The organism is Streptomyces sp. BE20, assembly GCF_036322525.1.
GTDB lineage: Bacteria > Actinomycetota > Actinomycetes > Streptomycetales > Streptomycetaceae > Kitasatospora.
On sequence record NZ_JAQYWW010000448.1, the window covers coordinates 1 to 56106 of the forward strand.

At 72.1% G+C, this 56106-nt stretch carries 51 protein-coding genes and 4 pseudogenes (1 of these 55 only partly in view); 26 read left to right on the top strand and 29 right to left on the bottom strand.

Annotated features, from left to right (window positions below; translation table 11 throughout):
• From PUR61_RS04495 to PUR61_RS04505, 3 genes and pseudogenes are all read right to left on the bottom strand, one after another.
• Window positions 1–184 (bottom strand): annotated as a pseudogene (locus PUR61_RS04495) (hypothetical protein); the annotation flags it as partial.
• Window positions 185–544: 360 nt separating this feature from the next.
• Window positions 545–1150, bottom strand: a complete 606-nt coding sequence (locus PUR61_RS04500; protein ID WP_329875852.1) for an SGNH/GDSL hydrolase family protein — start codon at window positions 1148–1150, stop codon at window positions 545–547.
• A 1058-nt stretch (window positions 1151–2208) separates the two neighbouring features.
• Window positions 2209–2643 (bottom strand): hypothetical protein, encoded by a 435-nt coding sequence (locus PUR61_RS04505; RefSeq protein ID WP_329875854.1) that lies wholly within the window; start codon window positions 2641–2643, stop codon window positions 2209–2211.
• A 361-nt stretch (window positions 2644–3004) separates the two neighbouring features.
• Here PUR61_RS04505 and PUR61_RS04510 point away from each other — a divergent pair, with 361 nt between their 5' ends.
• The 3 genes from PUR61_RS04510 to PUR61_RS04520 all read left to right on the top strand — a co-directional run bounded on the left by PUR61_RS04510 (window position 3005) and on the right by PUR61_RS04520 (window position 7403).
• Entirely contained in the window at window positions 3005–4825 is a 1821-nt protein-coding gene (locus tag PUR61_RS04510) for a glycosyl hydrolase family 18 protein (protein ID WP_329875856.1), read from the top strand.
• A gap of 354 nt (window positions 4826–5179) precedes the next feature.
• Window positions 5180–6331, top strand: coding sequence for a C40 family peptidase (locus PUR61_RS04515; RefSeq protein WP_329875857.1), 1152 nt, complete (start codon window positions 5180–5182; stop codon window positions 6329–6331).
• Window positions 6332–6497: 166 nt separating this feature from the next.
• The gene (locus PUR61_RS04520) at window positions 6498–7403 is read left to right on the top strand and encodes an alpha/beta fold hydrolase (protein ID WP_329875859.1); all 906 of its coding nucleotides are present in this window, start codon (window positions 6498–6500) and stop codon (window positions 7401–7403) included.
• A gap of 146 nt (window positions 7404–7549) precedes the next feature.
• On the opposite strand, the gene PUR61_RS04525 is transcribed toward PUR61_RS04520, so the two are convergent.
• Together PUR61_RS04525 and PUR61_RS04530 are read right to left on the bottom strand one after the other, a co-directional pair.
• Window positions 7550–7819 carry a hypothetical protein gene (locus tag PUR61_RS04525; protein ID WP_329875861.1) on the bottom strand — a complete coding sequence of 90 codons (270 nt, stop codon included), beginning with the start codon at window positions 7817–7819 and terminating at the stop codon, window positions 7550–7552.
• A gap of 221 nt (window positions 7820–8040) precedes the next feature.
• Entirely contained in the window at window positions 8041–8721 is a 681-nt protein-coding gene (locus PUR61_RS04530; protein WP_329875863.1) for a phosphotransferase family protein, read from the bottom strand.
• A 279-nt stretch (window positions 8722–9000) separates the two neighbouring features.
• On the opposite strand from PUR61_RS04530, the gene PUR61_RS04535 reads away from it, so the two are divergent.
• From PUR61_RS04535 to PUR61_RS04550, 4 genes are all read left to right on the top strand, one after another.
• Window positions 9001–9546, top strand: a complete 546-nt coding sequence (locus tag PUR61_RS04535) for a hypothetical protein (RefSeq protein ID WP_329875865.1) — start codon at window positions 9001–9003, stop codon at window positions 9544–9546.
• 39 nt (window positions 9547–9585) lie between these two features.
• Window positions 9586–10263, top strand: a complete 678-nt coding sequence (locus tag PUR61_RS04540) for a hypothetical protein (RefSeq protein WP_329875867.1) — start codon at window positions 9586–9588, stop codon at window positions 10261–10263.
• Between the two features lie 239 nt (window positions 10264–10502).
• A complete protein-coding gene (locus tag PUR61_RS04545) occupies window positions 10503–11201 on the top strand; it encodes a hypothetical protein (protein WP_329875869.1) in 699 nt (232 codons plus the stop codon).
• A gap of 190 nt (window positions 11202–11391) precedes the next feature.
• Window positions 11392–11799 (top strand): hypothetical protein, encoded by a 408-nt coding sequence (locus tag PUR61_RS04550; protein ID WP_329875871.1) that lies wholly within the window; start codon window positions 11392–11394, stop codon window positions 11797–11799.
• 120 nt (window positions 11800–11919) lie between these two features.
• Here the strand turns inward: PUR61_RS04550 and PUR61_RS04555 are convergent, their stop codons facing one another.
• The 6 genes from PUR61_RS04555 to PUR61_RS04580 all read right to left on the bottom strand — a co-directional run bounded on the left by PUR61_RS04555 (window position 11920) and on the right by PUR61_RS04580 (window position 21515).
• Window positions 11920–12366, bottom strand: coding sequence for a hypothetical protein (locus PUR61_RS04555; protein ID WP_329875873.1), 447 nt, complete (start codon window positions 12364–12366; stop codon window positions 11920–11922).
• 196 nt (window positions 12367–12562) lie between these two features.
• Window positions 12563–14284, bottom strand: a complete 1722-nt coding sequence (locus PUR61_RS04560; RefSeq protein WP_329875875.1) for a SulP family inorganic anion transporter — start codon at window positions 14282–14284, stop codon at window positions 12563–12565.
• Between the two features lie 28 nt (window positions 14285–14312).
• Complete coding sequence (locus PUR61_RS04565; protein WP_329875877.1) at window positions 14313–16139, bottom strand: alkyl/aryl-sulfatase; 1827 nt, start codon at window positions 16137–16139, stop codon at window positions 14313–14315.
• Window positions 16140–16422: 283 nt separating this feature from the next.
• Entirely contained in the window at window positions 16423–17043 is a 621-nt protein-coding gene (locus PUR61_RS04570) for an L-threonylcarbamoyladenylate synthase (protein WP_329875879.1), read from the bottom strand.
• A gap of 145 nt (window positions 17044–17188) precedes the next feature.
• Window positions 17189–17800 (bottom strand): hypothetical protein, encoded by a 612-nt coding sequence (locus tag PUR61_RS04575; protein ID WP_329875881.1) that lies wholly within the window; start codon window positions 17798–17800, stop codon window positions 17189–17191.
• Between the two features lie 118 nt (window positions 17801–17918).
• Complete coding sequence (locus PUR61_RS04580) at window positions 17919–21515, bottom strand: hypothetical protein (RefSeq protein ID WP_329875883.1); 3597 nt, start codon at window positions 21513–21515, stop codon at window positions 17919–17921.
• Between the two features lie 374 nt (window positions 21516–21889).
• Here PUR61_RS04580 and PUR61_RS04585 point away from each other — a divergent pair, with 374 nt between their 5' ends.
• From PUR61_RS04585 to PUR61_RS04600, 4 genes are all read left to right on the top strand, one after another.
• Window positions 21890–23425: a trypsin-like serine protease gene (locus PUR61_RS04585; protein WP_329875885.1), complete on the top strand. Its 1536-nt coding sequence runs from the start codon at window positions 21890–21892 to the stop codon at window positions 23423–23425.
• A 348-nt stretch (window positions 23426–23773) separates the two neighbouring features.
• A complete protein-coding gene (locus PUR61_RS04590; protein WP_329875887.1) occupies window positions 23774–24175 on the top strand; it encodes a hypothetical protein in 402 nt (133 codons plus the stop codon).
• Between the two features lie 110 nt (window positions 24176–24285).
• Window positions 24286–24537: a hypothetical protein gene (locus PUR61_RS04595; protein ID WP_329875889.1), complete on the top strand. Its 252-nt coding sequence runs from the start codon at window positions 24286–24288 to the stop codon at window positions 24535–24537.
• Between the two features lie 783 nt (window positions 24538–25320).
• On the top strand, window positions 25321–26364 hold the full coding sequence (locus PUR61_RS04600) for a hypothetical protein (protein ID WP_329875891.1): 1044 nt from the start codon (window positions 25321–25323) through the stop codon (window positions 26362–26364).
• Window positions 26365–26522: 158 nt separating this feature from the next.
• Here the strand turns inward: PUR61_RS04600 and PUR61_RS04605 are convergent, their stop codons facing one another.
• Both PUR61_RS04605 and PUR61_RS04610 read right to left on the bottom strand, forming a co-directional pair.
• Window positions 26523–27047 carry a GNAT family N-acetyltransferase gene (locus PUR61_RS04605; protein WP_329875893.1) on the bottom strand — a complete coding sequence of 175 codons (525 nt, stop codon included), beginning with the start codon at window positions 27045–27047 and terminating at the stop codon, window positions 26523–26525.
• A gap of 86 nt (window positions 27048–27133) precedes the next feature.
• Window positions 27134–28072 (bottom strand): GlxA family transcriptional regulator, encoded by a 939-nt coding sequence (locus PUR61_RS04610; protein WP_329875895.1) that lies wholly within the window; start codon window positions 28070–28072, stop codon window positions 27134–27136.
• 114 nt (window positions 28073–28186) lie between these two features.
• Here PUR61_RS04610 and PUR61_RS04615 point away from each other — a divergent pair, with 114 nt between their 5' ends.
• Window positions 28187–29116 carry an NAD-dependent epimerase/dehydratase family protein gene (locus PUR61_RS04615; protein ID WP_329875897.1) on the top strand — a complete coding sequence of 310 codons (930 nt, stop codon included), beginning with the start codon at window positions 28187–28189 and terminating at the stop codon, window positions 29114–29116.
• Between the two features lie 192 nt (window positions 29117–29308).
• On the opposite strand, the gene PUR61_RS04620 is transcribed toward PUR61_RS04615, so the two are convergent.
• A complete protein-coding gene (locus tag PUR61_RS04620; RefSeq protein ID WP_329875899.1) occupies window positions 29309–30031 on the bottom strand; it encodes an SDR family oxidoreductase in 723 nt (240 codons plus the stop codon).
• A 96-nt stretch (window positions 30032–30127) separates the two neighbouring features.
• Here PUR61_RS04620 and PUR61_RS04625 point away from each other — a divergent pair, with 96 nt between their 5' ends.
• On the top strand, window positions 30128–31075 hold the full coding sequence (locus PUR61_RS04625) for an AraC family transcriptional regulator (protein ID WP_329875901.1): 948 nt from the start codon (window positions 30128–30130) through the stop codon (window positions 31073–31075).
• A gap of 48 nt (window positions 31076–31123) precedes the next feature.
• Here PUR61_RS04625 and PUR61_RS04630 read toward each other — a convergent pair whose 3' ends face one another.
• The gene (locus PUR61_RS04630; RefSeq protein WP_329875996.1) at window positions 31124–31651 is read right to left on the bottom strand and encodes a LysR family substrate-binding domain-containing protein; all 528 of its coding nucleotides are present in this window, start codon (window positions 31649–31651) and stop codon (window positions 31124–31126) included.
• Between the two features lie 227 nt (window positions 31652–31878).
• Window positions 31879–32073, bottom strand: a pseudogene (locus PUR61_RS04635) (helix-turn-helix domain-containing protein); the annotation flags it as partial.
• A 51-nt stretch (window positions 32074–32124) separates the two neighbouring features.
• Here PUR61_RS04635 and PUR61_RS04640 point away from each other — a divergent pair.
• Together PUR61_RS04640 and PUR61_RS04645 are read left to right on the top strand one after the other, a co-directional pair.
• Window positions 32125–32988, top strand: a complete 864-nt coding sequence (locus PUR61_RS04640) for an oxidoreductase (RefSeq protein ID WP_329875903.1) — start codon at window positions 32125–32127, stop codon at window positions 32986–32988.
• Between the two features lie 329 nt (window positions 32989–33317).
• Window positions 33318–33851: an EF-hand domain-containing protein gene (locus PUR61_RS04645; RefSeq protein ID WP_329875905.1), complete on the top strand. Its 534-nt coding sequence runs from the start codon at window positions 33318–33320 to the stop codon at window positions 33849–33851.
• A 421-nt stretch (window positions 33852–34272) separates the two neighbouring features.
• Here PUR61_RS04645 and PUR61_RS04650 read toward each other — a convergent pair whose 3' ends face one another.
• Window positions 34273–35265 (bottom strand): LacI family DNA-binding transcriptional regulator, encoded by a 993-nt coding sequence (locus PUR61_RS04650; RefSeq protein ID WP_329875907.1) that lies wholly within the window; start codon window positions 35263–35265, stop codon window positions 34273–34275.
• 130 nt (window positions 35266–35395) lie between these two features.
• Here PUR61_RS04650 and PUR61_RS04655 point away from each other — a divergent pair, with 130 nt between their 5' ends.
• The 7 genes from PUR61_RS04655 (at window position 35396) to PUR61_RS04685 (ending at window position 40361) form a co-directional block, all read left to right on the top strand.
• On the top strand, window positions 35396–36307 hold the full coding sequence (locus PUR61_RS04655; protein ID WP_329875909.1) for a ribokinase: 912 nt from the start codon (window positions 35396–35398) through the stop codon (window positions 36305–36307).
• A gap of 60 nt (window positions 36308–36367) precedes the next feature.
• Window positions 36368–37714, top strand: coding sequence for an NtaA/DmoA family FMN-dependent monooxygenase (locus PUR61_RS04660; RefSeq protein WP_329875911.1), 1347 nt, complete (start codon window positions 36368–36370; stop codon window positions 37712–37714).
• A gap of 31 nt (window positions 37715–37745) precedes the next feature.
• The gene (locus PUR61_RS04665) at window positions 37746–38330 is read left to right on the top strand and encodes a flavin reductase family protein (RefSeq protein ID WP_329875913.1); all 585 of its coding nucleotides are present in this window, start codon (window positions 37746–37748) and stop codon (window positions 38328–38330) included.
• Window positions 38323–38748, top strand: a complete 426-nt coding sequence (locus PUR61_RS04670; protein ID WP_329875915.1) for a riboflavin kinase — start codon at window positions 38323–38325, stop codon at window positions 38746–38748. The genes PUR61_RS04665 and PUR61_RS04670 overlap by 8 nt, the downstream gene beginning before the upstream one ends.
• A 153-nt stretch (window positions 38749–38901) precedes the next feature.
• Window positions 38902–39627 carry a nicotinamide mononucleotide transporter family protein gene (locus PUR61_RS04675; protein WP_329875917.1) on the top strand — a complete coding sequence of 242 codons (726 nt, stop codon included), beginning with the start codon at window positions 38902–38904 and terminating at the stop codon, window positions 39625–39627.
• A 123-nt stretch (window positions 39628–39750) separates the two neighbouring features.
• A complete protein-coding gene (locus tag PUR61_RS04680; protein ID WP_329875918.1) occupies window positions 39751–39993 on the top strand; it encodes a plasmid mobilization protein in 243 nt (80 codons plus the stop codon).
• Window positions 39990–40361, top strand: coding sequence for a fic family toxin-antitoxin system, toxin component (locus PUR61_RS04685; protein WP_329875919.1), 372 nt, complete (start codon window positions 39990–39992; stop codon window positions 40359–40361). The genes PUR61_RS04680 and PUR61_RS04685 overlap by 4 nt, the downstream gene beginning before the upstream one ends.
• A gap of 272 nt (window positions 40362–40633) precedes the next feature.
• Here the strand turns inward: PUR61_RS04685 and PUR61_RS04690 are convergent, their stop codons facing one another.
• Window positions 40634–41215: a TetR/AcrR family transcriptional regulator gene (locus PUR61_RS04690; protein ID WP_329875920.1), complete on the bottom strand. Its 582-nt coding sequence runs from the start codon at window positions 41213–41215 to the stop codon at window positions 40634–40636.
• A gap of 617 nt (window positions 41216–41832) precedes the next feature.
• Between PUR61_RS04690 and PUR61_RS04695 the strand changes: the two genes are divergently transcribed.
• Window positions 41833–44535: a helix-turn-helix transcriptional regulator gene (locus PUR61_RS04695; RefSeq protein ID WP_329875922.1), complete on the top strand. Its 2703-nt coding sequence runs from the start codon at window positions 41833–41835 to the stop codon at window positions 44533–44535.
• A gap of 68 nt (window positions 44536–44603) precedes the next feature.
• On the opposite strand, the gene PUR61_RS04700 is transcribed toward PUR61_RS04695, so the two are convergent.
• The 4 genes and pseudogenes from PUR61_RS04700 to PUR61_RS04715 all read right to left on the bottom strand — a co-directional run bounded on the left by PUR61_RS04700 (window position 44604) and on the right by PUR61_RS04715 (window position 47409).
• On the bottom strand, window positions 44604–44969 hold the full coding sequence (locus tag PUR61_RS04700) for a DoxX family protein (RefSeq protein WP_329875923.1): 366 nt from the start codon (window positions 44967–44969) through the stop codon (window positions 44604–44606).
• Between the two features lie 180 nt (window positions 44970–45149).
• Window positions 45150–46211 (bottom strand): LLM class flavin-dependent oxidoreductase, encoded by a 1062-nt coding sequence (locus PUR61_RS04705; protein ID WP_443035122.1) that lies wholly within the window; start codon window positions 46209–46211, stop codon window positions 45150–45152.
• Between the two features lie 111 nt (window positions 46212–46322).
• A pseudogene (locus tag PUR61_RS04710) lies at window positions 46323–46730 on the bottom strand (VOC family protein); the annotation flags it as partial.
• A gap of 340 nt (window positions 46731–47070) precedes the next feature.
• Window positions 47071–47409 carry a hypothetical protein gene (locus tag PUR61_RS04715; RefSeq protein ID WP_329875927.1) on the bottom strand — a complete coding sequence of 113 codons (339 nt, stop codon included), beginning with the start codon at window positions 47407–47409 and terminating at the stop codon, window positions 47071–47073.
• A 161-nt stretch (window positions 47410–47570) separates the two neighbouring features.
• On the opposite strand from PUR61_RS04715, the gene PUR61_RS04720 reads away from it, so the two are divergent.
• The gene (locus PUR61_RS04720; RefSeq protein ID WP_329875929.1) at window positions 47571–47822 is read left to right on the top strand and encodes a winged helix-turn-helix domain-containing protein; all 252 of its coding nucleotides are present in this window, start codon (window positions 47571–47573) and stop codon (window positions 47820–47822) included.
• 109 nt (window positions 47823–47931) lie between these two features.
• Here PUR61_RS04720 and tgmC read toward each other — a convergent pair whose 3' ends face one another.
• The 4 genes from tgmC to PUR61_RS04740 all read right to left on the bottom strand — a co-directional run bounded on the left by tgmC (window position 47932) and on the right by PUR61_RS04740 (window position 51503).
• Window positions 47932–49065, bottom strand: a complete 1134-nt coding sequence (tgmC, locus tag PUR61_RS04725; protein WP_329875931.1) for an ATP-grasp peptide maturase system methyltransferase — start codon at window positions 49063–49065, stop codon at window positions 47932–47934.
• A complete protein-coding gene (tgmB, locus tag PUR61_RS04730) occupies window positions 49062–50033 on the bottom strand; it encodes an ATP-grasp ribosomal peptide maturase (protein ID WP_329875933.1) in 972 nt (323 codons plus the stop codon). Before tgmB ends, tgmC begins: the two co-directional genes overlap by 4 nt.
• A 1-nt stretch (window position 50034) precedes the next feature.
• Window positions 50035–50313 (bottom strand): putative ATP-grasp-modified RiPP, encoded by a 279-nt coding sequence (gene tgmA / locus PUR61_RS04735; protein ID WP_329949942.1) that lies wholly within the window; start codon window positions 50311–50313, stop codon window positions 50035–50037.
• Window positions 50314–51221: 908 nt separating this feature from the next.
• On the bottom strand, window positions 51222–51503 hold the full coding sequence (locus tag PUR61_RS04740) for a hypothetical protein (protein ID WP_329875937.1): 282 nt from the start codon (window positions 51501–51503) through the stop codon (window positions 51222–51224).
• Window positions 51504–51671: 168 nt separating this feature from the next.
• On the opposite strand from PUR61_RS04740, the gene PUR61_RS04745 reads away from it, so the two are divergent.
• On the top strand, window positions 51672–52895 hold the full coding sequence (locus PUR61_RS04745) for a helix-turn-helix transcriptional regulator (RefSeq protein WP_329875939.1): 1224 nt from the start codon (window positions 51672–51674) through the stop codon (window positions 52893–52895).
• A 461-nt stretch (window positions 52896–53356) separates the two neighbouring features.
• Here PUR61_RS04745 and PUR61_RS04750 read toward each other — a convergent pair whose 3' ends face one another.
• From PUR61_RS04750 to PUR61_RS04760, 3 genes and pseudogenes are all read right to left on the bottom strand, one after another.
• Window positions 53357–53854, bottom strand: a complete 498-nt coding sequence (locus PUR61_RS04750) for a hypothetical protein (protein WP_329875941.1) — start codon at window positions 53852–53854, stop codon at window positions 53357–53359.
• A 2-nt stretch (window positions 53855–53856) separates the two neighbouring features.
• A complete protein-coding gene (locus PUR61_RS04755) occupies window positions 53857–54105 on the bottom strand; it encodes a hypothetical protein (protein WP_329875942.1) in 249 nt (82 codons plus the stop codon).
• A 625-nt stretch (window positions 54106–54730) separates the two neighbouring features.
• Window positions 54731–54958 (bottom strand): annotated as a pseudogene (locus PUR61_RS04760) (VOC family protein); the annotation flags it as partial.
• 665 nt (window positions 54959–55623) lie between these two features.
• On the opposite strand from PUR61_RS04760, the gene PUR61_RS04765 reads away from it, so the two are divergent.
• Window positions 55624–56106: the 5' portion of an extracellular solute-binding protein gene (locus PUR61_RS04765; protein ID WP_329875943.1), read on the top strand. It continues 918 nt past the right edge of the window; only the first 483 of its 1401 coding nucleotides appear in the window; it begins with the start codon at window positions 55624–55626; its stop codon lies beyond the right edge, outside the window.

Consider the following 56106-nt stretch of genomic DNA (forward strand, 5'->3'; position numbering starts at 1 on the left):
ACTCGTCCACCAGGGCCTTGACCTTGGTGTCCTGGCCGATCCAGTAGGGCATCGACCAGAACGTGACGGTGGTGGGCCCGGCGGACTCCGAGGACCCGCCGCCGGAGGCGCAGGCCGAGGCGGCGAGGGCGACGGCGGAGGCCAGTGAGACGGCGGCGGCGAGTCTACGGCGGAGTGGTGCCATGGGTGGGTCTCCTTGTGCGACGGGCAGCGGCCGGGCCGGCCGTCCCGGAACGTGCGGGGGCAGGGAGAGGCCGGGGTGATCCGGCCCAGAGACCGGCCCCAGAGCGGTGCGGCGTAACGTCGAAGCAGCAAGCTGGAGCCTTGCCCGAAACTTATGCGATATACGAAATGGCCGCCAGGGGTGTTGCCGTTTCGTGTTCTTGGCCAACCGGATCTCTCTCGGGCCGAGCCGGGGGATCGGTGGCAGGGGGCGCCATCATGCGGACGGCTCCGCAGACCCCGCCCGGCGGCCGTACCCTGCCGCCACCCGCGGAGCGGCGACGGCGCGGTCGTCCGGGCGCACTGCGGAGCGCGAGCGGCGTCACGGGTGGATCAGTTCGCCCAGTCCCAGGGTGCGCAGCGCGTGGTTGGCCATGTGCAGGTGGCCGACTGCGTTGGGGTGGATGGGGTCGTCGAGCCACTCGCCCGGGTCGCCGTCGGGGAAGCGGGCCAGCCAGTACGCCTCGTGGTCGACGAGGAGGGAGCCGGTGTCGTGGGCGATGTCCCGGACGGCCTGGCAGTAGGCGGGCAGGCCCGGGTGGGTGGTCCGGGCGGCGGGGCCGGTCGGGACGGGGGTCTGGAGGATGATCTGGGCACCGGGGGTGCGGGTGATGATCTCGCGCATGCCGGAGTGGAAGGCGTCGAGCCCGACCGCCCCGGCGTGCGCGTCGTTGGTGCCCAGGGAGATCGAGAGGATGTCGGGGGCGAACCGGCCGATCAGATGGTGGTAGGAGCCGAGGACGTCGGCGGAGGTCCAGCCGGACACACCGGTGTTGACGACGATGTCCGTGCGGCGGTCCAGCTGTCGCCGCACGCGTTCGTGGAGGTGCTCGACCCATCCGCGGGCCCCTCGCGTGTGCGTGCTCGCCTGGGTGATGCTGTCACCTGCGGTCACCCAGGTCATCGGCGCTGCCGACAGATCGATCATGCGTGTACCTCTCGCCTCGTTCGGATTCCGGACGCTGTTGCGGACGCACGCGGAGTCGGCGGCCTCGACGGGCCGCACCACGGCGCAGTGGTGGCGGCCGGCCGGATCGTCCGGGCGCACCATCCGACGCAGACTCCCTGTGCGATCTACGACAGCGATGCTTCGAGATCAGGACCTGGCCGGCCGGACGCCCGCGCTTCCACGTTCACTTCACCCCGACCGGCCCCACCTGGACAACATCCTTGCGGTCGACGTGAGGTGGGTGCGGTGCGCCGCCCATACGATTCTGTTATCCGCCCCATCAGCAATTCGGACCTTGCCGCCGTCGGCCGACGGGCCGAGAATCGGACCCCTCGCTCCCGGGGAGGGGGCGGTGCCGGCGACGCGGTCGACGTGAGCGGGAGCAGCCTCGCCGACCGTGCCGCGGTCGTCCGTAGACCGAACGCCGACGCCCCGGACCGGGGCTCCGGGTTCGGACCGCTCGCGGACGGTCACACGCGTGTCGCCCACAGCCTCGGCGGCCTCTACCTCACTGCGGGCGCCACCCGGGACGGTCGGTTCGAACAGCACCCCTGTGGCGGAAGCAGCCCCCAGGCGTTCGTCCTCGGCCGACATCGCCGCGTCCACCGAGGTGCGAGATCCGCGGCCCCTCTCGACTGGCTGGCAGTAACCCCTTCATTTTCCTCCGGAAGAAAGGGACTTGGCGGCACAGTTCGTTCGCCGGATGCTCCGAACTCACGTGACCTTCGCCCGCCGGGATCGCTGATATGACGTGCACGAATTACGGTCGGTCCATGAGGGTCTGGCCGCTTCGCAAGGGAAAGGAGCGACGGCGTGTCAACCTCCAGCAGCCCGAGGCCCGTTGCGCGGTAGTGGTCCTCGCCTCGCCCGCGTCAGGCCCGGTCCGCTCCGGTGACCTTCCGGTGAGCAGGAATGGCCCCCGCCGCAGTGCGCCGGGGCGGGGACCGCGTGGTGTGCTCCCGGGCGGGCTCCGGGGGCGGGTCGGGTGTGGGCCGGTGGATCGGCCGACTGCGGGGGAGGGCAGGGGAAGCGAGCGGTCACGGACGGGGGTAGACGCCGCACGACGTGACCGGTTTGCCGTTCGCGTCGTCGAGGCAGACCCCGACGTACGAGCCGCCGCCGACGACATCGGCGGGAAGCGTGGCGGGCACCGAGGTCACCGTGTTGCAGTGCGTACTGCTGCTCCTGGGGCCGAGCGGGTTGGCGTAGCCGTCGAACACGCTGTACCACGCCCTGCGGCAGCCGACGGACTTCAACGTCCCGGTGAAGCCCACCGATCGGTTGTACCAGGTGAGGGTGCCGGAGATGTAGCTGCCGGCGCCGTCGGCGACGTGGACCGGGGTGGTGGGGTAGGCGGCGGCCGTGGCCGGAGGTGCCGCGACGGCCGGTGCGGTCAGTGCGGCGGACGTGGCCAGGCTCGCCACGGTGAAGAGGGTGAGTGCAGTTCGGCGCAACACGGCGTTTGTCTCCATTGGTGGGAGTTTGCGGTGATGACGCCACAAGGTTGCCCGCAGCCCTTGCATGTCAATCCTGGCGGAGCGCGATGTCCACGGACGGCCCCGCCGGCGCCGGGGTGGCGCGAAGCCGGGTGGATTTCGTCCGTTGTCGTCCGCTTCGTCTTCGGACGGACCGTCAGGAGGCCCAGGGGGATGTCCTTGTCGGCAAAGGTCAGGTAAAGGAAAAATGGTCTGGACCTCTTGACGGCTTGGTCTGGACCTTTCTAGTCTCGCCGGAGCACCCTGCGAAGGACGTCGCGCAGCGTGCGACCACGGACTCCCCCACCCCTGTCCGCCCCCACGTCGAGGAGCCCCTCTCTTGAGTACTCGCTTCGCCATGTCGAAAAAGAAGTTGAGAGTCGCTGCAGCCGGTCTGACCGCGCTCGCCCTTCCGCTGGTCGCCGTCGTAGGCCTGTCCACCCCCGCCCAGGCCGCCACCACCGCCACCGCCACCTTCGCCAAGGGCTCCGACTGGGGCTCGGGGTTCGACGGTAAGTGGACGGTCAAGAACACCGGCACGACCACGCTCACGTCCTGGACCATCGAGTGGGACTTCCCGACCGGCACGAGCGTCGCCTCGGCCTGGGACGCCACGGTCACCAGCTCCGGCACGCACTGGACCGCCAAGGACAAGGGCTGGAACGGCACCCTCACTCCCGGTGCCTCCGTGACCTTCGGCTTCAACGGCGCCGGCCCGGGCGTGCCCAGCGGCTGCAAGCTCAACGGCGCCTCCTGTGACGGCACCGACCTGCCCGGCGGCAACAAGGCGCCCTCCGCGCCCGGCACCCCGGTCGGCTCCGACGTCACCGACACCTCGCTGAAGGTGTCCTGGACCGCCGCCACCGACGACACCGGCATCAAGAACTACGACGTCCTGCGCAACGGCACCAAGGTCGCCACGGTGACCGGCCTCAGCTACAGCGACAGCAACCTCACCGCGGGCACCAGCTACGACTACACCGTCGTCGCCCGCGACACCGCGGACCTGACCGGCCCCGCCAGCGCCCCCGGCAGCGTGCGCACCACCGGCGGCGACGTCGTCGTCGGCGACAAGGTCAAGCTCGGGTACTTCACCAACTGGGGCGTCTACGGCCGCAACTACCACGTGAAGAACCTGGTGACCTCCGGCTCCGCCGCGAAGATCACCCACATCAACTACGCCTTCGGCAACGTCCAGAACGGCAAGTGCACCATCGGCGACGCCTACGCCGACTACGAGCGCGCCTACACCGCCGACCTGTCGGTCGACGGCGTGGCGGACACCTGGGACCAGCCGCTGCGCGGCAACTTCAACCAGCTGCGCGAGCTCAAGCGCCTCTACCCGCACATCAAGGTGATCTGGTCCTTCGGCGGCTGGACCTGGTCCGGCGGCTTCGGCCAGGCGGTGCAGAACCCGGCCGCGTTCGCCAAGTCCTGCCACGACCTGGTCGAGGACCCCCGCTGGGCCGACGTCTTCGACGGCATCGACCTCGACTGGGAGTACCCGAACGCCTGCGGTCTGACCTGCGACACCAGCGGCGCCGACTCGTTCAAGAAGATGACCCAGGCGATGCGCACCGAGTTCGGCCGTGACCTGGTCACCGTGGCCGTCTCCGCCGACGCCTCCCCGGGCGGCAACATCGACAAGGCCGACTACGCCGCCGGTGCGCCGTACCTCGACTGGATCAACGTCATGACGTACGACTTCTTCGGTGCCTGGGCGGCGAAGGGCCCGACGGCCCCGCACTCCCCGCTCACCACGTACAACGGCATCCCGAAGGCCGGCTTCACCTCGGCCGAGGCCATCGCCAAGTACAAGTCGATCGGCGTGCCGGCCGACAAGCTGCTGCTCGGCATCGGCTTCTACGGCCGTGGCTGGACCGGCGTGACCCAGTCCGCCCCGGGTGGCACCGCCACCGGTGCGGCGGCCGGTACGTACGAGACCGGCATCGAGGACTACAAGGTCCTCAAGAACACCTGCCCCGTCACCGGCACGGTGGCCGGCACCGCCTACGCCCACTGCGGCACCAACTGGTGGAGCTACGACACCCCGGCGACCATCGCCTCGAAGATGGCGTGGACCAAGGCCCAGAACCTGCGCGGCGCCTTCTTCTGGGAGTTCAGCGGTGACACCGCCAACGGCGAGCTGGTGAACGCGATCCACAGCGGTCTCCAGTAACACCTGCACCACCGTCCGACCGCAGCACCACAGCACCACAGCACTGTACGAAGCGGCCCGCCGGCCATCCGCCGGCGGGCCGCCGTGCTGTGTCGGTGCCCGCAGCCGTCGAGAAGGTGCGGTTGCTTCCGCGCTGCCAGGAGGCGGCGGCGAAGGTCCGGGAGGATGCGTCGCGCCGGTGCACCCGCCCCGGACAGGGTGAAACCGTCGGCCTACCCGGCCTGGACGGCTCACGGGGCAGTGACGTCACGATCACGGTGGCCGCGCCATCCGGCCCAGCTGATATCGCCCGATGAAGTGACAAGCGGGTGTCACTCGGTCCGGGGCCGTCCGTGCTCTGACTCCTTGGGACTGGTGACCTCCTCATTCCTCGGGACGTGCCGTCGTGGCTCGGTGGGCCTGATCGCCGCAGCCGTTCTCTGCTCGTCGGCCGTCCTCGGTGCGGGAACGGCGCGAGCCCAACCGCTGCCCGTTCCCGTCCCCGTGCCGTCGCCCGCGCCGTCGCCGTCCGCCGGCGCCGCGCCGCCGGACGAGGGGCTCGCGCCGCCGACCGGGCCGCTCGGACCGGACGGAGAACCGGCCGCGGTGGCCGAACCCGGCCCGGCCCCGACGGCGGAGGCCGTCCGGGAGTGGACGGACACCGCGTTGGCGATCGTGGAGGGCGAGGCCCGACTGACGGCCGTGCGGGACACGGCCGTACGCCTCCGTCAGGACGCCGCCGCCGCCGTGGCGTCCGCGGACGCCGGGCGGGTCCGGCAGGAGGTGCTGGGAGATCTGCTCAGCGGGTTGGCCCAGGCCCAGTACCTGAACCACGGGATGGTCCAGCTGGCCGCCTTCCTCAGCTCCACACCCGAACAGAGCCTTGAACGATGGCGGGGCGAGCGGCTCAGCGACGACGCCCTCGCCGACCGCTACCACGATGCCGAGGAGGTGCGCCGGGCCCGGGCGCAGCAGGCGGATCTCGCTCGTGCTGCCGAGTCGGCGGGCGCCGAGGAGGTCCACCGGGTCGAGGCGGACCAGGCCGGTCTGGTGCAGCGGCAGGAGAGGATGCGCGCGGATCTCGCGGGCCGGTTCGGGGACGGGGTCTGGCAGCCGGGGACGTACCGGAACTCGGCGCCGGCCGACGGCCGGACCGACCCGGTCGCCCAACGTGCCGTGGCCTACGCGCTGAGCCGCATGGGCAGCCCCTACGTCTGGGGCGCGACCGGGCCGACGGAGTTCGACTGCTCCGGCCTGACCTCGAAGGCGTGGGAGGCGGCCGGTGTCACCGTGCCCCGGACCAGTCAGGAGCAGTGGGCGCAGCTCCCGCGCGTTCCGAGTGGCGCTCCGCTGCGCCCGGGTGACCTGGTGGTCTATTTCGAGGAGGCGACCCACGTCGGCCTGTATGTGGGTGACGGGTTGGTGGTCCACGCGCCCCGGCCCGGCACGGTGGTCCGGCTCACCGCTCTGCAACGGATGCCGGTCGCCGGAGTGGTGCGGCCGGAGCCTTCACCGCCCCGGCCGTAGCGTCTCGTCAGGCAGCGGGCCGTCACCCGTCTTCACACCACTACCCGGACCGGCCTCGTTCAGTGGGAATCCTGCGAACTATTCAGTATTTTACCAGAATAGTGATGGAAAGTCATATCCGTGAAGTGCATGGAAAAGTGGCTCCTTGTTCGCTATGTTTTAGCCCGTGACTTCACGTAATGAATTGATCGTCGAATCCGGTGAATTACGGTTGTGGACCGAGCGGGTCGGAAATTCGGACGGTCCGGCGGTCCTGCTGGTCATGGGGACCGCCGCACCGGGCATCGGATGGCCGGACGAGCTGGTGGATGTGCTGGCCGCCGGTGGTCGGACGGTGATCCGCTACGACCACCGGGACACCGGCCGGTCCACCTGCGTGGACTTCACCACCCACCCCTACGTGTTGGCGGACCTGGCCGCCGACGCGACGGCCGTGCTCGACGGCCACGGAGTGGCCGCCGCACACATCGTCGGGGCGTCCCTGGGTGGGGCGATAGGCCAGTGGCTGGCCGTGCACCGCCCTGAACGCGTGCTGACGCTGACGGCCATGATGACGGGTCCGATGGGCCACAGTGCCGGACCGGCCTGGGCACGTGCCATGTCCGGCCAGGCGCCCGACCCCGTCGACCTGCCGCCACCCACGGCACGCTTCCTGAGGCACCTCGCCCACCGCGCGGACCTCGCGCAGGGGACTCGTGACGAGTGCGTGGCGGCGAGCCTGGAGACGTGGCGAGTCCTCAACGGCGACGTCCTTCCCTTCGACGAGCCTGCCGCCCGCCGCTTCGTGGAAGCCTGCTTCGACTGGACCGGCAGCCTCGGCGCGGCCCTCAACCACGATCTGGCCGGACGCCGGATGACCGAGGACCGCCTTGCTCCACTGTCCTCGATCAAGGCCCCGACACTGGTCATGCACGGCACGGAGGATCCCCTGCGTCCGCTACCGCATGGCCGCGCCCTCGCCGAGGAAGTCCCTCACTCCCGATTCCGGCCGATTCCCGGTATGGGACACACACTGTTCTCTCCCGGTCTTCCCCGGCAGCTCGGCGAAGTCATTCGCGAGCACACCGTGTAGAGAACGGAAGGTCGAGCGTATCCCCGTCCACGGCCCCCGAATGCCGTCCGGCGGCCCCCGCCCGTCATCGGCGGTGTCCGAGTCCCGCAAGGGGCGCAGCCCATCAGGCACACCGGGCATCCGGAACGAGGGCCGGTGCGGCGTGACTACTGCGACGCCCGCACTGCTGCCCCCGCGGAGGCGACATCCAGGTCGATCAGGACCTCCTCACCCTCCCAGCGGCCTCGCTCCGAGATCACCAGGCCGATCAGTGCCAGATCGCCGGCCTGGCCCCGCAGCGCGTACTGCTCGTGGGTCTCCTCGCCGAGGTCACCCACCTCGTCACGCTCCCAGGCATCCACCGCGGCCTCGGCCACAGCCCTGGGCAGTCGCACGGTGACACGGCCGACCTGGGCGTCGACATGCTCCCCGATCACTGCCAGCACCTTCGAGTCTTCCCGATACCGGACGTACTGCTCTTGATCCACCACAGGGCGAGGCTACTCGGACTGCTGAAGCCGTCTCGACCGAATTGACCCGGCGGTCCTGTGCGGTCATGGCGGTAGCGTTTCGCCGGCCCCGGCCCCGGCTCCGGCCCCGGCCCCGGCGGCTCGCAGGCGGTCACGACCGCCGCTCCTCCGACCGGCCGACACGCGGGCTACTCCCGCCAGCCCGCTGTCGTGGCGGCGCGTTCCCGCCACTGCCTCACACCCGGGCCGTTCGACTCCCAGCGGTCGCAGAACCGCTCCAGGTCGGCGCACCTGGCCAGCATGGCGGCCTGGCGCACCGGCCAAGCGGGCACAGGCCCGCCGTAGGCGTCGAAGAAGCGGCCGAGCTCCTGGCGGTGCTCGGCGTGGTGCATCCGTACGATCCACTCGCACCAGGCCAGGTCCTCGACCGCGTCGCCGAGGTGGGCGAACTCCCAGTCGACCACGGCAGTGACCCGGAACGCATCCGGGGTCACGGGTGCCAGGATCAGGTTGTTGGGCCCGAAGTCCCCGTGGACGAGCACCTGGCCGACATCGTGGGTCTCCGCCCCAAGGACGCTCGGCGCGATCTCGTGGATGCGGCGCAGCAGTGCCCCGCAAGCCTCCAGGACCGGAGCCGCGCTACCGGCCTCCATCAGTTCCTGGCCCGGGGTGCCGGCGACGAACCCGAGGGAGAGGATCCCGTTGTCCAGACCGTGTACCGGAGGGACGGGCAGCTTTCCCTCCAGCCGGGTCAGCAGCGTGTGCTCCCGCGCGCGCCGGAGCCCGGCATCGGGACCTTCATAGGTCTTCTCCACCACCGATCCGTCGCCGACGGTGCGGTTGGTGTAGCCGTGCTTCAACGGACGCATCCACAGATCATCGATCACGACGCCGCGTGGTTCTGCACCGGGCCCGAGAGGTCGGCGTCTGCGGACGAGGTGAGGCGAAGGAGGACGAGGAGGGAAGGGGTGGCCCGTCCGATCAGATGTCGGGTCTCGTGGTGTGCCGGGACCGGCGACGTTCGACGGCGCCGTCGCGACCGAACGCATGGCCGCGCCCCGTAGTACAGTCCGCGAAGACGATCACCGGGGGAGTGTGTGACAGCGATACGTCGCAGGCGGATTGCATGGTGGCTCAGAGGACTGGCGTTGGTGACTCTCCTGGCCTTCCTGCCGGGCTGTCAGGCCTCGCGCTCGGGCGGGCTGGTGGAGGTCGAGCGCTGGTTCAACCGCCCGGTGCTACTGATCGGGGCAGCGGTCCTGCTGATCGTGGTCTCGGTGGTGGTCGAGTTCGAGTTCCGCTCCAGGTGGTCGCAGATCGGCTTCGCAGCTGTCCTGGTGGCTCTCGGCTTCGTCGGGCTGCCGATCGCCCTCCTGTCGTTCGCGATGGGCGAGGACGGTCGGGCAGTCGACCGGAAGGCCGATCCGAACCACCCGGACCACGTGCTGACCACGACCGACATCGCCTTCTCGATCGACCCGGTCTACCGCGTGGAGCTGCTGACCGGCAGCGGGTGGTCAGCCCGCCACTGGGACCTGGGCGTGTGGGAGGAGGCCGGCGGACGCGGCTTCTTCAAGAGTGCCAAGTGGTCCGGGGCGGACGAGATCACCGTGTTCGCGGAGAAGGAGACCACGGTGTTCACCGTGGACCCGGTCAGCGGCCGTCCGGGCGAGCCGAGGGCGGGGGCCCGGTAGTCCGCTCGCCTGACAGTGGCGCGTGGCACAGTTCCGCCCATGAACATCGTCGCCACGCCGCACAGTTGGGACGGCGCCGTCGCTCTCTTCGAGCAGCGGAGCCTACCCGTCAGCACCTACGAGAACCTGTACGAGGAGGACTACGACGTCCACGCGGGTGACCTCGCCATCGACGGCCACCTCGACCTCGACGCCGTCGAGCCGGACGGCACCGGCTACATCGTCGACGGGAACCTCGACGTCGCCGGCGCGATCCTCAACCTCGACGACGGCTGCCCCGCCCTGATCGTCCTCGGCGACCTCAGGGCCACCGCCGTCTACCTGGAGGGCGACGCCAAACTGCTCGTCCGAGGGAGCGTCCACGTCGAGGCGTTCGTCGGCAACATGACCGACAAACTGGTGATGATCCACGGCGACCTCCACGCCCACGCCACCGTCCTGTCCTCCGAGTTCGCCCCGGACCTCATCGGCGGCGCCCTGCACGGGCCCGTCCTCGCACCCGACTACCTCGCTCCCGCTCCCGGCCGACCGACGGTCGCTCCCGAAACGGTGCTCGTTCCCGAGGTCCTGCGCACCGACGCCGACGACGACCCCGACGACCTGCGCTGCTTCGACGCTCCCGGCGTCCACGGCGGGCGCCTCCTGCGCCGCATCGAGGCCGGTCTGCCCGTCACCCTGACCGCCCGGTCCACGGCCGGGCCCGCCACCGGGCGGTAACGGGGGCGGCTCCTCCCGGACATCGGCTCCGGCCGATGTCCGGCGGGCCCCGCTGCCGTCTGGCTCGCCAGCCGTGGCCGTCGCCGGGTCGTCCTCGCCCGCTCCCGAAGCCGGCACGGCGACGTCATCGTGCTCCTGGAAGGGCTCAGGACCACCGGCCCGCCGAATGCCGACGACCGGCCGGCGCGCCAAGTCCGCATCCCGATAGGGTCCTTGGACGAGGAGGGATGACCTTGGGCATGGATGATCTTGTCGCCGGTCGGTTGCCACGGCCGGCGGTGATGGCGGAGCTGGCCCGGACACGGCCGGTGTTCCACTCGGAGGCCGACCTGCAGCACGCGTTCGCCCGGACGCTCTGGGAGCTCGACCGCGAGGTGCAGTGCCGCCTGGAGGTGCGCCAGACCACCTCGGACGGTGTCGAGCACCTCGACCTGCTCTGTGCCACCGCGGAGGGTCGGACCGCGGTGGAGTTCAAGTACGTCAAGAGCGCCTGGAGCGGAGCGGTGGGTGCCGGACCTTCGGGCGAGCAGTACGCCCTGAAGGCGCACGGTGCCCCTGATCTGGCCAGGCGCGACTTCGTGTTCGACGTGGCACGGCTGGAACGGTTCTGCGACCGGGCGGACCAGAACGGTCTGGCGCTGATGGTCACCAACACGTCGGCCTTGTGGCGGGAGCCGAAGCCGTCGGCGAAGCTGCCGCGCGACCACGCGTTCCGGTTGCACGAGGGCGGCGAGCTGACCGGGGAACTGCTGTGGGGCGGGGGTGACTACCCGCCCAACACCCGTGTCCTGCGCGGAACGTACCCCCTGCGCTGGCAGCCGTACTCGGTCCGGCCCGGGGCGGCGGGGGAGTTCCGATACCTGGCCCTGTTCGTCGAACCGGGCGGGACGGCTCCCGCGGAACCGGACGCCTCGGAGGCGGACAGCCGACCGGCCTGATCGCGCCCGGCCCGGCCCGGACGCACCTCCGGAACCGCGGGCACGTCGGCGGCGAGCGGGTGGACGGACGGTTCGCGCGCGGGCGCCCGTCGGCTCCTGCTTCGGCCTCGACTGAGTACGGATACTCAGGCGCCCGCCGCTCGTGCGGCGTCACACTGGGGACGTCATGACGGGTGCGAAGGGGGCGGTTGTGAGGCGTGCGAGGGTTCTCACGGTTCTGGCGGTACTGGCGGCGTGTGCGGTGACGGGTGCGGGCCCTGCGGCCGCTGCCGATGACGTGCTGCTCCCGCACCCCGGGCTGGACGGCCTGGTGTGGGTGCCGGACCAGGTGGGGGACGGCGGTTTCGTGTCGGGCGGAGCGTGGAGCACCCTGCCGACCGTCCTCACGGTGGCCTGCGAGGGCGGCGGCAGCGTGCAGGTGACGATGGAGTCGCAGGGGGTGCAGACGGCTTCGCTCACCGTGGACTGCCCGGTCGGAACCGCCGGGGTGGGGTCGGCGACCATGGCTCCGGGGGTCGTGCTGGGATCTTTCTACGTGGGCGTCGACGCGTCCGGTGACACGATCCGGTGGGCCGCGACGGTGACGCAACCGGAGTAGACGCCGTGTTACGGGGGGCTGCCGCCACACCACCGTGCGGCGGCAGCCCCCGCACCGATGAGCGCCGTCCGCCGGACGCCGCCGGACGCCGCCGGACGCGCGACCGCGGACGGCCGGACCCTAACCGGGAAGGTGGATCAGGAAGCCCCAGGCCTGCTGCTCGTCGCGGACGTCCAGCGGTCGCAGGGCGATCCGCTGCGGAGCGATGTCCAGCACGCTGAGATCGAGCGCCAGCTCGGTCCCTCCGACCGGACCGCCTGGGACGACCACGTGGAACCGGGAGGCGTCCGGATCTCCGGCCGGGCGGAGCTCCCACTCCCGGGGCTCGGACGAGCCGACCACCTCGGAGTTCTCCTCCGGATCGCCGTAGTAGCCCGCGTAGGAGCGGTGCCGCTGGTTGCGGAGCAGGACGTTGCCGTTGTCGAGTTCCTCCACCTCCCACGACTGCGCCTCCACCTTGCCTCCGTGGGGAGGGAGGAGCAGCACGTGCTCCTTGACTCCCGGCAGGCTGAGCAGCTGCTCGTTGGGCTTGTCGATGCCGTAGGTGCCGCTCGGTACGGGTGCCATGGGCGGTCTTCCCTCGTTCGTGTGGTGCCGCACGGCACCGCAGATCGATGAATGGGACGATTCAACCCGCGAAGGACGGGACGTGTACGGACCGACACGAGGTGCCGGCCCGCCGAGCCCGGGCACCTGAAGGCGCAGGCCGGTCCGGGACGCGGCCGTGGCCGGCGGTGCTGCTCCGGACGAGTACGCGCCCGCGTCAGGGCGAAGGCGGCGCCGGGGCGTTGCGGTGGGCGGCGATCCAGGCGTCGGCGTCGCGGAGGGCGGTTTCGAGCGGGCCGAAGAGAGTGCCGGTGGCGGGGACGACGGCGCCGTGCCCGAGGTGCTCGGTCAGACCGGTGTCGGCGACGATCCTGGCGAGCGGGGGCTGGACGCCGGCGAGGATCAGGTGTCCGCCCGCGTGGTGGAGTTCGTCCGCCTTGCGGCGCAGGAGCTTGATCATGGCGGACGACGGTACGTCGGGGAGGGTGCGGACGACGAGGACGAGGACGGCGCCCTCGGCGGGCGCGGGCCAGCTCCGGTCCATGCGGGGGAGTTCGGCGAAGAGGCTGACGCCGTTGTAGTCGAGGACGGTGACCTGCCCGGGGGTCAGCCGGTCGGGCGGGGGCGCGGTGCTCCAACGGCCGTCGCCCGCGGGTTCGAGGGCGAGGAGCCGGGACTGGCGGGCGGCCTGGGCACAGTAGAGCAGGAGGGAGACGACGGCGCCCAGAATGACGGCCTGCTGGAGCGGGAGCTCAGTGGTGGCGAGGAAGGTGAGGGCCATCGCGGCGGTCGACAGGGGAGAGGTCTTCAGGACGAGGCGGATGTCGGGGATCTTGCCGGCGATGAGTTCGGTGCCGACGACGATGATCAGGCCGCCGATGACGGGCATCGGGATGCGCTCGGCCAGGGGCGCGAGGGTGAGGACGATCGCGGCGAGCCACAGGCCGGAGAAGATCCCGGTCCAGCGGGTGCGGGCGCCGGCGGAGACGGCTACACCGGTGCGCGACAGGGAGCCGCCGACCGGCAGGGACTGGAACAGGGCCCCGGCGACGTTGGCCGCACCCTGGGCGGCGAAGTCGCCGTTGACGGAGGAACGGGAGCCGTCCGGGTTGGGGACGGTCGGGGCGATACCGGCCGCTTGCGCGAGGGCGACCAGGGCGATGGAGACGGCGCCGCCGAGCAGGTGCGGGAACGCCGACCAGTCGGGGGCGGTGAAGTGGGGCAGGGCCGAGGGGATGTCGGCGATGCCCTCGACCAGCTCCACACCGGTGCCCAGCGCGGCGACCGCGCTGCTGACGACCACCATGGCGATCAGCAGCGCGACCGTTCTCAGCCGCTTCACGGCGTGGGCCAGGGCCCAGACGGCGACGGTGGCGGTCGCCGTCAGAGTGGCAGCGAGCTCCCAGGAACCGACGTGCACCACCCAGTCGCCCAGCTGCACGAGCTTGTTGTGGCCCTGCGGCTTGTAGCCGGTGGCGTCCTTCAGGACACCGGTGATGATCTGCACGGCGATGCCGACCGAGAAGCCGGTCATCACCGCGTTGGAGACGAACGAGAGCACCACTCCGAGCCGCAGGACGCCCATGAGCAGCATGACGAGGCCGGTCATCACGGCGAGCATCGCGATGTTTCCGCTGCTGCCGGCATCGAGGCCGGCGTCGGCCAGGACGCTCTGCGCCGTGAGTGAGATGGCGCTGGTGAGGGTGGTGACCATCAGTACGGTGCGGGCGGTGATCGAGCCGACGACGGCGGGCACGACACCGGAGAAGAGTCCGGCGACCGGGTTGAACCCGGCGATCGCCGCGTAGGCCATGCCTTCGGGGATGCTGAACAGGCCGGTGACCAGACCGGCGGAGACATCGGCGGGCCGCGGCCTGCCCAGGTGGGGGCGGCGGAGCCTGGAGGGTGCGGTTCGGGTCTTGCGCGGCTTCGGTGGCATGCGGGGCCGTGGTCGCGGTGTCGGACGGTCAGGGAGTGACGACCGGGAAGGACTTGTCGACCGGTGTGACCAGGGAGAAGAGGCGATCGAGGGCGCCGAGGTCGCCCTCGTGGTCGATCTTCTCCGAACCGCCGCCGGCCAGCAGACCCAGCAGCTGGGGCTTGGTCAGGGTCAGGGTGAGGTCGGCGGCTGTCCTGGCCGCGCCGCTCGGGGGAACGGTGCGGTGGGTCAGGGCGCCGTTGCTGAGGGTCAGACGGTGGCGCCGGCGCTCGTCGACGAGGGCCAGGTCGATCGTCAGGTTCTCCTGCCAGGCCCGGGGGCCGTCGACGCGGACCGCGATCGAGTCGAGGAGCATGTCGACGGTCAGGGCCATCGCCATCTCGGGGTTGGTGGAGTCCAGCAGGATGGTGCCCGGTCCCTGGCGCAGTTCCAGGGCCGCGGTGAGGAAGAAGTTGCGCCAGGGGCCGTTCTCCGCGCCGTGACCGAGCCGGTCGTAGACGCCGGCGAGCGCGTCCTTGGCCGCGGTGTCGGAGGCGTCGGCGAAGACCAGGTGGTTGAGGAGGGTGGCGGCGAAACGCAGGTCCCCGTCCTGGGTGAAGGCCCGGGCCTTCGCCAGTGCCTGGTCCCGCCCGCCGAGCGCGTCCACGTACCGGCGGGCCTGCTCCACCGGCGGGTGCTCCCACAGGTGCGCCGGGTTGCCGTCGAACCAGCCCAGGTACCGCTGGTAGACGGCCTTGACGTTGTGCGAGAGCGAGCCGTAGTAGCCCCGCGCGTGCCAGGAGGTCTCCAGCGCCGGCGGCAGCTTCAACTGCTCGGCGATCTCCGGCCCGGTCAGCCCGTCGTTCAGCAGCCGCAGGGTCTGGTCGTGCAGGTAGGCGTACAGGTCGCGCTGCGCCGACAGGAACGTCACGACGTTGCCGTGACCCCAGGTGGGCCAGTGGTGCGAGGCGAACGCCACGTCGTACCGTCCGTCGAAGAAGTCGATCGCCTCGTCCAGGTAGCGGGCCCAGATCCGGGCGTCCCGGACCACTGCGCCGCGCAGGGTCAGGATGTTGTGCATGTTGTGCGTGGCGTTCTCCGCCAGGCACAGGGCCCGCCTGTCGGGGAACAGGAAGTTCATCTCGGCCGGGGCCTCGGTGCCGGGGGTCAGCTGGAAGACGATCCGCACCCCGTCGACCGTCTCCTCCTGCCCGGTGTGGGTGATGTCGAGCGTCGGCGGGATCAGCGTGACCGTGCCGGTCGAGGTGGTCATGCCCAGCCCGGCACTGATCTGTCCCTCGGGGCCCTTGGGCAGCCGGTCCCCGTACATGAACATCGCCCGCCGGGTCATGGCGTTGCCCGCGTAGACGTTCTCGCTCACCGCGTGTTCGAGGAAGCCCACCGGGGCGATCACCGGCACCCCCTCCTCCGTACCGGCCGGCAGCACACCGCGCGAACCGCCGAAGTGGTCGCCGTGCGAATGCGTGTAGACCAGGCCCGTCACCGGCCGCCGACCCCGGTGCTCGCGGTACAGCGCGAGCGCCGCCGCAGCGGTCTGCGCGGAGATCAGCGGGTCGATCACGATCACCCCGCGCTCGCCCTCCACCAGCGTCATGTTCGACAGGTCCAGACCCCGCACCTGGTAGATGCCCTCGGTCACCTCGAACAGGCCCTGCTTCGCACACAGCTGCGCCTGGCGCCACAGGCTCGGGTTCGCGGTGGGCGGGCATTCGCCCCGCAGGAAGTCGTAGGCGTCGTTGTCCCAGATCACCCGCCCGTCCTCGGCCTTCACCACGGCGGGCACCAGCGAAGCGATCAGTCCGCGCTCCGCGTTCTCGAAATCCGTCCTGTCACCGAAGGGCAGTGAGGAGGTCATGCGTCGCTCCGATCCGAAGCCGAGCCGGGAACCCCGATCCGCGGCCCGCACCGGGCGCACCCGGCGGCGGAACGGCGGCGTACCCGGCCCACCCTAGGACGATCACGGACAGGACCCCGAGTCCTGTTGGACCTTCCGGGTGAAGGCCGAGAGACGCGCCACCGACACTGCCCTCGGCCCCCTCTCGCCACGAGCGTGCGCAAGGCCCGGCGCCCCGTCCGGCGACGCCGCTCGAACCGGGTGCGGGTCGGTGGCGGCCACCGGCGGATGCGTCCTCGTGCGGCTACTCGAAGCGTGCGGGGTCGCCGGCTCCGCGGCGGACGATCTCCGCTCCGCCGTCGGAGAAGTCGACGACCGTGGTCGGGGTCGTGCCGCAGTCCCCGGAATCGACGACGGCGTCCAGCACGTGGTCGAGCCGTTCCTTGATCTCCCACCCCTGGGTCATCGGCTCGTCCTCGCCGGGCAGGAGCAGGGTGCTGGACACGAGGGGCTCGCCGAGCGTGGCGAGCAGGGCCCGCGTGACGGTGTGGTCGGGGATCCGGACGCCGACGGTCTTCTTCTTCGGATGCATCAGACGGCGCGGGACCTCCTTGGTGGCGGGGAGGATGAAGGTGTAGCTGCCCGGTGTCGCGGCCTTGATGGCACGGAAGACGTCGTTGTCGATGTGGACGAACTGCCCCAGCTGGGCGAAGTTCTCGCACATCAGGGTGAAGTGGTGGCGGTCGTCGAGGCGCCTGATCGACCGGATCCGGTCGAGGCCCTCGTGGTTGCCCATGCGGCAGCCGAGGGCGAAACAGGAGTCGGTCGGGTACGCGATGAGGGCTCCGGAGCGGAGGCTGTCGGCCACGGTGTTGATGGTGCGGGCCTGGGGGGTCTGCGGGTGAACGTCGAAGTACTTCGCCATTGGCCGACCCTACGGGATCCGCCCGGCCGTCGTGGGACCGGCCCGCGGTGGGGCGGGGCCGGGGCCAGCCCGGCGCGCCGTCCGCGCGAGCCGGTCAGGGTCGTAGCGGTCAGGGGTGGGGGGCACCTCGCGGGGCGGGCGGTACTCAGACGCTGCCCGCGGTGGCGACGTGCTCCGCGGCGGGTTCCTCGTCGACGGCCACCCGGTGGCCGGTGGCGCGCAGTTCGGCGCTCCGGAAGGGTTCGAGCTGCTCGCGGCCGGCCGGCATCACCTGGTGGTACCAGTGGCGCAGCAGCGGGTCGGGCTGGTCGGTGGCGTAGAAGGAGTTGTGGACGACGCCCCGGGCGCCTACCAGCGCCTGCTCTCGGGCGGTGGGGCCGTCGAGGATGGTCACGACGTCGCCGTTGGCGAAGGGGGGCGCGGTGGCGGCCTCCTCCTCACCGACCTCCGCGCCGCGGACCGCAGGGTGGAGGAAGACGTCCCCGCGCGCCGTACGTTCCCAGCGGGGCCAGTCGCCGTGCTCGTCCGGGCGCAGTCCCAGGGCGAGGAGGCAGTGCGTGGTGGAGGCGGAGGGGGTGAGTTCCACGTCGAGGAGGAGCAGGGAGGGGGTGCGCCAGTGGGGTCCGCGCGAGGTGACGGTGACGCGGCCGAGGGGGGCGAGCGCGTCGGCGACGGCGCGGGTCAGCCGCGGGCCTTCCTCGGCGGGGGCCTCCAGCCGCAGGTTCATCCAGACGAGGCGGTGAGGGGCCAGGGGCATCGTTCGGTCGCTTTCCCGAGTCGGTGGTCGAATCGTGCGCGGATTCTACTGGTGTCGGTCGGTGCCGCCACCGGCCCGGCGGGGGTGCCGGGGCCGGTGGCGGCGGGCGGGTTTCGTCTCAGTGCGTGACGTAGCCGTCCGGGGAGATGTTGGCGTGTTCGAAATCCTTGCCCTGGTTCTTACCGCTGGAGAAGATGGAGAACTTCGTTCCCTTCTTCACCTGGACATCCCATTCGTCCTTCCCGTCGTCCGCCTTCTTCCAGAGATTTCCGTAGGCGTCCCTGAAGCCGCCGCCCCTTTCGGGCTTTCCCATCCAGCCCTTCGGCGGAACGAAGGGCACGGGCCCTTCGAGGTCGGTGGGCAGGTTGTGCCTGATGGCGGCGGACCGGGAATTCGCGGTGTATCCCTTCTTGGCGTCGCGGGCGAGTGTGTTGAGCGTGGCCACGCCGTCGCCGAGCTTGGCGGGTGAGACGTGTTTGAGGCTCTGCGCGGCCCACTTCACCCATTCCAGGTCGGTGGCCCGCTTCGCGATGTGGCTGTTCTTCCCCAGGAGCTTCGCGATCTTGGCCGGCTTGGAGAGGTCGCCGGCGAACGGGATGATCGCGACCGCGGACAGGCCGGCACCCGCGAGGTCGCCGCGGAAGAGGCTGAGGAGGCCCGAGGCGCCGTCACTGATCGGTGTGGGGTCGAAGATGCCGATGATGTCGAGGGCCAGGGTGGCGGCGTCGGCGGCGGACAGCCCGCCTTCGAGGTCCATCGGCTCTTCCGGGTGCGCCGGCTCGAACTCGTCGCCCGGGCCGGTGCCCGGGTCGCCGGGGGTGCCCGGTGAGGTGGGCGCGGTGGCGTTGGCCTTGGCCTCCTGCTGGGCGAGCGTGATGGCGTGGCCGAATGCCTCGCCGGCCAGGGTCAGGGCCTCGCCGGCGCTCTTGCCCGCGGCCACGGCGGAGGCGTACGCGCGCGACGACGACTCGTAGGCGGCGCGGGCGGAGGCCGCAGCGGTGGCGGCGGAGTTCGCGGCGCGGTGGGCGGACCGGGTCGCCTGGGCGGCCGAGCTGTTCGCCGACGCGGCCGCGTTCCTGGCCCGGGTGGCCGATTCGGCGGCCTGGCGCGCGGAGGCGTCGGCGGACCTGGCCGCGTCGGAGGCCTGGTCGGCCGCCTGCTGTGCGGTGTGCGCGGAGGCGGCGGCCTGGGCCGCGTAGCCGGTGGCCTCGGCGGCGGCGCCCCTGGCGGTGGCGGCGGCCTCGGCGGCCTGGGCCGCGTTCTGGGTGGCGGTGGCGGCGAGGGCCTTGCCCTCGGCGACCAGGCGCCGGATGCCGGCGACGTGGACGGCGTCGTCCTGGTCGCGGGTGGCGGCCTTGTGCTGGACCTCGGCGACGAAGTCGCGCAGGAGAGGGGCGGGGCCGGCGAGGGCGACCTGGGCCGCGGCCTTGACGCGCGGTCCGGCGGTGGCCGAAAGCCTGAGCGCCTCGACCTTGTCGTCCTCCTCGCGGGCCAGGTGCTGGCCGGTGGCGAGGAAGACGCGGAACGCCTCGGTGGAGTTGGCGTCCAGGGCGGCCGATCCGGCTTCCTTGACGGCCTTTCCGCCGCTGTTCATCAGGGCGAGGATCTGGACGCGGTAGTCGTCGGTCAGGACGGTGTGCCGGCCGGTCTCCAGGAAGGCCGCCTGCTCGCCGGGGCCGGTGTCCAGCGCGGCGAGGGCTGCCGTCTTGAGCGCGGGGGTGCCGCTCGCCGCGAGGGCGGCGATCTTGGTGTAGTCGTCCTGGGCGGCCGCGGTGCTCCGACCGCCGGCGAGCCACTGCCGGACGTCGGTCTCGGTGCCGGCCAGGGCCGCCTCGGCGGCACGCTCGGTCCACGGCGAGCCGGTCTCCAGCAGACGCAGGGCCGCCTTGCGGCCCTTGACGAGGACGGTCTCGGTGGGTGCCACGGGGGCGGTGGCCTCGGCGAGGAGCTGCTTGGTCTCCTCGTCCTGGCGCAGTGACTCGGCGCGCTCGGTGGCCTGCGCGGACTGCTGCTCGACGTACTGCTGCTTCTGTTCCTCCGCGTACTGGACGGACAGGTCGCGGTCGCTCTCCAGGGCGACGGTCTCGGCCTGGCGGGCCGTCTGTTCGACCTGGTCGGCCTGGTTCGCGGCGGTGGTGGCCTTCTCGGCTGCCTGTACGGCGGCGTTGGCGTGCTCGGTGGCGAGGTTGGCCCAGTTGCCGGCCTGGCCGGCGTGGTCGGCCGCGTCCTGGGCGGCCCGGGCGGCGGCGTTGGCGTGCGCGGCGGACTCGTTGGCGGCGGTGCGGGCCTGCTGGGCGGCGGTCAGGGCCTTGCCGGCCATCGCCTTGGCGGTGTTGGAGGCCGCGGTTGCGGTGGCGGACAGGCGCCGGGCCTTGGCGGCGGCGGCGTTCGCGCGGTTCGCCTGGGCCTGGGCGACCGCGCTGTTGCCGCCGGCGGCGGTGGCGGCGGTGGCGGCGGCGGCAGCGTGGGAGCCGGCGTCGAGTGCTTCGCCGACGGCGGTCAGGGCCTCGTTGAGGGCGCCGATGGCCTGGAAGACGGACTGGGCCGCGTTGCCGGCGCCGACGGCGGCGTCGCGGGCGGTCTGCGCGGCCGCGCGGGCGGCGGCGGCCTGGTTCTGGTCCTGGGCCGCGGCGGACGCGGCCTGGTAGGCACGGGCGGCGGCCCGGCCCGCCGCGGCCGACGCGGCTGCGGCGGCGGAGGCCGCGGAGGCCGCGGTGCGGGCCGCACTGCTGGCCGCGTTGGCTGCGGTGATCGCGGTGCGGGCGGCGGTGGCCGCGCTCTCGGCGGCGTCCGCGGCCCGGCTCGCGGCCGCCGTCGCCTTCTGGGCCGATCCCTGGGCGGCGGCGGTTTCGGCGGCGGCCCGCTGGGCCGCCTCCTTGGCCAGGCGTGCGGAGTCCACGGCGCGGCCCGAGGCCTCCTTGGCCGACGCGGTCTCCTTGGCGGCCTCGGCGCCCGCCTGGCGGGCCGCCTCGACGAGCTGTCCGACCGTCATGGCCTCCTGGTCCTGGGCGCGGGCGGCGTTCTGGCCCTCGCGCAGGAACTCCCGGACCTCTGCGGGGCCGGCGTCCAGGGCGGCGCTGGCGGCCTTCCTCAGCTGGGGGCCGCCGACGTTCAGCAGCCGCAGGACGCGGACCCGGTCGTCCTCCTCCTGCGCCTTCTGCAGGTCGGTGGCGAAGAACCGGGCCGCCGCCTCCGGGGAGCCGTCGTCGAGAGCCAGCTGGCCGGCCTCCTTCACGGCGGTCCCGCCGGTGTTCATGGCCCGCAGGATGCCGACCTTGCGGTCCTCCGTGAACGGCGCCGTCCAGCCGGTCGTCAGGAAGGCACGCAGTTGCTGCGGCGTGCCGGCGAGCGCCGCCTGCGCGGCCTCCCGGACGCCGGGGCCGCTGACGTTGAGCAGGTGGAGGACGGCGAGCCGGTCGTCCTCCTCGGCCGCGATCGCGCGCCCGGTCTCCAGGAACGCGGCGATCTCGCCGTCCGATCCGGTGAGTGCCTGTCCGGCGGCGGCCCGGACCGCCTTTCCGCCCGACTTCCACTCGGCGACCGCCTGGGCCCGGGGGCCGGGGGCGGGTGATGCGGGCGTGTCCGCCGCCGCGGTGGCGGCGGCGGACAGCGATCCCGCCGCGAGGGCGAGCACGGCGATGCCCGCCAGAAGGCGGCGCGCCGGTCCGGCGTGCGGGGACTCCTTCCGACGCCCCCGCGGTATCTGCTGTTGCATAATCCCCTCGATCCCCTCGAAATCAGTCAGTTCGTCACGAAACCGATTGGGGTGAACGACTTCCCCCCGGGGCGAATGATTTCATGACGCGTTCGACGCGCCGCGGGTTTCCGTCGAATTTGTCAGAACAATGGACGCATCCGACCCATAATTTACTATCCATCACATTGCGGACAGTCGGGGTTCGTTCAGCGGCCGAGGTGATATCAATGACCCGTCATCCCGGCAGGTCGGCGGCCGGGACGTGGTGCCGGCGCATCCGCGCGGCACCGCCCGGGCCGCCGCCGGTCGCCGTGCCGATGACGGGGAAGTCGAATTCAAGCCAGAGGGATATGGGGGGTGAGGAGCCCGAAATGAGGGTTTCTTCTCGAATAGTGGCAGCCGGCGCGGCGATCGGGATGTCGCTGCTCTACGGGGCCTTCGGCATCACACCGGCCGGCGCGACGCCCACCGCCGCCGCGCCGTTCGTCGTCGAGGACGGTTCGTATCCGGACGCGGACCGGATCCTCGCCGAGAGGGGCGTGCGGTTGAAAGCCGGCAACGGCAACATCGTGCTGGCGCCCTGTGCGCCGGGGGGCGGCCTGCTGCGGATCATGGCACGCGGCCGGGACGACCTCTGCTTCCGCATGACGGGGGCGACCGGGTACCTGAGCCTGGAGGTCCCGCGGGTCCACGGCATCCAGAGCGACGGCGTGCGCGACGTGAGCGTCGCCATGTCCGTCGACGGTGCCGGTACCTCCTTCACGGTCGACCGGCACCTGTGGACCGCGGTCGGGGAGGCGGCGGACCCCCAGGGGCGCGCCCACACCCTGCTGGAGATCACCGCCACCGGCCCCGCGTCGCCGGGCACCGGCGCCTCGGACCGGCCGTACCTGGCCAAGCTGGGCGTCGGCAACCGCACCTGCACCGGGACGCTGGTCGACCCGTACTGGGTGCTGACGACCGCGAGCTGCTTCGCCGAGAACCCGGCGCAGTCGCTCGCGGTGCCGGCGGGTGCGCCGCAGAAGAGGACCACGGCGATCGTCGGCCGCGGTGACCTGAACGGGGCGGGCGGGCACACCTCGGAGGTGACCGAGCTGGTCCCGCACGCCGACCGGGACCTCGTGATGGCCCGTCTGGCCTCGCCCGCCACCGCCGTCGTCCCGCTCGCGGTCGCCACCGCGGCGCCGGTCCCGGGCGAGGGACTGAAGGTCGCCGGCTACGGGCGCACCAGGACCGTGTGGGCCCCCGCCGCGCCCCACACCGCCACCTTCGGCGTGGGCGCCGTCGAGGCGGCCGGCATCGACCTCACCGCCACCGCGCCCGCCGACGCCACCGTCTGCCTCGGGGACACCGGCGCGCCCGTGATCCGCGAGACGGGGGGCCAGGGCGAGCTCGTCGCCGTCACCAGCCGCTCCTGGCAGGGCGGCTGCCTCGGCGTCCCGGCCACCGAGACCCGCACCGGCGCCCACGGCACCCGCGCCGACGTCCTCGCCGACTGGGTGCGGAGCGTGCGCTGGCGCACCGCCTCCATCAAGAACGTCCACAACGGCAACTGCCTCTACGTCCCGTGGCAGACGCCGGGCGACGGTGCGAACGCTCGCCAGAGCTTCTGCGACCCCCAGTACACCGACCAGCTCTGGCGGGTGGAGAAGGTCGCGCAGGGCTACCAGGTCCGCAACACCTACAGCAACCGCTGCCTCTACGTCCCGTGGCAGACGCCCGACAACGGAGCGGCCGCTCTTCAGACGTTCTGCGACGCCCAGTTCGCCGACCAGGTCTGGCAGCTCGACAAGGTCGACCAGGGTTACCAGATCCGCAACACCCACAACAACCGCTGCCTCGTCTTCTTCGCCTGGCAGGACAGCTCCGACCCCGCCCGCGTGTACGACTGCGTGCCGTCCTACAACGACCAGGTCTGGAGGCTGTGACCCCGCAGGACCCGGGTGGCCGCCGCTGAAGCACGCCACCCCGGCCGGGCCCGGCAGCGCTCCCGCTGCCGGGCCCGCGCGCGATGCGCCGGCGGTGCGGAGCCGCGGTCACGAACGGGCGGCCGGCACCCGGTCCGGGTCGTGCTCAGGCGCCGGGCTCCGCGCCGGCGACGAGAAGGCACGCATGGCCTGAAGCGGGAGTGCTTTTACGGAGAGTGACCGGCAGACGTCCTCGACGTACGCCGTCAGGGTGAATCGGCTCCCCTGATGGGTGAGGCGGGTGCGCTTCGGAGGGTGGTCCAAGGCCCGTCCGGAGTTGGCTGGGAGCGGATTCCTGGAGGATGACCCATGGGGCGTACGACCCGGCTCGGCCATTCCACGGCCCGGTTCGCGGTCGTGGTGCTGATGGGTGTCGCACTCGCGCTCGCGCTGCTCGGCGGGGGAGCCGACAGCGGCTTCCCGGAGCGCGTGGCGAGCGGCCACTGCGCAGCCGGCCAGGAACGGCCCGCAGGTGAGGGTGGCCCTTCGACGCCGCCCGGCGCGCCCGATCCGGAGAACTGCTCCGAGCCCTGCGAGCGACGCCGTGACCGGGTGGGTGTGTCGGCGGGCGTCGTCGTCCACCGGGCCGTCCGGACCGGGACGGTGGCGGCCCACGGTGACGGAGCGGAGCGGCGACCCGACGCGGGGGCGGCCCGGCCCAGGACCGGTGAAGGCGTCGGGCCCGTCCGCGAGGTGGTCCTGCGCTGCTGACGGTGCCCGGCCGGGAGGTGCCGGGACGCGTGGGCGGTGTCGCCGCCGATCGCACCGGCCCCGGCCTGCCGCGACCACCGTCCGACTCCGCACACCGCAGGAGATCCGTCATGCCGTTCGATGTCTATGCCGCGATGGGCGCGCTGGTGCGTGCCGAGGCCGTTCGCGTCCACGAACCCGTTCCCGCTCCGCCGTCCGCCGCCCGGCCCTGCGGAGCGCCCGCCGCCGCACCTGCGGGCGGGCCGTCGACCGACCCGGCGCCGGTGCCCGCGACGGCCCGGGCCGCCGAGGCCGGGCGGGCGGGCAGCCCCGACGTCCTGCCGGCCTCCGTGTGGCGCAGGCTCACCGGCCTGTTCGGCTGACCGCCGTGCGGCACGCACCGGAGGCCGGAGCCCGGCCGGGTCAGGCCGGAGGGACGAGCCGTACCGACGGCAGTGACCCCGGCAGCTCCGCCTCCGGCGTGTCGTACCCCACCACCTGCGCGCCCCGGGGGATCTGGCAGCGGCGGAGCGCGATCCCGTAGCGGCAGTCGCCGCACCAGAAGGAGCCGCTGCCTCCTTCGCCGGATCGGAGGTCAGGTCCAGCAGGTGCAGGCTCCCGGCCGCGCTCCCGCACCCCGGGCAGGTCGCTCGCACGGACCGCGGCAGCGCGCCGTACACCTCGTCGAACGTCTCCAAGCACGCGTCCCACGAAGCCATCGGTTCTCCCCGGTCGTCGTCGCCCACGCTGTCCGTGCCGTGATCGACCGCATGCCGCGCGGGTGCCCGCTGCTCGTCCCCGCGCTCCTCGGCCCGCGTCGACGGTAGCGCCGGAACGCGTCGTCGGGCAGGGTTCGGCATGACGGACGCGGCGGCGGCCACCGCGCGGGCCGCCCCCGTCGGGGCGGTGCCGTACGCGGACAGGGGACGGCGGCGGCCGGTGCCCCGGGTCCGGTCGGGCCGCCGGTGGCGGGCTGTTTCCCGGGACCCTGTATGTTGATCACCCGCCGGTGCTCCCGGTGTCCCACGACGGCCTCTGACGTGCGGTTCTGCCTGCCCGGGTGACGGCCGTGCGGACGCCGGGCCGCTGCCGTCGCCGGATCGGGCCGGGCTTCGGCCCCGGAGCCGACAGGCGCTCCTCGTCTCCACGTGCGTGAAGGATTTCGCATGACCGTTCCCGCCCCGCCCGACAGCCCGCCGCCCGTGGAGGACACGACCGACACGCGGCCCGTCGAGGACACGACCGGCGACGACCCGTGGACTCCGCCGGGTCCGGACCGGGGCGACGCCACCGACCGCGGTGGGGCCCCGGCGTTCGCGGCGGCGGGTCCGCCGCCCTGGGCCCCGTACCCGATGCCGGTGCCGCCGCCCCGCAACTCTCTGGGGACCGCGGCCATGGTGCTCGGGATCGTCGGTTCCACGCTGAGCCTGGCCGTGATCCTCTTCTGGCTGTCCTGGCTGCCGGCCCTGCTCGCCGTGATCCTCGGGGCCGTCGGCCTGGGGCAGGTGCGCAAGGGCCTCGCGACCAACCGTGCGGCGGCGCTCGCGGGCGTGATCCTGGGCATCACCGGTCTGCTGGTCTCGACGGGTGCCGGCGTGTTCGTCGTGACACAGCTCTGGGCGGTCAACCAGGAACGGAAGGCGGAGGAGGAGGCCGCGCGGGTCCGGGCCGAAGCCGCGATCGAGGCCGCCGAGACGAGGGCGGCGCAGGAGAAGGAACGGGCCGAGGCCGAGAAGCAGCGGATCGAGGCGGAGCGGCAGCGGATCGCGGCCGAGCGGGAGAAGGCGGCTGCGGACGAGAGGGCCAGGCGTCTGTCGTTCGGCCAGTCCTACACGTACCCGGACGGGCTGAAGGTCACCATGGCCGCGCCGGAGCGCTACGTCCCCAGCACGACCGTCTTCGAGGCCCCCAAGAACGCCAAGATCGTCCAGGTGACGATCACCGTCGTCAACACCGGGTCCCAGGGCGTCTCGCTCGAAGGGGCGGGGCTGCCCTCCGTCAGGGACGCCTACGGCGGTCCCGTCTTCACCCTGATCGACGGGAGCGCACGGATGAAGATCCTCCCCGGCTCCCTCGCGCCCGGCGAGCAGGCCACCGGCGTGTCCGCGTACGCGCTGCCGGCCGGCGCGGCCGACCCGTTCTCCGTCGGGATCGACCACGGCCTCGGGTCGCAGCGCAAGAACGTGATCTGGTCCGGCCCGCCCGCCTGACCGGGGCGGTCGGCTCCGCCCCGGTGAAGCACCCGTGGGCGAACCGTCGGGGAAGACGTCAGTGCCGTTCTGTCGTGACCTCCCGCGCGGTCGGGAGGTCACGGCCGCGTCGGGCCGTCGCCGCCGGCGCAGCGCCTCACGGGCGGAGCGTCGGAGAGTCAGTCGAGGGCCACCTCGTGCCGCAGGATGCTGTAGTGGGCCATGTCGTGGAAGCTCCCGTTCCGGAAGTGGGCGCCTCGCAGGATGCCCTCACGGGTGAAACCCGCCTTCTCCAGCGCACGTTGTTCGGCGGCGTTCGTCACATCGGTGCTGGCGTCGATCCGGTTCACCTGGGTGTGGGCGAAGAGGTACCGGACGAGCAGTCGTTGGGCCGTCGTCCCGACGCCGCGTCCGCGGGCCTCGGGCAGGATCCCGGCGCCGATGTTCCAGCTGTGGTTGAGCGGGCCCTGCTGGGAGCGGTGCCAGGAGACGTGACCGAGCACCTCGTCGCCCTCGGCCACCACGAGGTTCCCGGAGTCGGGCGTCAGCAGCCCGTTCTCCTCCCAGCGGCGCGTCATACGCGCCGGATCGTTCCATCCGAACCACCCGAAGGCCGAGGCCGTTTCCGGACCGGAGTTGTTCAGTAGGTCCAGGACGGGAAGGTCTTCCCTCGTTGCGGGCCGAAGACGAATCTCAGTGGTCATGCCGGGCAGGGTACGTTCCCGGGCCCGGCCGTGGTACCGGCCGGGGGGAGGAGATCGGTGCCGGGCCGGTCCGTGCAGGCGGCCGGTCACCGCTGCGTGAACGCGGCCCGGTACGCGCTGGGAGCGAGCCCCGTTCGTCGCGCCAGGTGCCGGCGCAGGGAGTCCGTGGTGGCGAGGCCGCTGAGCCGGGCGACCTGGTCCATCGACAGGTCGGTCGTCTCCAGGAGTTCCTGCGCACGGATCACCCGCTGGTGGAGGAGCCACTGCAGCGGGCTCAGACCCGTTTCGTCGTGGAACCTGCGGGCCAGCGTGCGCACACTGGTCCTCGCGTGAGCGGCGAGGTCGGCGCGGGTGAGCGGCTCGTCCAGGCGGTCGAGCGCCCAGGCCCGGGTCGCGGCCAGCGAGATGCCCGTCTCGGGCGGCAGCGGCGTCGCGATGAACTGTGCCTGCCCACCGGGCCGCACCGGTGCCGCCACCACCAGTCTGGCGACGGCGTTGGCCGCCGCGGCGCCGTAGTCGGAGCGGATCAGGTGCAGGCACAGGTCGATGCCGGCCGACAGTCCTGCGGACGTCAGGACGTTGCCGTCCTCGACGTAGAGCACGTCGGGCCGCAGCCGGACGGCGGGGAAGCGGGCGGAGAACTCCTCGGACTTGGCCCAGTAGGTGGTGGCGCTGCGGCCGTCGAGCAGCCCGGCCCGGGCGAGCACGAACGCCCCGGTGCAGATCGAGGCGATGCGTTTTCCCGCGGCCGACGCGTGGCGCAGCATCGCGAGGACACGCGGGTCGATGTCGTCGCGGGCACCGGTGCCGGTCACGATGACGGTGTCGGCGTCGTCGACGGCCTCCAGCCCGTGGAGGACGGTGACCTGCATGCTGCCGGTGACGACGGGACCGGGGCGGGCGGTGCAGACGCGCACCCGGTAGCCGGGGCGGCCGTCGACGCTCGTCTCGCCGAGGACGAGTTCCGGGATCGACAGGTCGAAGGTGGTGGCAGGGGGGACGGCGACGACGGCAACGCGGTGCATGGCCCGAACCTCCGGATGTTTGGCATTCGGGCCACTACCTTACGGATCAACCGTGGCGGAGGGTGGGGGCGTTGGGGCGGGCCCGTCCCAGCTCTTCGACCAGGGAGTGAACACGTGTCCTTGTACGTCATCGTCGGGGCCGGATCCACGGGATCGGCCGCCGCACGGCTGCTGGCGGACGCGGGCGAGCAGGTCCGGCTCGTCACCCGCCGGGGCGGCGGGCCGGTGGACGACCGGATCGAGCGGGTGGCCGCCGACGCCACCGACACCGCGCGGCTGAGCGGGCTGGCCCGCGGGGCGGCGGCCCTGTTCAACTGCGCGATGCCGGCCTACGACCGGTGGCCGGCCGAGTTCCCACCGCTGGCAGCCTCGTTGCTGACCGCAGCGGAACGCGGCGGAGCGGACTACGTCATGCTCGGGAACACCTACGGCTACGGACCCGTCGACGGGCCGGTCACCGAGGACCTTCCCATGGCGCCCACCAGCGTCAAGGGCCGTGTCCGGGCCCGGATGTGGCAGGACGCGCTCTCGGCCCACGAGGCGGGCCGGGTGCGGGTGACCGAGGTCCGGGCCGGCGACTTCCTCGGCGCGGGCGCGTACTCGCCGTTCACGCTCATGGTGGGGGAGCGGGTGCTGAGCGGCGCGTCCGTCTCGTACCCGGGTGATCTCGACGCCCCGCACAGCTGGACCTACACCGGTGACGCGGCCCGGACGCTGATCGCCGCCGCCCGGAACGAGAGGTCCTGGGGCCGGGCCTGGCACGTGCCGTCCACCTCCCACGCCCCGGTCCGTGAGCTGGCCGCCCACCTGGCCCGGACGGCCGCCGTACCCGGCCCCGACCTGACCCACATGACGACGGCCGAGTTGGAGGAGATCGGACGGACCGATTCGGTCATGGCGGAGTTCCCGGAGATGTTGTACCTGTACGACCGACCCGGCATCCTCGACGCGTCGTTCACCGCGGAGGTGCTGAACGTCGCGCCGGCCCCGCTCGACGCCGTCCTCGCGGAGATGGCGCAGGAGCACGGCCGGCGCGGCGTCTGACGTCCGACGTCCGCGGTGCGGCGCGTCGGTGGGCGGTGGCCGGGCGGGTGGATCCTCCGGCAGGGGGTCCCTGTGGATTCCGCGCCCTGTCCCTGTCCGGGTGGCTCCCGTTCTCCGGCGGACGACGTGCCGGGGGCGGCGCCCGAGGCTGTCGGACCGGGCTTGCCGGTCCGGGCCGACAGCAGTCCGGTGTCAGGCCAGGGCGGCGCCGCCGTCGAGGGTGAGGACCGTGCCGGTCGCGTAGCCGTTGCCCAGGAGGTAGAGGTAGGCCGCCGCAGCCTCCTCGGGGCTGCCGACGCGCTGCACCGGAAGGCCGCTGCCCTGCGCCCGGAGGAAGGCCTCCGGCTCGGGCACGGTGCTGTCCCAGAGCTCGGTGCGGATCGCGCCGAGGCGGACCGCGTTGACCCGCAGCGGGGCGAGTTCCAGGGCGAGGGCTCGCGTCAGGCCCTCGACGGCGGCGGTGATGCCGGCGCCGAGCGAGGCTCCGGGGACGGGCCGGGTGGCGAAGGCGCCGGAGGTGAGGGTGATCGAGCCGCCGGAACGGAGCTTCGGTGTGGCGTACTTCGCGGCGAGCACGGCGCCCCAGAAGCGGCGCTCGAAGAACGCTCGGGACTCCTCGGCGGTGAGGTCGGCGAGCGGCTTCAGCAGTAGGGGCTCGCCCGCCGTGTAGACGAGGTGGTCGAACTCGCCGATCCGGTCGAAGAAGGCGACGAGGGCGGCCTCGTCGGCGACGTCCAGCAGGACGCCCTCGGCCGGGTCGCCGAGCTTCCTCACCGCCAGGTCGACCCGGTCCCGGCTGCTGGAGGCGACGACCACGTTCGAGCCCTGAGCCGCCGCGGCCTGCGCGACGGCGAATCCGATGCCGGAGGTGCCACCTATGACGACGACACGCCGGGTGTCTGATGTGTTGTTCATGGCGAGAACGCTACGTGTCGCGATCGAGACAGTGAATGACACGAAGTCTCGATTCACTGTCCGATCGTCTCGATCGCAGCGCGTTAGGGTGAGCGCATGGACATACTCAGCGACACGCTCGCGGCCCTGCGCACGGGGCGTCCGTCCGTGGTCCGGACCGACGCGCAGGCGCCGTGGGGTGTGCGCTTCCAGCCCGTCGCGGGAGCCGGATTTCACGTCGTCGTCGAAGGGCGCTGCTTCCTCCTGCCGGTCGGCGGCGATCCGACACCCCTGGGCCCCGGCGACGTCGTGTTCCTGCGGCGCGGCACCGGTCACGCCATCTGCGACGCGGTCACCAGCGAGCCGGTCGCCTTCGAACCCGAGCGCGTCGACACCTCCTCGCCGGTCGGGCGTTTCACCGTCGAGGGCGACGGCGCTCGCAGCGTGCTGGTGTGCGGGGCCTACCACCTGGACATCGACCGGCCGCATCCGCTGCTCGGCGACCTCCCGGAGGTCGTCCACCTCCCGGCCGGCCCCGGTCGCCATCCGGCGCTGCGCTCGGCGGTCGACCAGCTCTGCGCCGAGATCCACCGGCCGCGGCCGGGTTCGGACGCGGTGGTCACGGCGCTCGTCGACCTGCTGCTGCTCTACATCCTGCGGTCCTGGTACGACGAGTTGCCCGGGGAGCGGACGCGGGGCTGGGCCTCGGCACTGGACGACCCGTTGATCGCCCCGGCGCTGAGGGCGATCCACGACGACCCGGCGCATCCGTGGACCGTCGAATCGCTGGGGAGCCGGGCCGGGCTGTCGCGCGCCGCGTTCGCCCGGCGGTTCACCACGGTGGTCGGCGAGCCACCGCTCAGCTACCTGACGACGTGGCGGATGGCCGTCGCGGCACGCATGCTGCGCGATACGGCCGACTCGCTGAGCGCCGTGGCCGGGAACGCCGGCTACACCTCGGAATTCGCGTTCGCGAAGGCCTTCAAGCGGCACTTCGGCGCCCCGCCGGGGGCCTACCGGCGGGAGAGGCGGACGGCGTCGGCCTCGCGGGCGGCGCCGGGCTGATTCTCCCGGGCGAGGGTCCGGGCTCTCGGCCCCGGGCGGTCGGCCGTTTCAGCCGGCCAGTTCGCGGACCACGGCGGCAAAGCCGTGGACGAGCGGGTTGTCCTCGCCCGCCGGCCAGGCGAGGGCGACCCGCAGCGGCTCGACGTCGGTCAGCGGGACCCAGGCGAGGTCCGGGCGGGTGTAGTAGCGGGCCAGGCTCGCCGGGGCGAAGCAGACGGCCGCGCCCTCCGCGACCTGCTCCAGCATCTCCTCGACGTTGTCGTTGGTCGGCCCCCAGCGCGGCGTCGAACCGTCCGGGCGGGGGTTGACCGCCCACCAGTCGACCCAGGCGCGGGGTGCGCGCTCGGTCCACATCAGCGGTTCGTCGTTGACCTCCAGGACGGATATGCCCGCGCGCCCGGCCAGCCGGTGGCCGGTGGGCAGCCCGACGATCCGCGGCTCGGTGTGGACGGTCTCGTGGTGAAGCCCCGTGAGGTCGGCGGGCAGCCAGACGAAGGCGACGTCCACCCGGCCGTCGCGCAGCGCGTCGGCCTCCTGGCCCCAGTCGAAGCGCTTCGGCTCGACCCGGACGCCCAGGTGCCGGCGGGCGAACTCGGCACGTGCCGGGTGGTCAACTCGCCTGCACCGCTGGCCTCGAAGCCTACCCGCAGCACCCCGCTCGCCGCCCGCCGGTGCCGCTCGGCGGCGGCGTTGATCCGCTCCGCCTGGGTGACGGTGCGGCGGGCCTCGGTGAGCACGTCGAGCCCGGCCGCGGTGGCGGTCACTCCGCCGGAGTGGCGGTCGAAGAGACGGACCCCCAGCTCGGTCTCCAGCCTGCGCAGGGCGTAGGAGAGGGCGGGCTGGCTCACGAACAGGCGGGCGGCGGCCCGGCCGAGGTTGCCCTCGTCGGCGATCGCGATCAGGTACCGCAGCTGGCGCAACTCCACTCGGTGATCATAAAGCGTCTTTATCGATCGACCAGGGTTCTGTCTTGGACGTCCTCGATCCCTGGCTGACATAAAAGAGTCCGTCAACTACCGAGTTCTGTCACGCCTTACGGAGGCACCCCCATGACCGGAACCACCCCCGAGACGACCGCGGCCGGTCGGGTCTGGCTGATCACCGGCGCCAACTCCGGCTTCGGCCAGGCGATCGCGGAGGCCGCGCTGGCCGCCGGCGACACCGTGGTGGCGGCCGCCCGCCGGCCCGAGACGCTGGACGCGCTGGTCGCCGCCCACTCCGACCGGGTCGTCCCGGTCCGGCTGGACGTCACCGACCCGGCCCGCATCGCCGCCGTGGTGGCGGACACCCTGCTCTGGTACGGGCGGATCGACGTCCTGGTCAACAACGCCGGGCGCGGGCTGATCGGCGCCGTGGAGGAGTACACCGACCGCGAGTTGCGCGACCTGATGGAGCTTCACTTCTTCGGACCGGCCGCGCTGACCCGTGCCGTCCTGCCGCACATGCGGGCCCAGGGCTCGGGCGCGGTCGTCCAGTTGAGCAGCATGGGCGGCCGGTTCACCTTCGCCGGGGTGGGTGCCTACTCGGCCACCAAGTTCGCGCTGGAGGGCCTCTCGGAGGCGCTGGCGCAGGAGGTCGCGCCGTTCGGCATCAAGGTGCTGATCGTGGAGCCCGGCTCCTTCCGCACCTCCTTCGCCGGAGCGGGCGCGCTGGCCCAGGCGGCCGCCATCCCCGCGTACGAGTCGGTGGTCGGACCGCTGCGCACCGCACTGCCGGAGAGCGACGGCAAGCAGCCGGGCGACCCGGCCAAGGCCGCCGCCGCGATCCTGGCCGCCCTGGACGACGAGCGGACCCCGCTGCGGCTCGCCCTCGGGAACGACGCCGTCGACGCGATCCTCGGTCACCTGGACGCCGCGGAGAAGGAGGTCCGGGACTGGGAGGCGGTCGGCCGGGGGACCGACTTCGACGCCTGACGGGCACGGGCCTCGCCGGATCGTCGGGACACGGCGTCGCAGCGGCCGTGGCCACCGGTCGGCGAGCACGCTCCGACCCCGGAGCCCACCGCGGCTCCGGGGTCGGACCGCGCCCCTGCCGGTGGACGGCCTGCCGCTGCTCACCGTCGAGCGGCCCGTTCCTGCCGGCGCCCGATCGGTGCGAGCGGGTGCACTGCCGAAGACGTCGGCGCAGCCGCCGCGCGTTCACTCCTTCGCGTGAACGGTCCGTATCCGCAGGAGCCCGCCGGGCCCGCCCTGATGGAATCGCGAGGAAGACTTCCTTCGCGACTCCGGAAAGTGGGACATCGATGCGGGCAGAAGCGGTCGATCGAGTTCGGTGTGTTTTCACCCTGTTCGACGCAGACGGCAACGGATTCATCGAAGCCGACGACTTCGAGCTGATGGCCGGGCGGGTCATCGAGGCGGTGCCCGGGGCCGCCGACGCGAAGCACGGCGCGATGCTCAGTGCGTTCCGGGCCTTCTGGGGGAGCCTGGAGACGGAGCTCGACGCCAATCGCGACGGCAGGATCGACTTCGAGGAGTTCAAGGCCGTCGTGCTCGCGCCGGAGCGGTTCGACGAGGCGATCGGGGAGTTCTCCGAGGCACTCTCGACCCTGGCGGATCCGGACGGCGACGGGCTGATCGAGCGACCGGTCTTCGTGGGGGTCATGACGGCCATCGGCTTCGCCCTGCCGAACATCCACTCGCTGTTCGACGGCCTGGAACCCACGAGCACGGACCAGGTGGCGGTGTCGGACTGGGCCGAGTCGATCAGGGACTACTACCGCCCGGACCTGGCCGGCATCCTGGGCGACCGCCTGGTCGGGACTCCCACGGGCTGAGGGCCGCCGGGCGGTCGTCCGGGCGGCCGGGGGAGAGGTTCTGCCGCCCGGACGAGGACTGATCCCGCCCAGGCCCTCGGTGATCCGCGGGCCTGGGCTCCCGAGCGGCGCCCGCAGGTGGCTTCCGGGAGCCGCTGCCGCCGCGTTCGGTGACGAGCCGCGCCCCGGCCACCGCGTTCGGCCCGCGCGGGAGCGACCGGCTGCGCTCCTTGACCGTGGCGCGCCCGCGCCGCCCGGGCACCTGGACGGGCTGCCCTCCGCGGCCGAGGCCGCCGACGCGGCGCCCGTCCCCCCGGACCCCGGCGTGTGTATCGGTGCCGACGGGGTCGGGACACCCGCCCCCGGCGCCACCGCGGTGGGGGTCGGGTCCTGCCGCGCCGTGCCGCCGGCGCCCTGGTGCCCGCCGTTTCCGCCGCCGCCGTCAGGCGTCCGCGTCCGTGGAGGCCCGCACCACCAGCTGCGGGGCGAAGCGCTCCACGCTCTCCTCCCTGTCGCCGGCCGGAGCCTGAAGGAGCGTCAGGGCGCGCTCGGCCATCGCGGTGAGCGGGTGGCGGATGGAGGTGATGGGCGGGTCGAGGAGTTCGAGGAGCTCGGTGTCGTCGAAGCCGGTGACGGCGATCTGCCCGGGCACGGAGACCGCCGAGCGCTGCAGCGTGCTGACGAGTCCGACCGCGAGGACGTCCGCGCCGCAGACGACGGCGTCGATCCGGTCGCGCTGTTCGGCGATGCGGCGGCCCGCGGTGCGGCCGGCGTCGGTGGTGAAGCTGGGCAGCAGCACGGTGGTGGCGTCGGTGCCGCGGGCCTCGGTGAAGGCGGCGAGGCGTTCCGCGCCGGAGGAGGACGCCTGGTCGGCGGCGACCAGGGCGATCCGGCGGCGGCCGAGGCTTTCGAGGTGGTCGAGGAGCAGGCGCATCGCGGCGGCGTTGTCGAGGGTGACGGCGACGGTGCCGGAGCCCGTGGCCCAGCGGTCGAAGAGGACGACCGGCGCGCGTTCGGCGGCGGCCCGGACGGCGGGCCCGGACGCGCCGGCGGAGACGGGGACGACGAGCAGGCCGTCGACCCGGCCGCCGAGCAGGGTCTCGATCTGCTCGGCCTCGATGGCGGTGTCGTTGGCGGCGTCGGAGACCACCAACTGGCCTCCGGCGGCGCGGACCTGCTGGGCGAGGGCGTCGGTGAGCTGGACGAAGTACGGGTTGGCGAGCGAGGGGACGACCACGCCGACGGTGCCCGTGGTGCCGGTCCGCAGCGCCCGGGCGGAGTGGTTGGTGCGGTAGCCGAGGCGCCGGGCGGCCTCCTCGACGCGGCGGACGAGGTCCGCGTCGACGTTGCGCGGGGTGCCGGCCAGGACGCGTGAGGCGGTCGCGCGGGAGACGCCGGCGGCCGCTGCCACGTCGAGGAGTCGGGGCGCTGTCACGTGGGTGGTCCTTCGCGGTCGGAGACGTGCTCAGCGGGTCTGAGCCGGCGGAAATGCGCAGCACGAGGGTACTTGACGGTTTTCTGGGGCTGGTCCACAGTGTGGGAGATCGATCTCCCAAGGAGTGTGGATGCCGCCCATCACCGTCGTAGGTTCGGTCAACCGCGACCTCGTCCTGACCGTCGAGGACCTGCCGCGCCCCGGCGAGACCGTGCTCGCACGGGGATTCGTCGAGGGCGTCGGCGGCAAGGGTGCCAACCAGGCCGTCGCGGCGGCCCGGCTCGGGTCACGAGTGCGTCTGGTCGCCCGGGTCGGCGCGGACGCCGGTCCCATCCTGCGGGCGCTCGCCGCCGAGGGCGTGGACGTCGAGGCGGTGCGCCCGGCGCCGGAGAGCATCACCGGGATCGCCTCCGTCGTGGTCGACCGGGCCGGTGAGAACACCATCGTGGTCAACCCGGGCGCGAACGCCGAACTGTCGGTCGCGGACCTTCCGCAGCGGCTGGCCCGGTCCGCGGGGGAGGTGGTCCTGGTCCAGCACGAGATCACCGCCGAGGTGGCCGCCGCCGCCGTACTGCGGGCCCGGGAGCAGGGCGGCACGGTCGTCCTCAATCCGGCCCCGGCCCGGCCGGTCGCCCCGGAGGTGCTGGCCGCCGTCGACGTCCTCGTCCCCAACCTCGGCGAACTCGCCACCCTGCTCGGAGCCGAGCGGCCCACCGGGCCGGACGGCGCACGCGAACTGCTGGAGCGGGCCGCGCTGCCCTGCGGGGCCGTCGTCGTGACGCTCGGCGCGGACGGAGCGCTGGTCAAACAGCCGGGCCGCCCCGCCGTGCACCTGCCGGCCCCCGTCGTGGACGCCGTCGACACCGTCGGCGCCGGCGACACCTTCTGCGGAGCCCTCGCGGACTCCCTAGCCCGCGGCGCCGACCTGCTCGCCGCAGCCGAACGCGCCGTCCGTGCGGCCTCGCTGGCCGTCACCGGGCTCGGCGCCCAGTCCTCCATGCCGTACGCGGCGCAGCTCGACGCCCCCGCCGCCGTGTCCTGACGGAACGCACCTCCGTCGCCCCTCCCTCGGTACCACCCCCAGTTCAACGGAGAACCACCCATGCGCAACCTCAAGCTCGGACTGTTCGAGAACGCCCAGACCAACGCGAGCGGCACCGCCACCTGGCGCCACCCGGACAGCCGCCGGCACCTGTTCGACACCTTCGGGTACTGGCGCGAGATCGCGGCGATCTGCGAGGACGCCAAGCTGGACTTCCTGTTCCTGGCCGACGCCTGGGGCTGGTCGGAGATCGACGGGGTGCGCCCGCCGATCGCCACCGAGGAGACCTTGGACCTGCCGCGCCTGGACCCGTTCGTGATCGCCTCGGCCCTGCTCGCGAGCACCACCGACCTGGGCCTGGTGGTGACCGGATCGGTGCTGGTCGAACCGCCCTACGCGTTCGCCCGCCGACTGGCCACCCTGGACCAGCTGTCCGGCGGCCGGCTCGGCTGGAACGTCGTGACCACCGGCACCGCCGACACGGCGGTCAAGGCCTTCGGCATGGACATGGTGGCGCACGACGACCGGTACAGGATGGCCGAGGACTTCCTCGACCTGGTCTACAAGTACTGGGAGGGCGCCTGGGAGCCGGACGCCCTGGAGAAGGACAAGGACGGCCGGTTCGCCGACCCGGCGAAGGTCCACCTGGTCGAGCACGACGGCCCGTACTTCCGCTCGCGCGGCTACGGCAACACCGCCCGCTCCCCGCAGGGCACCCCGGTGCTGTTCCAGGCCGGAGCGTCCCCGGCCGGGCGACGGGTCGGCGGGCGGCACGGCGAGTGCATGTTCGTCGGCAGCGGCTCGGTGGCGCAGCTCGCCGGGCACACCACGGCGATCCGCGAGGAGGCCGTGAAGGCGGGCCGACGCGCCGACGAGGTCAAGGTGATGTCGGCGTTCTCCTGTGTGGTCGGAGCCACCACCTCCGACGCCGAGCGCCGCTGGCAGCGCGTCCTGGACGCCCAGCGTCCGGAGGTCACCGTCGCCAGCTACGCCATGTTCACCGGCCTCGACCTCTCCTCGTACGCGCCCGGCACCCCGATGTCGGAGCTGTCCACCGAGATGTCGCAGACCCAGGTCGCCCGCTTCGCGGGCAGGACCGTCGGCGACGTGCTCGCCGACTGGCACACCCACGGTGTCGGCGCCCGCCCGGTGGTCGGCACCGCCGAGGAGATCGCCGACGAGATCTGCGCCCTGGCGGAGGGCGCCGACCTGGACGGCTTCCTGCTCTCGCCGACCGTGCAGCCGGCCTCCACCACGGAGTTCGTGGAGTCGGTGCTCCCGATCCTGCGCGCCCGCGGTGTCTTCCGCGGCGAGTACACGGCCGGTGAGTCGCTGCGCGAGCGGCTGACCGGCGCCTCCGACCGCGCCCTGCCTGCCAGCCACCCGGCCGCGCAGCACCGTCACTGACCACCCCACGCGCGACGAGAGGACGACGACCATGGTCACTCCCGCCCACCATCCGACCCCGCCCGCCGCGTCCGCGGAGCTGACCGCTGCGGAGCCGACCGCTGCGGAGCCGAACGGTGCGGAGCCCGACGCCGCGGAGCTGAACGCGGCGGTGCTGCGCCAGGCGTTCGGCGCCTACCCCACCGGTGTGGTCGCGATCGGTGCGCTGCGCGACGGCGGACCGATCGGGCTCGCGGTGAGCTCCTTCGTGTCGATCTCGCTGGAGCCGCCGATGGTCGCGGTCAGCGTGGCCCGCTCCTCGACCACCTGGCCGAGGCTGGCAGGGGCGCCCGTGCTGGGGCTGAGCGTGCTCAGCCGTGACCAGGGCGCGCTCTGCCGGCGGCTCGCCTCCCGCGCGGGCGACCGCTTCGAGGGCACCGCGTGGCGGGCGACGCCGGACGGCGCGGTGCTGATCCACGACACGGCCCTGTGGCTGACCGCCCGGGTGAGCGCGGTGTACGACGGCGGCGACCACGAGATCGTCCTGATGGAGCTGCTCACCGCCGAGCTCTTCCCCGGGGTGGAGCCGCTGGTCTTCCACACCAGCCAGTTCCGCGAGCTCACCCCGCATGGCTGACACACCGACGACCCCCCTGGCCGGCACCGTGGTGCACGGCGCCGGCCGGGGGACGGGCCTGGGATTCCCCACCGCCAACGTCGCTCCCGACCCCGGCACTCCCGTCCCACCGCCCGCGATCTACAGCGGCTGGCTGGCCCGCCGCGCGACCGGCACCGTGCACCGCGCGACGATCAGTGTCGGCACCAACCCCACCTTCTGCGACACCTCCGAGATCCACACCGAGGTGTACTGCCACGACGCCCCGGGCGATCTGTACGGCGAGCGCGTCGACCTCTGGTTCGTCGCCCGCATCCGGGACACCGAGAGGTTCGCCTCGGCGGACGAGCTGGTGCTCGCCGCACGGGAGGACGTCCGCCGCTCGGAGGCCCTGCTGGACTCCGCGTACGGACGGCACGTCCGCAACGTCCTCGCCTGACCCCGTCACCACGCCCCACCTGCTCGGCGCGCGTTCCCGCCCCCTCGGTGACCGCGCCCTGCGCCCACGCGCCCGGTCGGCCCCGCTTCCCCCGCTTCGGCGGGGCCGACCGTCGATCCCCCTCCTCGCTCCGAACGAACAAAGGTGTGAGTCATGAGCGCATTCCACTGGCTGAACGAGCAGTTCAGCTTCTTCGGTCTCCCCGTCTACTGGTCCGACTTCCTGGGCAACCTCCTGGCGCTCGCCACCGTCTGGCTGGCCCTGCGGCGCTCGCTGGTGGCCTGGCCGGTGCAGATCCTCGGCTCGGTGCTGCTGCTGATCGCCAGCCTGAACGTGCATCTCGGCGGCAACGCCGCCCGGCAGATCGTGATCATCGTCTCGGCCTCCTGGGGCTGGGCGACCTGGAAGCGCAGCCGCGAGCAGGAAGGCACCATCAACGTCCGCTGGGCGTCGAGCCGTGAACGCGCCGCGCTGATCGCCGCGATGGTGCTGGGGACGGCCGTGTTCGGCGCGGTGCTGAGATGGACGGACGCCTCGTTCTACCCCGGCGCGCCGTTGTGGATGGTCCTCGCGGACGCCTGGATCTTCATCGGCTCGATCCTCGCCATGTACAGCCAGGCCCGCCGCTACGTCGAGTTCTGGTTCGTCTGGCTGGCCGTCGACCTGGTGGGCGTGCCGCTCGCGGTCCACTCCGAGCTGTACTTCTCCGGCATCGTCTACGGGATCTTCTTCGTGATGGTGCTGCTCGGCATCCGCGACTGGGCCTCCCGCAGCAAGCCGCAGGAGATCGCCTCGCCGCTGGAGCCCGCCGTCCTGGTCGAAGGCCGGGACGACGTCCGCCCGGCCGGCGGCCCGTCCCGCGCCGGGGTCCCCGACTGAGCGCGGCTCACGTCCGCCACCCCCTCATGCGTCGGCCGCCCGCCCCCTCAAGGGTGGGCGGCCTGCGTCGGATCCGGGCCGGGGGTGTTGTAGCGCACGATACGCACGGCTACGCTGACGGGCGTGAAGCAACTGAACGTCCGCCTGGACGAGACGACCCACGAAGCCCTGGAGCAGCGCGCCGAGGCGGCCGGGATGAGCCTGCCCGACTACGCGCGCAAGGTCCTGGTCGAGGAGGCCGACGAGAGGCGCGAGCGCTTCCTGACCGCCGCCGCGCACTTCTCGCAGGCGTGGGCGCCGGCCTTCGAGGCCGGGTTCGGCCCCTACCCGCAGAGCGCCCGGTCCGGCACGGCGGACGCGGCGTGATCCTGCGCGTCGACCGGGCCTGGCTCCTGGACGTCACCCACCAGTTCCTGGCCGCAGACCCCGACGTCACGGACTACGGCACGCTCGCCGCCGCGGTCGCCCGCCACGTCGACGAGGTCATGGAGGTGCCCGTGTACGGGGCCGTGCACCAGCGTGCCGCCGCGCTCATGCACCAGCTCATCCGCGTCCCGGCCCTGGAGTACGCCAACGAGCACTTCGCCGCCGTCGTCGCCGCCTCCTACCTCAGCGCCTCCGGTGTCATCGTCACCGCCGAACCGAAGGCCGCCGTCGCCCTGGCCGCCCGTGTCCGCGACGGACAGGCCGACGTGCGCGAGACCGCCACCGCCATCCGCACCTGGTACCGCTGAGCCGCGGCCGGGGGCGGCGCCGCAGGACGCGCCACCACCCCCGGCCGCGGATCGCTGATGCTCACACTGACGGAACCCGGCCCGTGTCCGTCGTCGTAGTGGAGGAATCCCGAGGCCGTGCCGGACTCGTCGAGCGTGAGCCGCCCGTCCTCGAACGACCCGCGGCCGGAGATCCGGGTGACCGTCCCCGGGGGCATGAACGCCGCCAGCTGGGCCGAGATCGGGCCCGAGCGCCGGCCTCCGCCGGCGGGGCCGTGGCCGGTGGCGGCCGGTCAGGTGTCGGTGCCGACCGCGGGCCGGCGTGTGTAGTGGGCGAAGAGGGCGTCGGCGACGACGGCCCACTGGGTGCGCAGGTCGAAGCCTTCGGGGTCCATGAGCCAGTGCAGCTGGAGGCCGTCGAGGACGGCCGGCACGACCTGGAGGAGTTCCGGCGCGGCGTCGGTGTCGACGCGGCTGCGGGCCTCCCGGATCAGGAGTTCGGTGCGGCCGTCGAAGTAGGCGCGAGCGGGGTGGGCGGGGTCGAGGGCCTCGGCCTGGACCATGGCGTACAGCTGGGCCCGGCGCGGGTGGCAGGCGTTGTAGTCGACGATCGCGTCGAGGGCGGAGCGCAGGTCGGGGCTGCCCGCGACGACGGCGTAGAGGTGCGGGCCGTCGATCCCGTCACGGTGCTCCAGGAGGGCGAGGAGCAGGGTGGGCATGTCCGGGAAGTAGTGCATCACGCCCGGGGCGGACATGCCGCAGCGGCGGGCGAGTTCGCGCAGCGACAGGCCCTTGTAGCCCTCCTCGGAGACCACGTCCATCGCGGTGTCGAGGATGGACAGCCGCCGCTCCTGCGGGGTCATTCGGGTCGCCACTACGCCTCCTGATCAGGGCCCCTTCGGCGGGCCTTGCCGGGGCCGCGGGGCTGGCCTAGAGTACCCCCGCCAGCTTATCTAACGGATGTTAGATAGTTCTGACGCCGGGGAGGGACGTCGTGACCGCCACCTCGTGCGAGGCCGTCGCCGTCGCCTCCGTCGTGCCGGTCGCCGGCGTGACGCTGCCCTTCCGGCTGCCCGCCACGACCGGCACGGCCGTCACCGGCCTCGGCTCCGGCCTCGGCGCCGGCACGGCACGGACCGGGCCGTCGGCCCGGCCCGGATGCCCGAAGGGCTGCCCGGAGAGCCTGCTCCTGCGCGGAGGTTCTCGGCGTCCTTGGTACCGTCACCGCTCTGCCGCCGACCGTCGGTCCCTTCGCCGTCGGCCCCTTCGACGGCGGTGCTGTCATCACCCTCGCCATCCTCCCGATCCGATCCGTGAGGCAGGTACCCCCGTGAACCGCACCGCTGCCCCCGCACCTCCGCGTCCCGGCGCCCGCGACGGCGTCCCGCTCACCGTCACCACCGGTACCCCGGTGAGGGGAGGTCCCGGGCCCGACGGCCGGGGCGGCCACCTCCGGATCGGGCCCACCCGCAGGGAAGGGGGTGGGGAACGGATGCTCCTGGAACGCGACGAGGTGCTGGGCACGGCCGCGGCAGCCGCGGCAGCCACGCGTGCGGGCAGCGGCCGGTGGATCCTCCTCTCGGCGCCGGTCGCCGGCATGGGGCGGACCGCGGTGCTGGAGACGATCGTCCGCCGCGAGTCCGGCCGCGGCGCGATGCGCGTCGGCCGGGCGCGCGGCGTGGCGGAGGAGACGGCGTTCCCGTTCGGAATCGTTCGGCAGCTCTTCACGGACGACGAAGCCGTGCCCTTCTCGGTGCCGACCGGGATGGACGAACAGTGGCTGTTCCACCGCCTGGTGACGCGACTGACCCGGTCCGCCGCCGAGCGGCCGGTCCTGCTCGTGGTGGACGACCTCCACCATGCCGACGAGCCGTCCCTGCGCTGGATCGGCTACCTCGCCCGCCGGATCGCCGAGATCCCCGCCCTGCTGGTGGTCACCGAGTGCGCGGACCAGCCCGGTCCGGTGCCCTTCCCACCCTCCACGGGCGGGGCCGTCGCCCTCCGCCCCCTCAGCGAGTCCACCGTCGTCCGCCTCGCCCGGGCCGCCGACCTGGACCGGGACGACACCGCGACCTGCGTCGAAGCGGGTGCCGGCAACCCGGCCCTGGTACGGGCGCTCATCGCCGACCTCGGCGGCGGACCGCCGTCCGGCCCGAAGTCCGCCAGGCCGCACGGCCGTTACCGCGACACGATCGCCGACTGGCTGAGGAAGGCCGATCCGTGCTTACGCCACGCCTGTCTCGCCCTCGCCGTCGCGGCGGAGGGCGACCCGCCTGCCGGCCCCGGTCCCGATCACCGGCTCTGCGACCTCTGCACGTCCGCGCGAGCCCCGGGCGAGCGGCCGGCGCACCACCTGGACGCACTGCTGAGTCACCCCCTCGCCCGCGGGGCCGTGCTCGCCGCCGCCGATCCGGAGGAGGTCGCCGCACTGCACGCCCGTGTCGCGGAACTGCTCGACGAGAGCGGTGCCCCTGCGACGGCCGTGGCCTCCCGGCTCCTGCACGTGGAGCGGCCCGGCGCGACGTGGATGGCCCGCGCGCTCTCCGAGGCCGCCGAGGAAGCCGCGCGCAACGGTCACGTCGCGCAGTCCGCCGCGTACCTGCGCCACGCCCTGAGCGGCACGCTCGACCCGGACCGGCGCGCCGCCCTCACCGTGCGCCTCGGCGCCCTGGAGCTTGCGAACAACCCGACGGCCGGTATCCGTCGACTCCACACCGGACTGGAACTGCACACCGACGTCCGGGAACGGGCCGCCGCGGCGACCGCCCTCAGCGCGGCCCTCGTCGCGGTCCGGGACCCCGACACCGCCATGCGGGTCCTGCGCCAGGCCGGTCGCGCCGCCGCCGACGACGAACTGGTCCAGGTGTTGCAGACCCTCGGCGCGCTCGTCGCCTCGCACGACAACGACGAGTGGCGCGGGGCCGTCGCCGGCCTGCGCGCGCTCGCCCCTACGGCGCCCCCCGCCATCGAGCCGCTGGTGTGCGGGCTGATCACCGAGTACGAGGCCGGCGCCGGTCTCTGCTCGGCGGCCGAGGCACTCGCCCGGATCCGACCGCGCCTGGCGACGCGGGTCGACCCGCGTCTGCGGACGGCCTGGTTCGGCAGCGCGGCCACCCTGTTGCAGTGGGCGGACTGTCTGGACGAGGCCCGCGAGCTGACCGGCCTGTGCCTGCCCGGCCTTTCCGTCCCCCCGGCCCTGACGGACGTCGGTGTGCAGTGCCTGCTCAGCGTCCGGGCCGAGGCGGCGCTCTGGGAGGGCGCGTTCGACCGCGTCGTCGCCGAGAACGCGCCGCTGGTGGAGGCGGCCGGTGAGCGGGGCGTCCGGTTGCCGCACCTGTCGGCGATGGTGGCGTCCGCCCGGTACGAGAAGGGCGATCGCGCCGGGGCGTGGGAGGCCGTGGCCCTCGCCGGACAGCGCGGCAGCGAGAGTTCCTGGGAGTGGAACGAGCTCAGCTACACGCGGGCCGTGCTGCATGCGGCGGACGGCGACTGGCACGCGGCTCTCGACGACTACCTGGCCTGCGGAGCCGGCCAGAGCGCCCACGACTTCGTCAGCCCGGTCGCCACGCCGTGGCGCTCGGGAGCGGCGTTCGCCCTGGTCCGGCTCGGGCGGCGGCAGGAAGCCCGCGAACTCGCCGAGGAGGAGCTGCGCCACGCCCGGACCTGGGGCACCGCGCGTACCGTCGGCCGGGCGCTGCGGGCGTACGCCGCGGCCGTGGGCGGCAGGCTGGCGCTGTGTTCGCTGACCGAGGGCGCCGAACTGCTCAGGCCGAGTGCCGCGCCCGTGGAACTCGCGGAGGTCCTGGTCGACCTCGGCCGGGCCCAGATCGAGGCGGGAAGCGCCCGCAAGGGTCGCGACACGCTGCGGGAGGCGCACGCCGTGGCCCTGCGGCCGGCCCCCGCGCCCGCTTCGGGGGCCGCTCCGGGGGCCGGGGGGCCGGCCGCCGTCGGCCGTCTCCTCGCCCTGACCCAGGACGCCTTGCGCGAGGGCGGGGTACGGAGCAGGAACGGCGGGCACGCCCTGACCCCGGCCGAACGGCGCGTGGCCGAACTGGCGGCGGTGGGGAACACCAACGCCCAGATCTCCTCCGCGCTGTGCCTCACCCTCCGCACCGTGGAAACGCACCTCACCAACTCGTACCGGAAGCTGCGGATCGCCCGGCGTTCCCAACTGGTGGCGGTACTGCAGCAGTAGGCGTCGCGGGCCCACCCCGGCCTCGCCGTGCGCAGACGGTGTTCCGGCGCGTGGCCCGGGGGCGTGGCTCAGAGGCGGGAGACCCGCAGGGCCCAGGCGATCAGAGGAGCCTGAAGCGGTACCCGGGCCAGGGCGGCGACGCGCAGCGGTGCGGGACGGTGGCGCCAGTCCCGGGCCATCTTGACGTTGGCGGGCAGGACCGCGACGAACAGGCCGGCTGCGGCCAGCGCTCCGGCCCGGCGGGTGGGCGGGCAGGCGATCGCCGCGCCGACGGCGAGCTCCGCCACCCCGCTGAGCCGGGTCCAGGTGCGCGGATCACCGGGGAGGCCGCGGGGCACCATGGCGTCGAACGGGCGGGGGACGGCGAAGTGTGCCACCCCGGCGCCGAGCAGCAGGCCGCTCAGGAGAGCGGCGGATCGGGGCAGGGTCGGCATGGTGCTCCTCCAGGTACGGGCCGGCGCCCGGGCTCGATTACCGAAGAGTAACCATGTGGCGCCCGGAGCGGAAGCCGTCGTGCCGTCCGTGACCGACCCGGGCGGCCGCGACGAAGGGGGACGCAGGGTCGGCGACCCGGTCGGCGGAACAGTCGCGCCCGGCCCGCGCCGTCCCCGCCGTCAGTCCTGGGTCCCCGCGGGGAGCGGCGTCAGACCGGCGACCTGTGCGAGGAGGCGGTAGGAGGTGAACAGCGCGTCGCGGTCGTAGGTGCTGGTGGCGAGGAGGAACTCGTCCGCCGCGGCGCGCTCCATCAGCTCGGTGATGCGGGCCCACGCCTGCTGAGGGGTGCCCGCGATGTGGCCGGTGAGCGACTGCTGGAACGCCGCACGTTCGCGCGGGGTCATCGTCCGGGACAGGATCTCCCCGGTGGGGGCCAGCGGCGGGAACTCGCCGTGGGTCCGGGAGTGGGCGGCGGCCCAGGCCTCGGGGACGAGGAGGTCGCGGGCCTCGGACTCCGACCCGGCGACGGCGACCGTACCCGAGAGCACGACGTACGGCCGGGAGGCGCGGGCCGAGGGGCGGAAGCGCTCCCGGTAGCGGTCGATCGCCTCGAACATCCGCTCCTGCCCTCGCGCGGCCGCGATCACCAGGGGGAGCCCGGCCTCGGCCGCGACGTCCGCGCCGGCGCCGGTGGCCAGCACGAACGCCGGTACGTCCAGACCCTCGGCCGGCCGGGCGTGAACGCCGTGGGGGGCGCTCGACGGCGCATCGAAGTAGGCCAGCAGTTCGGCGAGTTGCTCGGGAAACCGGTCGGCGGAGTCCTTCTCCCGGCCCAGCGCCCGCCGTACCCCGTCGGTGAACCCCACCGAACGGCCGAGACCCATGTCGATCCGGCCCGGGAACAGGGCGGCGAGCACACCGAACTGCTCGGCCACGACCAGCGGTTGGTGGTTGGGGAGCATCACCCCGCCCGTCCCCACTCTGATCCGCTCCGTTGCCGAGGCCACCGCTGCGGCCAGCACGGTCGGGGCCGAACCGGCCACGCCCGGGACGCCGTGGTGCTCGGACACCCAGAACCGGTGGTAGCCGAGCCGCTCGGCCTCGACGGCGAAGGCCACGGTGTCCCGCAGCGCCCGGGCCGGTTCCTCCCCCCTGCGGGTCCGGGAACGGTCCAGCACCGACAGTCGGAAGGGCGGCGTCGTGGTCACTCCCGCCACAACGGGCGCTGCCGCCCGGCTCATTCCCGTACGACGGAAAAGGCCACCTGCCCGGCCGGTCCCCGGCGCCGACCACCGGGGACCGGCCGTGGGGGAGCGGCCGTGCCCACGGGCCGGGTGTCGTCGGGCTCCGCGTCAGCGCGGGGCGAGGACGCAGAACTCGTTGCCCTCGGGATCGGCCAGGACCGTCCACGGCACGTCGCCCTGGCCCACGTCGGCGGGCGTCGCGCCGAGAGCCCGCAGCCGCGCCGCCTCCTCGACCCGGTCGCCCCCGGGGTACGGGCGGAGGTCGAGGTGGAGACGGTTCTTCACGGTCTTCTCGTCGGGGGTGCGGATGAATTCGAGGTACGGGCCGACGCTCCTGGCGGAGCGCAGCACGGCCTGGTCGTCCGTCACCTCGTGGACGGTCCAGTCCATCGCCTCGCCCCAGAACCCCGCCATGGCCCTCGGGTCCGCGCAGTCGACCACCACCGCGGCCATCGGCCCGGTGTCCAGGTAGCGCTCGCGGGGCTCCAGCACGCAGAACTCGTTGCCCTCGGGGTCTCCGGAGAGGTGATGTTAGGGGTTCTACGGCAGGGCCGAGAGTGCCCCGCCCGGATCGGTACCGGACGGGGCCGAGGGGGGTACTACTGCGGGCAGTCCAGCGAGCACGCCCACAGGGTGTACCCGGGGCCGCTAGCGGCTTCCTGGTGGCCCACGGGGACCGGCTTCGGGGCAGGCCCCTTGCAGCGGACACAGCGCACCGGAGCGAGGCGGGGCCACGTTTCGCCGTGGGCGTTCTCGTGGTCGTCTCCGTGGAACGGGTCACGGCCGCACGGGGCTCCGTCGTACTGCCCGGGGCGAGGGGCGCCGCATGTGGGCTTCTCGGCAGCAGCGAGGGTCATCACGCCACCGCCCCGGCGAGGGTGTGCGCACCGGGGAAGGTGTGCCCGGTGTCCGGCAGCTTCTCGGCGACCGCCCGCAGGGCCTCGCGCCGCTCGTACTGGCGCTGCATCTCGTCCAGCTCGGCGAGCCATGCCGCACGGTCGACGTAGGGACGTACCAGGGGGCTCGCGTTCCAGTTCTCCGGCTCGACCCACGGGGCGAGGCTCAGTCCGGCGGGAACGGCCCGGATCGGCTTCGGGGTGGGCTCGGGGGCGACCGGGGCGGCGCGGTGCTGTCCGTGGGCCGGTAGGACCAGCCGCAGGGCGGTACGCAGAGCACGGGCGATAAGGTGTCGCATGTTCGGTCAGCTCCCTAAAGCTGTCGGACGCTCGACCCCCGGAGCCGGTCCTAAGCGGCACCGGGGGTTCTTTCGTGTTCGACGGTAAAGCAACTCCTCTACCCTCGTCTACCTACGTATGCCAATAGCTCGGGATGTTGCCCGTTGTCTACCCTTGGCCCATGGCCTCGGAAATCGACTACGACGCACCCACCCCGCCGTACCAGCAGATTGCGGCGGAGATCATCCGCGACATTGAGTCCGGGGTACTCGCGGCGAACCGTCCGATCCCGTCCGAGTCGGCACTGATCCAGCGGTGGGGTGTGGCCCGGGACACGGCCCGTCGAGCGGTCCGGCATCTGCGCGAAGGCGGGTACGTCTACACCGTGCCGCAACGCGGGACGTACGTGGCCGAGCAGACCCCCGAAAAGTAGAAGGCCCCGCCCTGCCGGAGACCAGCGGGACGGGGCCGAGTTGGGCGCGAGAGTCGGCAAGGGTGGTTCTTCCATTGGCGCCCCTGCGTCCCGGCTCCGGGTATCCGGCTCAGATCGGCAGGTTCCAACCTGGACCGGCCTCGCTGCCGATCCACACGCGCTGGCCGAGGGGCGAGACCGTGATGCCGAAACCGTCCTGGTGGGGCTCGCCGGCCGCCTGCCAGGCTTCAACGGCGCTTTCCACTTGGTCCCAGAGTCGGAGCGGTCCGCGCTGAATCACGGTCCACCCTCCGTCAGGGTTGGGCATGGTCCGGGCCTGCGATCCCGTGGCCACGTCCGAGAGGATCTGTTGCCCGCCCGCACCCATCCGCTCGGCCGAGGGTGCCGCGAGCTGAGCCACCCAACCACCGGTCCACGTGCTGATGATCTCGGGATCGATCCGGCTCGGGCGTTCGTCGCCAGGCAGCAGCGCGAGACTCTGACGGGGCGGCCGGTCGTGCGGACGGGCGATCATGAAACTCGTCCACCCAGGCAGGAACCGGCCCGTGGCACTGCCGGGCTCGGTCACGGTGAGCAGCGCGAGGCCGAACCCGTACGACCAGCCGGAGAGGGTGACCAGGATCTTTCCGCCCGGCTTGACCTGGTAGAGCCACGGTTGCGGGATGTACCGAACCGAGCAGGTGGCAATGAGGCGGTCGTACTCGCCCCCGTCCGGGTCACCGAGCAGCCCGTCACCGATGATCAGCCGGGGTGCGTGTCCGGCGGACTTGAGTGCCGCAGCAGCCGCTTCCCCCACGGCCTGGTCGTACTCAATGCTGGTGATGTTGGCGTCCCCGAGGCGGTACGCACCAAGAGCGGTCGAGTAGCCGGTGCCGGTACCGATCTCCAACACCTGGTGCCCGGCCTCGGTGTCGAGCTGGTGCCACATGCGCAGCACCAGTGACGGCAGGGTGGACGACGAAGACGGCGAACCGCTCGCCGTACCGTCCTCGGGCCTGATACGGCCGTCGAGTTGGGTGATCAGGGTCTGATTCGTGTAGACGCCCGCCAGCCAACCGGGTTCGCCCTCTTGGACGGGCCGGTACTCGGTGGGGGCGGTCCCCTCCACGGGAAGGAAGTAGGACCCGACGAACAGTTCCCGGGGGACGGACTTGGCGGCGCGGTTCCACGCCGGATCGGTGACCATGTCGTCACCAGTGAACCCGTCCACCAGGGCGGCGCGGAGTTCGGCCGATGTGCTCACGTGTCGGGGCCTTTCTGTAGTTGGTCGGCGAGGGCGTCGGCGATAGCAGCAGTTGTCTCCGTCGGCTGCCATGCCCATTGGCCGTTTGCGTTGCACTCAAAGAAGTACCAGGAACCGTCAGAGGTCACGGCGAAGTCGAACGCGCCGTACACCAAACCGAGTTCGTCAAGGTAAGCCGCAACCGAACGTACGACCGCCTCGGGGATCTCGATCGGTGCGCACGTCATCAGGTCTTGCCGGTAGCGCCAGTCAAGATCGGGGCTGTCCACGCGGACCCCGAACAGGCGGTCGCCTACGGCAGTCACCCGTACGTCGAACACCTTCGACACCTTGGCTTGGAACAGGTGCGGGCACAGGGACACGGAATCGGTGATCTCAGACGGGTCGACCCCGCGCACCCACACCTGTTGCAGGGCGCCCTCGGCATCCCGGTACCGGCTGTCCCACAAGGGCTTGTAGACCGCGCCGCCAGGTTGGGAGGTGCAGAACTCCCGAGCTTCGTCCGGGTTCGCTGTGATGATCGTGTCTGGCACCAGGAACCCGTTCCGGCTCGCCGCCGAGAGCTGAGCCGGCTTGTACTCCGCATTGCGGATGCGCCACGGGTGGTTCACATAGTGCGCCCCGGGAAGTGACGCGAGGATGCCCCCGGTGCCCCAGAACCCCTGTGCGGCAGCGAACTTGCCCTCTTGCTCCGCCATCCCGGCAGGGGGGTCGTAGGGCGAGGGCCTGCGGACCCACACGGCCCGGACGTTGGACAGGTCGAGCGTCCGGCTTGCAGTGCAGAGGGAGCCCCGCTGTCCACCTGTCCCGTAGCGGGCGGACAGCGAGGCACCCGCGTGCAGATCGGCGCCGGGGTCGACACGGACGACCGGCACCCGGCGGTCAGCCAAGCGGCGTAACACCAGGTCCGCGGTCACGTCGTACGGGTTGGTGAGGACCAGTACGGCCCCGTCCCGATCCGGTGTCATGTCAGCCCGTGCCCTGGTCCTGGTCGTTCGACTGCATGGTGTCCACGTCGGACGGTACGTTCTGCCCGCCGTTCTGTCCGTCGCCGCCACCCGTGGTGGTCGGGCCGGTCTGGTTCGTGCTGGTGCCGTGCGCGCCCATCTCGACCGTCCGGCCGTGCTCGCTCACGATCACGGCAATCTGCGTCTCGGGGTCGATCACGGGCGTGTACTGCGGAACCGCGAGGGTGGGTGCGTACGGCGCCATGCGCTGTACACCCCAAGGGGCGGGTGTGGTCGTCATATGTGCTGTTCCTCCTTGTCGTGGTGGTGCCAAGTAGGTTCAACCACCCTGCGGGAGCGCAGGGTGCGGGGCAAGCCCACCCCGGCCGACACAGCCACGTGACACCGGGGCGGGAGTGGTGCCCCGTCCTGGCGGGTGATTCCCTTTCCGTCCGCCAGGACGGGTGATCGTGGGGCGCTAGCTTCCGCGCCCGAGGGGGTACGCCCTGCGGATCGGGGCCGGCTCGCCGGGCTGCGTCCACCCGAGGGGGGAACAACTCCGGCTCGCCCGGGAACAGTTCGGCCCACTCGTCGGTGAGGAAGGCACCCCACCGGCCGCACGTCGTGCACCGCCAGACCGGCCCACCCGGACCGCTCTGCACGGCGCCCGACTCTTCGGCCCGCTCGACCTTGTGTCCGGCGCCCTCGGGGCACTTGTACATCCGCTGTTCTCCGCCGCTAGTTCTCGGTCTGGGTCCCCGCCCTGGTCGTCCGTGCCGTCCACTCGTCACGTCACCAGGGCGGGGGTTGTGCTTCCCGACGGCAGACAGGCACCCGCCGGGGCCCTAAGGGTGGTCCTGGTCCGCGCCGGGGGGCTGAACCAGGACCACCGACGCGCGCCGCCGCACGCGCCCTTCCGCCGGGTGGGACCGACGGGCGACCCGGAGCGCGGGGGAATCACTCCGGGAGACTTGGACGGCTCGGGACGGACACGCGGACGAATCAGCAGCCCGTACCAGGGCCGGAGTTGGACCGTGCGGACGAACCGCGCCGAGTACTGGCCGTGGTGCCAGCGACAGACCGTCATGACCGTGCGAAGCCCTATCGCCGGTATGGGCACCACGTCCCGTGTCACTCCGCAGGGGAAGCACCAGCCCGAGGCCCAGCGGAGCCCGTCCGGCACCAGCGGGAGAATCCCGGTCTCTAGGTTCATGAGCCGGTACGCCCGCGCCGAGCCTCGCGGCACAGTGCCGAGCCGTGGCGCAACGCCCTGCGAACGCGCGTCCTCGCCTGTCTTCGGCGACGGAACCAGGTCTCCCAGTCTCCGCCGTACACGATGCCGAGCATGGCCACCGCCAGGGCGAGGAACGCCCACACCCAACGGCGCCCGGTCTGCGGGTCGAGCCTGCCGAGGGCGAACACCATGACGGCCGGTCCGAGTCCGACCACGGCTGCCAGGGCAGCGCTGATCGCAGCTGCTTTGTGCCGCATCACAATCCCTCCGATCACTGCCGGACGTTGGGCGAGGCACCAGTTCAGGGTCAAAGGCCCCGCGTGAACAGAGCATGGATGACGCACTCTTGTGGCATCCCTGTCTCATAGTTACTGCATCGAGTGCCCTGACCTGCTAGAACAGTTACTCAGAGACAGGGAGGCGACATGGCAGCTCGGCGCAGGGCCTTTATCGAAAGGCGCAAGGCCCTTGGTTTCACTCAGGATTCCTTGGCTCAGAGCGTGGGTGTTGACCGCTCGACGGTGGCGAGATGGGAAAGCGGAAAAGTCGATCCGCAGGATTGGCAGCGCCCCACTCTTGTCAAGGTGCTGAGGGTGACGCTGGCCGAGCTTGACGACATTCTGTACGGTGGCGTGGATCAGGGGCGCTCGCAGGTTATGCGGGCTTCCGCAACCGTACCGCCGGCCTATGACGACGAAATCGACGCCTTGGAGCTGGCGCGCAGGGTTTCAGCCAGCGATGTTGGAAAAGAAACTATTGAACGGCTAGAACTGACCTTTCACGACCTGGCCGTAAAGTATCCGACCGTGGCTCCGCATGAGCTATTGGGCCAGGTGCGAAAGTATTCGTCGTATGTGACTAGCTTGATGGATGCAAGAAAGACTCTGGAGGAACACCGGCAACTGCTGGTCATAGGTGGATGGTTTTCACTGCTCGGTGCCACGCTGCACATTGATTTGAACCAGCAAGATGCTGCAACAGCCAGGCTGCGGACGGCAATGACCTTGGCGCAGCATGCCGGACATTCGGAAATTCAAGCTTGGTGCTTTGAAACCGACGCCTGGCGAGTACTAACCGATGGCCACTATTCGCGGGCGGCGGAACTTAGCGCCACAGCCCAGCAGTTGGCTCCGGCCGGAAGCTCAGTTGAAATTCAAGCCATCGCTCAGCAGGGGCGGGCGTTCGCGCGGCTTGGATATTCGAATGAAACATATTCGGCAATAGATCGAGTGCAATCTCTTTCCTCTTCCATCGGCACGCCGGATCAGCCAGAGCATCATTTTCAGTACGACCCTGCAAAAGCTGTTGCGTACGCCGCAACCACTCTGGCATGGCTCGGAGATCCGGCGGCAGAAACCTATGCAAGAGAGGTTATTTCGCGGCTTTCGCCGCCGGACGACCTGACCAAGTGGCCTCGCCGAGTGGCCTCGGCAAATATTGATCTCGCGCTCTCTTTGGTAACCACCAATCGCCTTGATGAAGCATGCTATGCGGCGCAGCGCGCAATGCTCTCAGGTCGGGTGGCACCGTCAAATCACTGGCGTGCCCTAGAAGTGGTAAATGCCGTTGAGACCGGCAAGATTTCCGATGCGCGCGACCTCAGGGAAGCATATGAAGAAATGCGACTCCAGATAGAGCCTGCGGATTGATCGGCGGAACACAAAATGGCCCCACTTCGAATCCGATTAGGGAATCGAAGTGGGGCCGTAATGGTCCGCAAGAATGGTCTAATGAGCCATGCGAGTTTCTTGCCTCCCTCCCGCGCTTCTGGCCAGGAGAGGGGAGGCCCCCGGGTGGGGTAGGCCCAGGGCTGCAACCCTGTGTCGGTCGGTCACGCGTCGGACGTGCGCCTCATGCCGGAGCCCGCGGAGGAATCACCGGCGGATCAATCGGGCGGCCGTCCGACTGCCTCGGCGTCACGTCCACGGCCAGCAGCCGGCCGGGATCGTGGGGGTCGCGCATCGGCTGTACGCCGCGAGGCATCGGCGCCCCACCGTTGGCTACTGGCAGGCCAGTTGGGGAGTCGGACCATACGGGCCGTCCCTGCGCGTCCCGGGGGAAGTACGGATAGGTGCCGTCCGGGCCGGGGTCGAGTGCGTCAACGGCCATGTCAGTCTGTCGCTTCGATGTAGGCGGTTCGCTTGGCGTCCAGTTCCTCGGCGTAGTCCGCGCCGATCTCAGCGGCCATGCGCTCGGTGGTCTCGATGAGGTCGTCCACCAGGCGCAGGTCATACATGCGTGGATCTGGCACAGTGGGATTCTGGCCGGTGGCGGACTGGGCTCGCTGGGCAGCGTGCATGATCTTCTCCCGCTTGTACCGCTCGGCCCGGGACGCCATGTAGGCCATGAACCACGGTTCCTCGGCGAGCAGTTCGACGAACCGTTCACGGTTGGCCTTGTCGGCGTCGCTGGCCTGCTGTGCGCGCTCACGCCACGAAGCGGCGAACGCGCGGTCGTACTCGGCGGCTCGCTCGGCGCGGCGGGCCTGTTCGGCCTCCTCGGCGACCGCCAGGGCGGCTTCGGCCTCGGCGAGCGGAGCCGTGAACTTGTCGGCCTGGGCGCGCAGCTTGGCGAGCTTGTCGGCAGCCTTGGAAACGTCGGGGTTCATGGTCAGACCTCACGATCGGTGGGAGCGGAAACGTTGCGGCCGAGCTGCACGGCGGCAGCCTTCGCGATCTCGTAGTGACCGAGCGAGATACGGGAGATCGGGTTCATCTGGTCGTACTGCTCGGGGCGGTCGCGCTTCATCTCGGCAAGGTGCTCCATCGTGGAGTCGTACTGGAACGCGTCGGCGCGCAGACGGAGCTTCGCGGTCGCCCGGTCCTCGTAGGTGTAGGTGTGACTGCCAGGGTTGCTCACGGTGCTACCTCCGGTGGGCTGCTTGTCGACGGCATGAAGAAGCCCCTGCCCGACGGCTTCGGGAGGGGCGGTGAAGCTGGTCCTGTCCCATATGAGCGGGCAGGCCGTACGGGTGTAGGGGCGGGCACTCGGCCTGTCGGTTCCCCTCAGTGCGGTGCGCGGTAGTCCTGCGCTCCCTCTCTCGGGAGTAGAAGAGGGGGACGATATCCCGGGGCCCGCTGTGCGGCGCCGTCCGGTCGTTCCGTCCCGCTCTCTCTTCCTGGGGGTAGAAGAGGGGGACGAATTCCCGCGGGGCCCGAGGGGTGGTGATGGGTGACGTTGGAGACGTGATTTCTAGTTTCTTCTACACACACGGGTGTCTAGATAAAACAGAAAACACCCCTTCGAACGTCACCCATCACCACCCCCGCCGATGCCCTACGCCCCGACGGGCTCGGCGAGGCGCATCCGGCTGCCTTCCGCGGGAGCGTTTTCGGGCGTCATGGTCAGTTCGTCCCGGAGCCCGGCCCACGACTCCACCGCGGGGTCAAGGTCCCCGGTCACTGCGAACGCCACCCGGCGCGGGTCGAGCGTCCGCCACCCGCCGCGTACGCCCTTACGGATCTCCAGCCGTGCCCCGGCGTCTGGTGGCGAGGTCGATGTGCAGACGGTTCTTCACCGTCTTGGGGTCGGTGGCGCGAACGACGTCGATGCAGACGGCGACGGGGTCGGGATAGACGAAGCCCACGGGTTCGAGGTTGGTCACACCGGGGCCCTCGCTGTCGATGCCCCAGCCGAGTACCTCCGCCCAGAACCGGCCGACCGCGGAGTCGTCCCGGGCATTCATCGAAATCTGAACAAGCCGTGTCGTCATGCCGCCGACCCTATGCATGCCGTCCCGCGTCGACAAACACATATCCCGGCCTGGGAGGGATCCGTGGTGCTCCGTGACATCCGGTGCTCGATTCTCCGGGGAGGAGGTGTCGTGACAGTAGAGCGCGCTCGCCGAGCACCTCACAAGATGCATGCAAGGTTCTTTCTAAGATTTGCCGACTTCATGCAGTAGCGGAGAGTGGATCTTGCGGACGTGGAGCCGGGCCTTCCGCTGGTGGGCGGCCCCGGCGGTGGTCCGGCGGTGATCCGGCAGTGTTCGGGCGGCGAAGTGCGGTAGGTGTGACCCGCCGGCAGATCCCAGGGAGGGGTGAGTGTGTAGCCGGCGGAGGCCGCAGCCGGCCAGGTCGCCGGGGCATCGCAGCGGGCTATCTTCTTTTTGCGAAATTCTGTCGACATCTTGTGGTCATCTGGACGGGATGGTTAAGTGAGCGGCGCGCCGAGGGGTGGTCGCCGACAGGTCCCGAGAGGGTCCGCGACGTGCCCCCGGGGCGTCCGAGCCGCGCAGTCCAGGAGTGCGCGGGCCTCGCTTCCGCACGTCCCCGCCCCCGTCACCAGGACCGGGGCGATCCCCACCGGAACACCGGGGCTCCCCCGCGCCCCGGCACCGGCCCTGCCCGCCGTGCCTGTAGAAGGGTCCTCTCTCCCATGAAGACGAATCGGCTTCTCCGCAGATCCCTCGCCGCCGTGGCCGTCGGCGCCCTGGTCCTCCCGGCCGCCGCGTGCAGCAGCTCCGCCGACAGCGGCTCCTCGGGCGACCCCGGCGCGCCGAACGGAGCGGAGGCCCCGCTGGACCCGTCCGCCAAGGTCACCATCAGCGCCGACTGCCAGCCGCCGACCACGAAGCCGGGGGAGCGCAGGCAGTGGGAGGAGGACATCGCGGAGTTCAACAAGACCTACCCGAACGTCACCATCAGGGCCACCGACGCCTCACCGTGCAACGAGCCCGCCAAGTTCACCGCGCAGCTCGCCGGCAAGACCCAACCCGACCTCTTCTACGCCTACTTCACGGACCTGGGCCAGGCGCTCGACGCTGGCGCGGTCGAGGACATCAGCGCGTACGTCAACGAGACGACCGTCCCGGCCCTGAAGGACATCGACCCCTCGGTGCTCGACACCCTCAGGAGCGAG

Excerpts from the sequence above, each read along its gene's own strand:
- PUR61_RS04510 (WP_329875856.1), top strand. The coding sequence starts at position 3,005 with ATGTCGAAAAAGAAGTTGAGAGTCGCTGCAGCCGGTCTGACCGCGCTC.
- PUR61_RS04600 (WP_329875891.1), top strand. The coding sequence starts at position 25,321 with ATGACCGTTCCCGCCCCGCCCGACAGCCCGCCGCCCGTGGAGGACACG.
- PUR61_RS04575 (WP_329875881.1), bottom strand. The coding sequence starts at position 17,800 with ATGCCCCTGGCCCCTCACCGCCTCGTCTGGATGAACCTGCGGCTGGAG.
- PUR61_RS04625 (WP_329875901.1), top strand. The coding sequence starts at position 30,128 with ATGGACATACTCAGCGACACGCTCGCGGCCCTGCGCACGGGGCGTCCG.
- PUR61_RS04745 (WP_329875939.1), top strand. The coding sequence starts at position 51,672 with ATGGCAGCTCGGCGCAGGGCCTTTATCGAAAGGCGCAAGGCCCTTGGT.
- PUR61_RS04620 (WP_329875899.1), bottom strand. The coding sequence starts at position 30,031 with ATGAACAACACATCAGACACCCGGCGTGTCGTCGTCATAGGTGGCACC.
- PUR61_RS04700 (WP_329875923.1), bottom strand. The coding sequence starts at position 44,969 with ATGCCGACCCTGCCCCGATCCGCCGCTCTCCTGAGCGGCCTGCTGCTC.
- PUR61_RS04560 (WP_329875875.1), bottom strand. The coding sequence starts at position 14,284 with ATGCCACCGAAGCCGCGCAAGACCCGAACCGCACCCTCCAGGCTCCGC.
- PUR61_RS04675 (WP_329875917.1), top strand. The coding sequence starts at position 38,902 with ATGAGCGCATTCCACTGGCTGAACGAGCAGTTCAGCTTCTTCGGTCTC.
- PUR61_RS04605 (WP_329875893.1), bottom strand. The coding sequence starts at position 27,047 with ATGACCACTGAGATTCGTCTTCGGCCCGCAACGAGGGAAGACCTTCCC.
- PUR61_RS04595 (WP_329875889.1), top strand. The coding sequence starts at position 24,286 with ATGCCGTTCGATGTCTATGCCGCGATGGGCGCGCTGGTGCGTGCCGAG.
- PUR61_RS04740 (WP_329875937.1), bottom strand. The coding sequence starts at position 51,503 with ATGCGGCACAAAGCAGCTGCGATCAGCGCTGCCCTGGCAGCCGTGGTC.
- PUR61_RS04655 (WP_329875909.1), top strand. The coding sequence starts at position 35,396 with ATGCCGCCCATCACCGTCGTAGGTTCGGTCAACCGCGACCTCGTCCTG.
- PUR61_RS04695 (WP_329875922.1), top strand. The coding sequence starts at position 41,833 with ATGCTCCTGGAACGCGACGAGGTGCTGGGCACGGCCGCGGCAGCCGCG.
- PUR61_RS04590 (WP_329875887.1), top strand. The coding sequence starts at position 23,774 with ATGGGGCGTACGACCCGGCTCGGCCATTCCACGGCCCGGTTCGCGGTC.
- PUR61_RS04640 (WP_329875903.1), top strand. The coding sequence starts at position 32,125 with ATGACCGGAACCACCCCCGAGACGACCGCGGCCGGTCGGGTCTGGCTG.
- PUR61_RS04565 (WP_329875877.1), bottom strand. The coding sequence starts at position 16,139 with ATGACCTCCTCACTGCCCTTCGGTGACAGGACGGATTTCGAGAACGCG.
- PUR61_RS04705 (WP_443035122.1), bottom strand. The coding sequence starts at position 46,211 with ATGAGCCGGGCGGCAGCGCCCGTTGTGGCGGGAGTGACCACGACGCCG.
- PUR61_RS04540 (WP_329875867.1), top strand. The coding sequence starts at position 9,586 with ATGAACATCGTCGCCACGCCGCACAGTTGGGACGGCGCCGTCGCTCTC.
- PUR61_RS04660 (WP_329875911.1), top strand. The coding sequence starts at position 36,368 with ATGCGCAACCTCAAGCTCGGACTGTTCGAGAACGCCCAGACCAACGCG.
- PUR61_RS04715 (WP_329875927.1), bottom strand. The coding sequence starts at position 47,409 with ATGCGACACCTTATCGCCCGTGCTCTGCGTACCGCCCTGCGGCTGGTC.
- PUR61_RS04670 (WP_329875915.1), top strand. The coding sequence starts at position 38,323 with ATGGCTGACACACCGACGACCCCCCTGGCCGGCACCGTGGTGCACGGC.
- PUR61_RS04500 (WP_329875852.1), bottom strand. The coding sequence starts at position 1,150 with ATGATCGATCTGTCGGCAGCGCCGATGACCTGGGTGACCGCAGGTGAC.
- PUR61_RS04720 (WP_329875929.1), top strand. The coding sequence starts at position 47,571 with ATGGCCTCGGAAATCGACTACGACGCACCCACCCCGCCGTACCAGCAG.
- PUR61_RS04530 (WP_329875863.1), bottom strand. The coding sequence starts at position 8,721 with ATGCGTCCGTTGAAGCACGGCTACACCAACCGCACCGTCGGCGACGGA.
- tgmA (WP_329949942.1), bottom strand. The coding sequence starts at position 50,313 with ATGACGACCACACCCGCCCCTTGGGGTGTACAGCGCATGGCGCCGTAC.
- PUR61_RS04750 (WP_329875941.1), bottom strand. The coding sequence starts at position 53,854 with ATGAACCCCGACGTTTCCAAGGCTGCCGACAAGCTCGCCAAGCTGCGC.
- PUR61_RS04570 (WP_329875879.1), bottom strand. The coding sequence starts at position 17,043 with ATGGCGAAGTACTTCGACGTTCACCCGCAGACCCCCCAGGCCCGCACC.
- PUR61_RS04645 (WP_329875905.1), top strand. The coding sequence starts at position 33,318 with ATGCGGGCAGAAGCGGTCGATCGAGTTCGGTGTGTTTTCACCCTGTTC.
- PUR61_RS04505 (WP_329875854.1), bottom strand. The coding sequence starts at position 2,643 with ATGGAGACAAACGCCGTGTTGCGCCGAACTGCACTCACCCTCTTCACC.
- PUR61_RS04555 (WP_329875873.1), bottom strand. The coding sequence starts at position 12,366 with ATGGCACCCGTACCGAGCGGCACCTACGGCATCGACAAGCCCAACGAG.
- PUR61_RS04665 (WP_329875913.1), top strand. The coding sequence starts at position 37,746 with ATGGTCACTCCCGCCCACCATCCGACCCCGCCCGCCGCGTCCGCGGAG.
- PUR61_RS04610 (WP_329875895.1), bottom strand. The coding sequence starts at position 28,072 with ATGCACCGCGTTGCCGTCGTCGCCGTCCCCCCTGCCACCACCTTCGAC.
- tgmB (WP_329875933.1), bottom strand. The coding sequence starts at position 50,033 with ATGACACCGGATCGGGACGGGGCCGTACTGGTCCTCACCAACCCGTAC.
- PUR61_RS04580 (WP_329875883.1), bottom strand. The coding sequence starts at position 21,515 with ATGCAACAGCAGATACCGCGGGGGCGTCGGAAGGAGTCCCCGCACGCC.
- PUR61_RS04545 (WP_329875869.1), top strand. The coding sequence starts at position 10,503 with ATGGATGATCTTGTCGCCGGTCGGTTGCCACGGCCGGCGGTGATGGCG.